This is a genomic window from Caenimonas sedimenti (assembly GCF_007833165.1).
GTDB classification, from domain to species: Bacteria; Pseudomonadota; Gammaproteobacteria; order Burkholderiales; family Burkholderiaceae_C; genus Ramlibacter; species Ramlibacter sedimenti.
This window is the reverse complement of the sequence record NZ_VOBQ01000014.1, coordinates 57,495-113,842: the sequence shown is the minus strand read 5'-3', so window position 1 is coordinate 113,842 and position 56,348 is coordinate 57,495. Positions and strand designations below refer to the sequence as shown.

Annotated in this window: 52 protein-coding genes (2 of these 52 cut by a window edge); 28 read left to right on the top strand and 24 right to left on the bottom strand. The window is 69.2% G+C overall.

The window, feature by feature from the left end; translation table 11 throughout:
- The 3 genes in view from FN976_RS18065 to FN976_RS18055 are tightly spaced (at most 26 nt apart) and all read right to left on the bottom strand, a layout consistent with a single transcriptional unit that may run on beyond the window.
- On the bottom strand, positions 1-743 hold the 5' portion of the coding sequence (locus FN976_RS18065) for a DUF2145 domain-containing protein (RefSeq protein ID WP_432417875.1). The gene continues 76 nt to the left of window position 1, outside the view; only the first 743 of its 819 coding nucleotides appear in the window; its start codon is at positions 741-743; its stop codon lies off the left edge, out of view.
- 1 nt (position 744) lies between these two features.
- Complete coding sequence (locus FN976_RS18060) at positions 745-1,188, bottom strand: hypothetical protein (RefSeq protein WP_145894443.1); 444 nt, start codon at positions 1,186-1,188, stop codon at positions 745-747.
- A 26-nt stretch (positions 1,189-1,214) separates the two neighbouring features.
- Entirely contained in the window at positions 1,215-1,682 is a 468-nt protein-coding gene (locus tag FN976_RS18055; RefSeq protein WP_145894442.1) for a YiaA/YiaB family inner membrane protein, read from the bottom strand.
- 172 nt (positions 1,683-1,854) lie between these two features.
- Here FN976_RS18055 and yiaA point away from each other — a divergent pair, with 172 nt between their 5' ends.
- The 4 genes from yiaA to FN976_RS18035 are packed head-to-tail and all read left to right on the top strand — an operon-like array spanning position 1,855 to position 5,838.
- Positions 1,855-2,298, top strand: coding sequence for an inner membrane protein YiaA (yiaA, locus tag FN976_RS18050; protein ID WP_145894441.1), 444 nt, complete (start codon positions 1,855-1,857; stop codon positions 2,296-2,298).
- Positions 2,299-2,338: 40 nt separating this feature from the next.
- Entirely contained in the window at positions 2,339-3,469 is a 1,131-nt protein-coding gene (locus FN976_RS18045) for a substrate-binding domain-containing protein (RefSeq protein ID WP_145894440.1), read from the top strand.
- 15 nt (positions 3,470-3,484) lie between these two features.
- Positions 3,485-5,170 (top strand): vWA domain-containing protein, encoded by a 1,686-nt coding sequence (locus FN976_RS18040; RefSeq protein WP_145894439.1) that lies wholly within the window; start codon positions 3,485-3,487, stop codon positions 5,168-5,170.
- Positions 5,167-5,838, top strand: a complete 672-nt coding sequence (locus FN976_RS18035) for a hypothetical protein (protein WP_145894438.1) — start codon at positions 5,167-5,169, stop codon at positions 5,836-5,838. Before FN976_RS18040 ends, FN976_RS18035 begins: the two co-directional genes overlap by 4 nt.
- Positions 5,839-5,841: 3 nt before the next feature.
- On the opposite strand, the gene FN976_RS18030 is transcribed toward FN976_RS18035, so the two are convergent.
- The 3 genes from FN976_RS18030 to FN976_RS18020 are packed head-to-tail and all read right to left on the bottom strand — an operon-like array spanning position 5,842 to position 9,869.
- Positions 5,842-7,056, bottom strand: coding sequence for a toxic anion resistance protein (locus tag FN976_RS18030; RefSeq protein ID WP_145894437.1), 1,215 nt, complete (start codon positions 7,054-7,056; stop codon positions 5,842-5,844).
- 39 nt (positions 7,057-7,095) lie between these two features.
- The gene (locus FN976_RS18025) at positions 7,096-9,042 is read right to left on the bottom strand and encodes an MFS transporter (RefSeq protein WP_145894436.1); all 1,947 of its coding nucleotides are present in this window, start codon (positions 9,040-9,042) and stop codon (positions 7,096-7,098) included.
- A gap of 14 nt (positions 9,043-9,056) precedes the next feature.
- Positions 9,057-9,869, bottom strand: a complete 813-nt coding sequence (locus FN976_RS18020) for a hypothetical protein (protein ID WP_186510977.1) — start codon at positions 9,867-9,869, stop codon at positions 9,057-9,059.
- A gap of 116 nt (positions 9,870-9,985) precedes the next feature.
- On the opposite strand from FN976_RS18020, the gene FN976_RS18015 reads away from it, so the two are divergent.
- Positions 9,986-10,717 (top strand): helix-turn-helix domain-containing protein, encoded by a 732-nt coding sequence (locus FN976_RS18015; protein WP_145894435.1) that lies wholly within the window; start codon positions 9,986-9,988, stop codon positions 10,715-10,717.
- A gap of 24 nt (positions 10,718-10,741) precedes the next feature.
- Here the strand turns inward: FN976_RS18015 and FN976_RS18010 are convergent, their stop codons facing one another.
- The 10 genes from FN976_RS18010 to FN976_RS17965 form a co-directional block, all read right to left on the bottom strand.
- Positions 10,742-11,203, bottom strand: a complete 462-nt coding sequence (locus FN976_RS18010; RefSeq protein WP_145894434.1) for a TA system VapC family ribonuclease toxin — start codon at positions 11,201-11,203, stop codon at positions 10,742-10,744.
- A complete protein-coding gene (locus FN976_RS18005) occupies positions 11,187-11,432 on the bottom strand; it encodes a hypothetical protein (protein WP_186510975.1) in 246 nt (81 codons plus the stop codon). The genes FN976_RS18010 and FN976_RS18005 overlap by 17 nt, the downstream gene beginning before the upstream one ends.
- A gap of 49 nt (positions 11,433-11,481) precedes the next feature.
- Positions 11,482-12,633: a DUF535 family protein gene (locus FN976_RS18000; RefSeq protein WP_145894432.1), complete on the bottom strand. Its 1,152-nt coding sequence runs from the start codon at positions 12,631-12,633 to the stop codon at positions 11,482-11,484.
- Positions 12,633-13,877: an FIST signal transduction protein gene (locus tag FN976_RS17995; protein WP_145894431.1), complete on the bottom strand. Its 1,245-nt coding sequence runs from the start codon at positions 13,875-13,877 to the stop codon at positions 12,633-12,635. The genes FN976_RS18000 and FN976_RS17995 overlap by 1 nt, the downstream gene beginning before the upstream one ends.
- Before the next feature lie 12 nt (positions 13,878-13,889).
- Complete coding sequence (locus FN976_RS17990) at positions 13,890-14,600, bottom strand: PhaM family polyhydroxyalkanoate granule multifunctional regulatory protein (RefSeq protein ID WP_145894430.1); 711 nt, start codon at positions 14,598-14,600, stop codon at positions 13,890-13,892.
- A 102-nt stretch (positions 14,601-14,702) separates the two neighbouring features.
- The gene (locus FN976_RS17985) at positions 14,703-15,128 is read right to left on the bottom strand and encodes a copper chaperone PCu(A)C (RefSeq protein ID WP_255440586.1); all 426 of its coding nucleotides are present in this window, start codon (positions 15,126-15,128) and stop codon (positions 14,703-14,705) included.
- Between the two features lie 38 nt (positions 15,129-15,166).
- A complete protein-coding gene (locus tag FN976_RS17980; RefSeq protein ID WP_145894428.1) occupies positions 15,167-15,718 on the bottom strand; it encodes a YcnI family copper-binding membrane protein in 552 nt (183 codons plus the stop codon).
- A 126-nt stretch (positions 15,719-15,844) separates the two neighbouring features.
- Entirely contained in the window at positions 15,845-16,195 is a 351-nt protein-coding gene (locus FN976_RS17975; RefSeq protein ID WP_145894427.1) for a DUF2946 family protein, read from the bottom strand.
- Positions 16,196-16,214: 19 nt separating this feature from the next.
- Positions 16,215-17,009, bottom strand: a complete 795-nt coding sequence (locus FN976_RS17970) for an enoyl-CoA hydratase/isomerase family protein (RefSeq protein WP_145894426.1) — start codon at positions 17,007-17,009, stop codon at positions 16,215-16,217.
- A gap of 195 nt (positions 17,010-17,204) precedes the next feature.
- Positions 17,205-18,089 (bottom strand): amino acid ABC transporter substrate-binding protein, encoded by an 885-nt coding sequence (locus FN976_RS17965; RefSeq protein ID WP_186510971.1) that lies wholly within the window; start codon positions 18,087-18,089, stop codon positions 17,205-17,207.
- A gap of 167 nt (positions 18,090-18,256) precedes the next feature.
- On the opposite strand from FN976_RS17965, the gene otsB reads away from it, so the two are divergent.
- The 4 genes from otsB to FN976_RS17945 all read left to right on the top strand — a co-directional run bounded on the left by otsB (position 18,257) and on the right by FN976_RS17945 (position 23,027).
- Positions 18,257-18,997 carry a trehalose-phosphatase gene (otsB, locus tag FN976_RS17960; RefSeq protein ID WP_145894424.1) on the top strand — a complete coding sequence of 247 codons (741 nt, stop codon included), beginning with the start codon at positions 18,257-18,259 and terminating at the stop codon, positions 18,995-18,997.
- Positions 18,994-20,790 carry a glycoside hydrolase family 15 protein gene (locus tag FN976_RS17955; RefSeq protein ID WP_145894423.1) on the top strand — a complete coding sequence of 599 codons (1,797 nt, stop codon included), beginning with the start codon at positions 18,994-18,996 and terminating at the stop codon, positions 20,788-20,790. Before otsB ends, FN976_RS17955 begins: the two co-directional genes overlap by 4 nt.
- A gap of 82 nt (positions 20,791-20,872) precedes the next feature.
- Positions 20,873-22,276: an alpha,alpha-trehalose-phosphate synthase (UDP-forming) gene (gene otsA, locus FN976_RS17950; RefSeq protein ID WP_145894422.1), complete on the top strand. Its 1,404-nt coding sequence runs from the start codon at positions 20,873-20,875 to the stop codon at positions 22,274-22,276.
- Positions 22,277-22,508: 232 nt separating this feature from the next.
- A complete protein-coding gene (locus FN976_RS17945) occupies positions 22,509-23,027 on the top strand; it encodes a fasciclin domain-containing protein (RefSeq protein ID WP_255440585.1) in 519 nt (172 codons plus the stop codon).
- 20 nt (positions 23,028-23,047) lie between these two features.
- Here FN976_RS17945 and FN976_RS17940 read toward each other — a convergent pair whose 3' ends face one another.
- The 3 genes from FN976_RS17940 to FN976_RS17930 all read right to left on the bottom strand — a co-directional run bounded on the left by FN976_RS17940 (position 23,048) and on the right by FN976_RS17930 (position 29,111).
- Positions 23,048-26,188, bottom strand: a complete 3,141-nt coding sequence (locus FN976_RS17940) for a right-handed parallel beta-helix repeat-containing protein (RefSeq protein ID WP_186510969.1) — start codon at positions 26,186-26,188, stop codon at positions 23,048-23,050.
- 82 nt (positions 26,189-26,270) lie between these two features.
- Complete coding sequence (locus FN976_RS17935; protein WP_255440554.1) at positions 26,271-28,001, bottom strand: OPT/YSL family transporter; 1,731 nt, start codon at positions 27,999-28,001, stop codon at positions 26,271-26,273.
- A gap of 102 nt (positions 28,002-28,103) precedes the next feature.
- Positions 28,104-29,111 carry a fumarylacetoacetate hydrolase family protein gene (locus FN976_RS17930; RefSeq protein WP_145894419.1) on the bottom strand — a complete coding sequence of 336 codons (1,008 nt, stop codon included), beginning with the start codon at positions 29,109-29,111 and terminating at the stop codon, positions 28,104-28,106.
- Between the two features lie 106 nt (positions 29,112-29,217).
- On the opposite strand from FN976_RS17930, the gene FN976_RS17925 reads away from it, so the two are divergent.
- The 4 genes from FN976_RS17925 to FN976_RS17910 all read left to right on the top strand — a co-directional run bounded on the left by FN976_RS17925 (position 29,218) and on the right by FN976_RS17910 (position 32,157).
- Positions 29,218-29,997, top strand: a complete 780-nt coding sequence (locus FN976_RS17925) for an IclR family transcriptional regulator (RefSeq protein ID WP_145894582.1) — start codon at positions 29,218-29,220, stop codon at positions 29,995-29,997.
- Positions 29,994-31,022, top strand: a complete 1,029-nt coding sequence (locus FN976_RS17920) for a DUF3108 domain-containing protein (RefSeq protein ID WP_222432841.1) — start codon at positions 29,994-29,996, stop codon at positions 31,020-31,022. The genes FN976_RS17925 and FN976_RS17920 overlap by 4 nt, the downstream gene beginning before the upstream one ends.
- A 108-nt stretch (positions 31,023-31,130) precedes the next feature.
- Complete coding sequence (locus FN976_RS17915; protein WP_145894417.1) at positions 31,131-31,403, top strand: BTH_I0359 family protein; 273 nt, start codon at positions 31,131-31,133, stop codon at positions 31,401-31,403.
- 34 nt (positions 31,404-31,437) lie between these two features.
- On the top strand, positions 31,438-32,157 hold the full coding sequence (locus FN976_RS17910; RefSeq protein WP_145894416.1) for a ChaN family lipoprotein: 720 nt from the start codon (positions 31,438-31,440) through the stop codon (positions 32,155-32,157).
- Between the two features lie 13 nt (positions 32,158-32,170).
- Here FN976_RS17910 and FN976_RS17905 read toward each other — a convergent pair whose 3' ends face one another.
- The 3 genes from FN976_RS17905 to FN976_RS17895 form a co-directional block, all read right to left on the bottom strand.
- Positions 32,171-32,824 (bottom strand): glycosyltransferase family 2 protein, encoded by a 654-nt coding sequence (locus FN976_RS17905; RefSeq protein ID WP_145894415.1) that lies wholly within the window; start codon positions 32,822-32,824, stop codon positions 32,171-32,173.
- A gap of 13 nt (positions 32,825-32,837) precedes the next feature.
- The gene (gene aptA / locus FN976_RS17900) at positions 32,838-34,172 is read right to left on the bottom strand and encodes an omega-aminotransferase AptA (protein WP_145894414.1); all 1,335 of its coding nucleotides are present in this window, start codon (positions 34,170-34,172) and stop codon (positions 32,838-32,840) included.
- 62 nt (positions 34,173-34,234) lie between these two features.
- Positions 34,235-34,618, bottom strand: coding sequence for a potassium channel family protein (locus FN976_RS17895; RefSeq protein ID WP_186510965.1), 384 nt, complete (start codon positions 34,616-34,618; stop codon positions 34,235-34,237).
- A gap of 36 nt (positions 34,619-34,654) precedes the next feature.
- Between FN976_RS17895 and purU the strand changes: the two genes are divergently transcribed.
- Both purU and FN976_RS17885 read left to right on the top strand, forming a co-directional pair.
- Positions 34,655-35,503 (top strand): formyltetrahydrofolate deformylase, encoded by an 849-nt coding sequence (purU, locus tag FN976_RS17890; protein WP_145894412.1) that lies wholly within the window; start codon positions 34,655-34,657, stop codon positions 35,501-35,503.
- Positions 35,504-35,517: 14 nt separating this feature from the next.
- The gene (locus tag FN976_RS17885; RefSeq protein WP_186510963.1) at positions 35,518-36,384 is read left to right on the top strand and encodes a LysR substrate-binding domain-containing protein; all 867 of its coding nucleotides are present in this window, start codon (positions 35,518-35,520) and stop codon (positions 36,382-36,384) included.
- Positions 36,385-36,411: 27 nt separating this feature from the next.
- Here FN976_RS17885 and FN976_RS17880 read toward each other — a convergent pair whose 3' ends face one another.
- Entirely contained in the window at positions 36,412-38,256 is a 1,845-nt protein-coding gene (locus FN976_RS17880; RefSeq protein ID WP_145894411.1) for a sigma-54-dependent Fis family transcriptional regulator, read from the bottom strand.
- Positions 38,257-38,477: 221 nt separating this feature from the next.
- On the opposite strand from FN976_RS17880, the gene FN976_RS17875 reads away from it, so the two are divergent.
- The 13 genes from FN976_RS17875 to FN976_RS17815 all read left to right on the top strand — a co-directional run bounded on the left by FN976_RS17875 (position 38,478) and on the right by FN976_RS17815 (position 53,030).
- Positions 38,478-39,953, top strand: a complete 1,476-nt coding sequence (locus FN976_RS17875) for a benzaldehyde dehydrogenase (RefSeq protein WP_145894410.1) — start codon at positions 38,478-38,480, stop codon at positions 39,951-39,953.
- Between the two features lie 11 nt (positions 39,954-39,964).
- On the top strand, positions 39,965-41,266 hold the full coding sequence (locus FN976_RS17870) for an ABC transporter substrate-binding protein (protein WP_222432840.1): 1,302 nt from the start codon (positions 39,965-39,967) through the stop codon (positions 41,264-41,266).
- A 10-nt stretch (positions 41,267-41,276) separates the two neighbouring features.
- A complete protein-coding gene (locus FN976_RS17865) occupies positions 41,277-42,005 on the top strand; it encodes an ABC transporter ATP-binding protein (protein ID WP_145894409.1) in 729 nt (242 codons plus the stop codon).
- A gap of 5 nt (positions 42,006-42,010) precedes the next feature.
- Positions 42,011-42,748, top strand: coding sequence for an ABC transporter ATP-binding protein (locus FN976_RS17860; protein ID WP_145894579.1), 738 nt, complete (start codon positions 42,011-42,013; stop codon positions 42,746-42,748).
- A complete protein-coding gene (locus FN976_RS17855) occupies positions 42,745-43,665 on the top strand; it encodes a branched-chain amino acid ABC transporter permease (RefSeq protein WP_145894408.1) in 921 nt (306 codons plus the stop codon). The genes FN976_RS17860 and FN976_RS17855 overlap by 4 nt, the downstream gene beginning before the upstream one ends.
- Positions 43,662-44,657, top strand: a complete 996-nt coding sequence (locus tag FN976_RS17850; protein ID WP_145894407.1) for a branched-chain amino acid ABC transporter permease — start codon at positions 43,662-43,664, stop codon at positions 44,655-44,657. The genes FN976_RS17855 and FN976_RS17850 overlap by 4 nt, the downstream gene beginning before the upstream one ends.
- Entirely contained in the window at positions 44,654-45,421 is a 768-nt protein-coding gene (locus FN976_RS17845; RefSeq protein WP_145894406.1) for a coniferyl-alcohol dehydrogenase, read from the top strand. Before FN976_RS17850 ends, FN976_RS17845 begins: the two co-directional genes overlap by 4 nt.
- 21 nt (positions 45,422-45,442) lie before the next feature.
- Positions 45,443-46,414 (top strand): alpha/beta hydrolase, encoded by a 972-nt coding sequence (locus FN976_RS17840; protein WP_145894405.1) that lies wholly within the window; start codon positions 45,443-45,445, stop codon positions 46,412-46,414.
- A 75-nt stretch (positions 46,415-46,489) separates the two neighbouring features.
- Positions 46,490-47,293 (top strand): carotenoid biosynthesis protein, encoded by an 804-nt coding sequence (locus FN976_RS17835; protein WP_145894404.1) that lies wholly within the window; start codon positions 46,490-46,492, stop codon positions 47,291-47,293.
- Entirely contained in the window at positions 47,290-48,654 is a 1,365-nt protein-coding gene (locus tag FN976_RS17830) for an oxygenase MpaB family protein (protein ID WP_255440552.1), read from the top strand. Before FN976_RS17835 ends, FN976_RS17830 begins: the two co-directional genes overlap by 4 nt.
- Complete coding sequence (locus tag FN976_RS17825) at positions 48,651-50,396, top strand: sensor domain-containing diguanylate cyclase (protein WP_186510961.1); 1,746 nt, start codon at positions 48,651-48,653, stop codon at positions 50,394-50,396. Before FN976_RS17830 ends, FN976_RS17825 begins: the two co-directional genes overlap by 4 nt.
- A 76-nt stretch (positions 50,397-50,472) precedes the next feature.
- Entirely contained in the window at positions 50,473-51,540 is a 1,068-nt protein-coding gene (locus tag FN976_RS17820) for an enolase C-terminal domain-like protein (RefSeq protein ID WP_145894402.1), read from the top strand.
- Entirely contained in the window at positions 51,537-53,030 is a 1,494-nt protein-coding gene (locus FN976_RS17815) for an FAD-linked oxidase C-terminal domain-containing protein (RefSeq protein WP_145894401.1), read from the top strand. Before FN976_RS17820 ends, FN976_RS17815 begins: the two co-directional genes overlap by 4 nt.
- A 42-nt stretch (positions 53,031-53,072) precedes the next feature.
- Here the strand turns inward: FN976_RS17815 and FN976_RS17810 are convergent, their stop codons facing one another.
- Positions 53,073-56,348: the 3' portion of a beta strand repeat-containing protein gene (locus FN976_RS17810; protein ID WP_145894400.1), read on the bottom strand. The gene runs 1,653 nt beyond the window's last position; 3,276 of the gene's 4,929 nt are visible here — the last part of the coding sequence; its start codon lies beyond the right edge, outside the window; its stop codon occupies positions 53,073-53,075.

The window sequence follows — 56,348 nt, the reverse complement described above, 5'->3', positions numbered from 1 at the left end:
GTTTCGATCCGGTCACTGAAGCGCTTGGCATCCGGATGGTCGTCGAACGCCACGTTGGCCGCGCTGGCCCGCGCCCCGAGCCGGGTGAGCGGCCCAAGGCGCAGCGTGGTCGGCAGGTAGCCCTTGAACTGCAGCCAGGCCTGCGCCTGCGCGCGGCTGGCGATGCCCGGCTCCACGCCTTGCGCCAGGGTCTCGATGGCCCACTGGTTCGACTGCTGGTAGCGCTGGCCCCACACGTAGCTGACGATGCTGTAGGGTTTGTGGTGGAGGCGGACGGCTCTGGACTCGTCCTTCAGCACCGCGACCAGCTGGGCTTGCAAGGCGGGCGTGGGCACCACCCAGGCGGCCTCGAAACGCCAGAGATCGTCCAGGAAGAATTCGCCGAGCCCTTGCCGGTAGATGGCGGCTTCGGCCGTGCCGCAGTGGTTCAGCTTGTGCAGCACGCGCCATGCGACGCCGCCTTGCGCGTCCCGGGTGCGGTAGGCAATGCCCAGGTGCGAATAGCGCAGGCCGTACTTCGTCAGGTCCTGGCCCGCCCGCGCCAGCAGCACGGCCTGGGTGCCGTTGCGCGCGTGGTCGGCTTCCAGGGCCAGGTGGGTGCGCTCGGCCAGGGTCAGCCCCCGCTCGATCGTGGCGGCGCTCGGCTTTTTTGCGTCGCAGGAGCGGCCCGCTTGCGCCGGCTGCGCCACCAGCAACACCGCGGCGATCGCGAAGGTCATGGCCAGGGTGGGGATGCGGGCCATTTCAGTTCGTCAACCGTTCGTTGTGCAGGAGCGCACGGCCCAGCGCGTTCGGAACGAAGGCGATCGCCTCGCCCGCCGCCGACAGCACCACGCCGGCGCCGATCACCGACACGGCCACGTTGCTGCCCACCGCCAGGGATGCATGGTGGGTGCCGTTGTGGACCACCTCGACACTGACGCGGGCGCCGTCGGAAGCGCGCTCCAGCACGTACAGCGAGCTGCGCACGCCCACTTCGACGGTTTTCACGACCAGCACGGCGCCCGTGACGGACAAGGCCACCGGCAGCGCCAGGGCGGCGCCAGCGACCATGCTGCCACCCACCACGACCGAGGCGACGGGGAGCATCGACAGGGCGCTGACCGCGGAGAGGTCACCGGGGTGGGCGTGAGCGACGGGAGTGAGCAGACTGGCGGCGAGCATCACGGTGGCGATCTTGCGTTGCATGAAGGATTCCTTGCAGTGGATGGGATTCATTCGGCCTCGGCGGCGCGAGCGGCCATGCGCCCTTGCGCCCGGGCCTCGGCCATGTCGGCCTCATGGCGGTCCCGCAGCGTCTTGGCCAGCGTGAACGTGCAGGTGATGAGGTAGAGCCAGCTCACGCCGAGAAATGCCTTGTAGGTCTCGTTGATCTCCATGCGCAGCAAGCCCCAGGCGGTGAGCGCCATCGCGAGCGCGAAGCCGGCCCAGACCACCACCTTGAACAGCGGCGTGTCGGCCGGGCGGCGCTCGACGCGCGCCTTCTCGGAGTCCCGCACGAACTTGGCCAGCACGAATGCGGCGGACAGACAGAAGAAGTAGCCCATCACCATGAACGCGCGGTCCAGGTCCCGCCCCGGCAGGTAGGCGAGCCCCACGCCGCACAGGAAGACGGAGATCAGGAAGGAGACCCAGACCTGCAGGTTCCAGGCCTTGGTGTCGCGTTGAATCAGGACTTGCATCGTTGCCTCGCGGGCTGTTGAACAGGATTCGCAGTCTGCGCGTGAGGCCCGGCCGGAGTGGATGCATTTCATTCGCGGACCGCCGGACGTATCTCCAAGTAGCTTGAATCGATACTTCCTGGCGCGGCATACTCGGCAGTGCGGCACCGTTGCCGCCGACGGGAGCAATACTTTGGCACTGCAGATCCAACGTCCGACCGGCGCGTTCGTGGCCGCCTCCTGGACGGCCCTCTTCGTGGGTGGGGCCGTGTTCCTGTGGGGGGTGTGGAACGCGCCCAAGATGGCGCTCAACGAGCGGGGCTACTACTTCACGTTGCTGATGTACGGCCTGTTCGCCGCGGTTTCGCTGCAGAAGTCGGTGCGCGACCGGCTGGAGAACATTCCCGTCACGGGCATCTACTTCTCCCTGTGCTGGGTGTCCGTCGGCCTCTCCATCCTCCTGCTGGTCATCGGCCTGTGGAACGCCGACCTGAACGGCACCGAGAAGGGATTCTTCGCCATGTCCTTCCTGCTCGCGCTGTTCGGCGCCGTCACCGTCCAGAAGAACGTGCGCGACAACGCCCTGGCCGACCGGATGGAGCAGCGGACGCGCGGGCCGGACACCGAAGCGCAATAGGCGCAGTCGGCGCTACCATGCCGGCAACCACGGGAGCGCCATGCACAAGGCCGCCAAGACACTGATCACGCTCGCCCTGCTGGCCACCTTCGGCGGTGCGGCCTGGCTCGCGTTCGACCGCACGGCGCCCAGCGCCCTGCCGCCGGCCCTGACCGGCCGGCCCGCGCAGACGGTGCAGCTGAAGGGGCTGATCGCCCTGGACGTCGAGCCTTACTTCAAGGATCCGCGCGTGATCGAGGCGCTGGCGCAGAAGGGTTTCCAGGTCGACGTCACCCGCATCGGCTCGCGCGACATGGCGGCGCGCGCCGTGCCCGGCCAGGCGCCCGACTTCTTCTTCCCCTCCGGCGTGGTCGCCGCCAACCAGATCGGCGACGCCGCGCGCAAGTCCAACATCGGCACGACCGCCTATTCACCGTTCTACACGCCCATGGTCATCGCGTCCTGGACGCCCGTGGCCCAGGTGCTGGCAGCCAATGGCATGGCGAAGGAAACCCAGCCCAAGGTCTGGTCGCTCGATTTCGGCAAGCTCGCGCAGGCCATGCTGGAGCGCAAGCGGTGGAACCAGCTGAAGTCGGCGGGCGCCTACGACGTCAACAAGAGCATCCTGGTCTCCACCACCGACGTGCGCCGCAGCAACTCGGCGGCGCAGTACCTCGCGCTGACCACCCACGCCATCAACGGCGGCGAAGTCGTGAGCGACCGCGCGGCGGCGCAGAAGGCCGCCCAGAGGGCGGCCGAACTGTTCAAGCGGCAGGGCTACCAGGAGAACTACGTCAACGGCAACTTCGACGACTACGTCTCCATCGGCATGGGCAAGACCCCACTGGCCTTCATCTACGAGAACCAGATGGTGAGCTACGCACTGGCCAAGAAGGGCGTGGCCGCCGACATGGTGCTGATGTACCCGCAGCCGACCATCTTCAACAAGGTGGTGTTCGTCGCCAGCAGCGAGAAAGCCAAGGCGTTGGGCGAGGCCTTGTCCACCGACCCGACCCTGCAGCGGCTGGCCGTCGACCATGGCTTCCGCATCGGCGACACCGCGCATTTCGTGCAGGTGGCGAAGGCCGCGGGCCTGGCCGTGGAGGAACGCTTGTCGCAGGTGGTGGACCCGCCCAGCTTCGAGTTGATGGGCGAAATGATCGACGTGGTCGCGGCCGAAATGGGCCGCTGATTCAAGGAGAACCGCATGAATGTCGCTGCCTGGCTCCGCACGGGCCTCTTCCTGCCTGCCCTCTTGCTGGCCGGCTGCGGCAAGGCGCCCGAACCTGCCGCCCCGGCGGCCAACGCGCCGCGCGTGGCCGCGCCCGCCCCGGCCGCCGTGGCCGAATTCCGCGTGCTCGCCACCAGCGACCTGCGTGACGCGCAGCCGCTGGAGGAGATGGTCACCAAGGCCACCGGGGTCCCGCTGAAGTTCACTTTCGGCGGGACGATGGAAAGCACCGAGGCGGTGTTGAACGGCTCCGCCAAGGCCGACGCCGCCTGGTTCGCCAATGCGAAATACCTGCTGGCCGACACGCAGGGCCAGTCGCGCGTGAAGCTGCAGGAGAAGATCATGCTGTCGCCCATCGTGGTGGGCGTGAGCCAGAGCCAGGCCAAGGCGCTGGGTTGGGACCAGCCGGCCGTCGCGGCCAAGATCACGTGGAAGACGGTGGCGCAGGCGGCGCGCGATGGCAAGCTGAAATACGCGCTGTCCAACCCCGCGACGTCCAACCAGGGATTCATGGCGCTCATGGGCGTCGCCGCCGCGGCCTCCGGCAAACCCGAGGCGCTGACCGCGGCCGACGTCGACCGCGGCGCCATCAGCGCCTTCATCAAGGGCTACAAGCTGCCCGGGGACAACAGCACCTACCTGAGCGAGAAGTTCATCGAGCAGCAGGGCACCAAGGTCAACGCCTTCATCAACTACGAAAGCTGGCTGCTCTCGCTCAACCAGTCCGGCAAGCTGAAGGAGCCGCTCACGCTGGTCTATCCGCACGAAGGCGTCGCGACGGCCGACTATCCCTTCATGCTGCTGAATGACGCACGCCGGGCCGACTACCAGAAAATCGTCGACTACCTGAAGGGCGAGGCGGCGCAAAGCTGGCTGGCGCGCACCACGCTGCGCCGGCCGGTCAACAGCGCGGTGGCGCAGTCCCAGGCGGCGTTGTTCCCGCAGGGCACCATGCTGGTGGAACTGCCGTTCTCGCCCGACCGCGCGCTGGCCGATGGCCTGATCGACGCCTACCTCAACGAGTTCCGGGTGCCGATCGCCTCCACCTTCGTCCTGGACGTCAGCGGCAGCATGAACGGCGGCGGCCGCCGCGCGCAATTGGTCCAGGCCCTGCAGTACATGGCCGGCGAGGATCCATCGCTCACCGGCCGCATCGCGCGCCTGACCAGCCGCGAGAAGATCTGGATGCTGCCGTTTTCGGACGCGCCCGGCCAGCCCACCCTGTTCGAACTGCCGGCCGGCCGGACCGCCGCGCGCGGCGTGCAGGTGCAGCAGGACAGCGAAGCCAAGAAGGCCATGCTCGCCAGCGTACGTGACTATGCCGAGCAGCTGAAGATGACCGGCTCCACGGCCCTGTACCAGTCCGTGCTGCGCGGACTGGAGATGATGCTGGAGGAGCGCAAGCGCAATCCCAACTACCAGTACTCCGTCGTGGCCTTCACCGACGGCGAGAACAACCGGGGCCACAACCTGCAGCAGTTCAAGGCCGCTTACGCCGCGCTGCCCGAGGATGTGCGCGCCATCCCGGTGTTCATGGTGATCTTCGGCGAAGCCAACGAGCGGGAGATCCGCGAGCTCGTCGCCACCACCGGCGGCCGCGTCTTCGATGCGCGCAAGGCGTCCCTCTACACCGTCTTCAAGGACATCCGCGCCTTCCAATGAACAAGCTGGCGAACCTGCTGCAGTCGCCGGCCAACTGGACCGGCCTGGTGCTGGCGACCCTGGCCCTCGCCCCGCAGGCGCTGGGGTGGCCGCTCTGGGGTGGCTGGCTGCTGCCGCCCCTGGGTTATGCCGTCGGCTTTGCCACCGCCGGCATGTGGTTCGGCTGGCCGCAGCTGCGCGACAAGGCCTGGGACGAACTCGAGTTCGAGGACCAGGGCGACGCGCGCCTGGCCATGAACAACGCGCTGGAAGCCGTGCAGCGGCTCGTGAGCTACAACCCGGACGAACGCCTGCCGGCCAGCGTGCAGACCCGCCTGCTGGAGCTGTGCGCCCAGCTGCGCAACCTGCTGCAGCAATGGGAACGCAGCCGCGGCGCGCTGTCGCTGGAAGAGAGCTTCCTCGCGCGCCACATCGTGCTGCGCTACTTGCCCGAAGCGCTGAAGACCTACCTGTCGATCCCGCCGCGCTTCGCGCGCAGCAAGCAGCTGGCGAACGGCAAGACGGCGGAGGAGACACTGAACGCGACCGTGGAGGACCTGTCCACCAAGGTCCTGCAGTTGACGGACGACCTCGCGACCCAGGACGCCGAGGCGTTCCTCAACCACTCGCGATTTCTCGAAGAGAAGTTCCGTGGCCCGGCGAACCCGCTGAAGGAGGGTCGCCGGTAAAGCCTACAGCGCCACCGGCCCGCTGATCGCGGAACGGGTCGCCTCCCGGGCCTGCTGCTGGCGGACCCGGTCGACGTACTGTTCCGCCTTGGCGAGCTGGTCCTTGATGATGGCGTTGTTCTGCCCCATGACCGTGATGGCCTTGGACCGGAAGTCGTCCATCGCGTCCATCGCCTTGAAGGTCTGGTTGAACATTTCCTGCAGCTTCTCGATGCCGATCATCGGGTTCTGCGCGAACTGCGCCGTCTTCTCGACGTGGGTGTTGAGCTGCTTGCCGCTCTCGGCGATCAGGCTTTCGATGGTGCTGTTCACGCCACCGAGCATCTCCATCACCTTGATCTGGTTGCCGGTGGCGCGTGCCACCGTCTGCGCGACGGCCAGGGCGCTCATGCCCGTGGTCGCCACCCGGTTGCAGCCGTTCATCATCTCGCGGCCGGTCTTCTTCAGCACGTCGAGCGCCAGGTAGCCGTTGGTGCAGACGGCCTGCTGCGTCAGCATGTCCTGCAGGTTCTGCCGGACGTAGAACAGAACCTCCTGCTCCAGCGCCTTCGCGCGGACGGCATCGGTGGCCTTGAGCGACTCGACCTTGGCATGCAGCCGGGTGTCGAGCGTCTCCGCGAAGTGGATCGCGCCGGCCAGCTTCTGCATGGCGTCCCACAGCTTGGTGCGCGTGGCTTCGAGCTCCACCACGTCCTTCTGCATGTCGTCGCGCGCCGCGTAGAGCTGCTCCATGCTCTTTTGCAGCTGGCTGGAGGCGCTCTGGTACTTGCGGAAGTAGCTTTGCAGCTTGTTGCCGTAGGGGATGATGCCCAGCAGCTTCTGCGGCTGGAACAGGTCGCCTTCCTTGCCCGGGTTCAGCCCGTCGAGATGGCCGCGCATCTCCTGGATGGCCTTGAAGGCGGTCGTGTCCTCCATGCCGACGAAGTTGCGCTGCAACAGCTGCCCCTGCATCAGGCTGGAGGCCACCGACACTTCCTCGCGGCCGAGCGCGAACGCGCTGTCCAGCCGCTGCTTGAAGGCCTCGCTCTGGACATCCTCGGTCAGCAGGCCGTCCATGAAGCGCTGCACCTGGTCTTCGACGGCGCTCTTCGTCTCGGGCGGCAGGGGCACGGCGGTGCGGGCCTGGGCTTCGGCCACGGGCTGGATCACCTCGGGAGGCGTGAGCTGGAAGCTGGCCACGGCCGGCGTTTCGGTGGTGGTCTGGGTTTGCTGCTGCATGACTTCCCTCGCAAACGTTGGTTCTAAGGAGGACGGAATCTAACCGGCGGCCAGCAGTTTCGCAACCGAGCCCTGCAAGGCGGCCGGTTCGACCTGGCTGGCGGGGATGGGTGCGCCGACGTTCAGGCCGACGCGATTGAACAGCCCCCGGCGGAACGGCCGCACCATCGCGTTGCCCTGCTCGACCCGGCTGAAGAACGATCCCCACAGGTTGGTCAGTGCCATCGGGATCACCGGCGGCTGCACGCCGTCGGCGCGCGCCGTCTCCAGCACCTTCATGATGCCGCCCTTGAAGGGCTGCAGCACGCCGTCCTTGGTGATGCCGCCTTCGGGGAAGATCGCCAGCAAGTCGCCATCGCGCAGCACTTCGGCCGCCCGCTTGAATGCGGCTTCGTACACCACCGGATCCTCCTTCTGCGAAGCGATCGGGATGGCCTTGGCCAGCTTGAACATCGCGCCCAGCACCGGCAGCTTGAAGATGCGGTGGTCCATCACGAAATAGATCGGCCGCGGGCTTGCCGCCATCAGCAGTACCGCGTCGACAAAGCTCACGTGGTTGCAGGCCAGCACCGCCGCGCCTTGCACCGGGATGTGTTCGTCGCCACTGACCTTGAAGCGGTAGATGATGCGCGAGACCACCCAGGCGATGAAGCGCAGCAGGTACTCCGGCACCAGCATGAAGATGTAGAAGGCCACGACGGCATTCGCCAGCGCGGTCAGCAGGAAGATCTGCGGGATCGTCAGCCCGGCGCCGAGCAAGGCCCCGGCGATCAGCGAACTGGCGATCATGAACAGCGCGTTCAGGATGTTGTTGGCCGCGATGATGCGGGCGCGGTGCGTCGGCTGCGAGCGCAGCTGGATCAGCGCGTACATCGGCACGGAATACAGGCCGGTGAAGAGCGACAGCAGCGCCAGGTCGGCCATCACGCGCCAATGCGCGCCGACGGTGACGAACTGGCTCAACGTGAACGTCGCGGCTTGCGCATCCTGCAGGCCGCGCGAAGCGAAGTACAGGTCGATGGCGAACACGCTCATGCCGACCGCGCCCAGCGGCACCAGGCCGATCTCCACGTGGCGGCGCGACAGCATCTCGCACAGCAGGGCGCCGATGCCGATGCCCACCGAGAACACCACGAGCAGCAGTGACGCCACCTGCGCGTTGCCGTGCAGCACGTCCTTGGCGAAACTCGGGAACTGGCTCAGGAAGATCGCGCCGAAGAACCACATCCAGCTGATGCCCAGCAGCGACCGGAACACGACCACGTTCTCGCGCGCCAGCTTCAGGTTGGCCCAGGTCTCCGTGAAGGGGTTCCAGTTGATGACCAGGTGCGGGTCGGTCGGCGCCGACTTCGGGATCGCATGCGCCACCACCCGGCCGGCGATCGCCAGCACGATGCAGGCGATGCCCACCGCCTGCGGGCCGACGGCCGGCACGTCGACGAGCAGCCCACCCGCGACCTGCCCGAGCAGGATGGCCACGAAGGTGCCCATCTCCACCATGCCGTTGCCGCCGGTGAGCTCACGCTCGTTCAGGTGCTGCGGCAGGTAGGCGAACTTCACCGGGCCGAACAGCGTGGAGTGCAGGCCCATGAGGAAGGTGCACAGCAGCAGGATCGGCACGTTGGCGGCGAAGAAGCCGAACGCCGCCACGACCATGATGCCGATTTCCAGCCACTTCACGAACAGGATCAGGGCGCGCTTGTCGTATTTGTCGGCCAGCTGCCCGCTCGTCGCGGAAAACAGCAGGTAGGGCAGGATGAACAGCGCGCCGATCACCAGGCCCGCCATCGCCGGCGGCAGCCACGCCACCTGCAACTGGTAGGTGACCATCACGGTGAAAGCGAACTTGAACAGGTTGTCGTTCGCGGCGCCGGCGAACTGCGTCCAGAAGAACGGCGCGAAGCGGCGCTGCTTCAGCAGCGCGAACTGGTTCGGGTGCGGGTCGGCCGGCGCGAGCGGCGCGGTTTCGGCAGTGGCGGTGGTCATGGGTCCTTCCCTCATCAGGCTTGGCGGGGGCCCGCCACTGCAGCGTGCGTCCCGGCGGAACTCTGCGCGCCATTCTGCCCGGAGCGCGCGGCGGCCAGGAAGGGGGCCAGCACGGGGATGGCGGCGGCGGCGGCCAGCAGGTGTTTCACGGTGTGGCCGGCCAGCAACTCCGCGGTCGCTTCGAAGATGACGTGGTCCCCCATCTCGGTGAGTTTGGCGACGCCGTAAGCCACCAGCACCCAGCCCAGCCGGATCGTCACGGCGCCAGGACGCGTGGGCGCGAACACCAGCGCCAGCAAGACGAGCATCCCGCCGAACTGCACGACGACCCAGGGCGCGAGGTTGCCGGCGAAGGCGGTGTGCGCCGCGAGCGGGGCCAGCAGCAGCAAGGCGCCTGCCAGGGCGGCGCCGGCGCGGTCGCTGACCCGCGTGGCGACGGCCAGGCCGAGCAAGCCGGCGAAAGCAACGCCCATGGCATAGCGGTCCACCGCCAGCCCGGCATCGTCCGCGTGGAGGTGGTACCAGCTGGAGCCGGCCGCGGTCACCACGAGGCCCGCGAAGAACAGGCCGGCGAGGGCACGCTGCACCGGGCTCGCCACGCCGCGCCCCGAGGCCAGCAAGGTCCACCCGCCGAGCAAGCCCAGCAGGGCGAAAGGCAGGTTCGACAGCACGTCCAGCGCATAGGGCACGCCCCAGAGCGCGCGCTGGTCCGCGAAGTCGTGGGCGTGCGCCAGCGGTGCCAGGGACGGGCCGAACAGGGCCAGCAGCAAGCCGGCGCTGGTCGCCAGCAGCAGCATCCGTTCAGCCCGGGACATCGAGGTGCGCATGGGTTCTCCTTTGGTGGTGCGACAGCCGCAGTTTGCTGCGGTGGTTGGCACCCCAGGCCAAGATCCGGCTACATTGTCGTTCCATTCCCCTTGCAGTATCGCTATCCTGTACCACCATGAGCACCACTGCCGACCTCGTCCTGGTCCTGAAGAAAGAACTCAAGGCCGCGCAGATGACCTATGCCGACCTGGCCCACAGCCTGGGCATGGCGGAGTCCAGTGTCAAGCGCATGCTGGCCAAGGGTGATATGTCGCTGTCGCGCATCGACGCCATCTGCCGCGCGCTCAAGCTCGATTTCGCCGAGCTGGCGCGCCGCGTCGCGGACGCCCAGCCGCTGCTGAAGGAGTTGACGCAGGAGCAGGAGAAAGCGGTGGTGGCCGACAAGAAGCTGCTGCTTTGCGCGATCTGCGTCCTCAGCCAGTGGTCGCTCGACCAGATCTGCGAGGAATACCGGCTGACGGAAGCCGAGTGCATCAAGTACTTCGCGCAGCTGGACCGCATCGGCATCATCGAGTTGCGGCCGCTGAACCGCTACCGCCTGAAGCTGGCCAAGACCTTCCGCTGGCGCCCGCACGGGCCTGTGATGCACTACTTCCGCGATCACGCCGTGCTGGACTACTTCAACGGCGGCTTTGACGGCCCGGCCGAAAGCGTCCTGCTGGTGCACGGCTCCGTCAGCCGCGGCATCGCGCCATCGTTCGTCGACCGGTTGCAGCGGGTGGCACAGGATTTCGCGCAGCAGCACCAGGCCGACCAGAAGCTGCCGCAGAAGGACCGAGAAGGCTACACCCTGGTGCTGGCGATGCGCAGTTGGGAATTCGAGGCGTTCACGCAGCTGCGCCGCTGATGGCGCACGATCCCATCCGGCCTGTCAGATCGCCAGCAGATGCTCGCGGCCCGCGCCCCACACCGCCGTCAACGGCATCGCCGTGTCGAATGATGCCAGTGCGCCACCGCGGCGCACGGCCAGCGCCAGCAGATAGGCATCGGTCACCTGCCGGTGCCCGTGCAGCCGGCTGAAGTCCACCAGGGTCTCATCGAGCATCGAGACCTCGTCCGGCCAGAACTCGTGGTCGAGCGCCTCGGCCAGCGCCTTGAGGCCCTGAGCCACCTGCTCGGGCGTCGCCCGTTGCACGGTGGAGTAGGCCGGGGCACTCATGATGCGGATGACGCCGTTCTCCACGATGGGACAGGTGGCGATGCGGCGGGGCGCGCCGTCGAGCCACTCGTTGGCCCTGCGCGAGAACACATGAGCGTCGTCCAGCAGGGCGATCAGCACGTTCACATCGAGCAGCGCACGCGCGCCGGTGGCCGGATCAGACGCCTTCGGCATCCTGCAGGCCGCGCACGTGTTCCATGGTGATCACCTCGTCCCGTTCCGGCAGCACCGCGAAGCGCCCGCCGCGTGGCGCGGCGCGGCCCCGCACAGGGGCTGACGCCGGGCGGCGCAACGATTCGCGCGCCAGCGCGGAGACGACGGCGCCGAGCGACTTGCGTTCGCGGGCCGCATGCTCCTTGGCAGCGAGGAGCACGTCGTCATCGATGTCGAGTGTGGTGCGCATGATGAGGTTGATGCGACCGCATCATAACATCACGCATCAGCTCCCGCAATCAGGCCAGGTCGGCCGGCCCGGTTTCGAGCACGCGCTGCTTCCGGGGCGGAATGATCTGCGGCGACGGCGGGCTCTCGTCTTCCCAGTCGGCATCGTCGTCCGGTTGCATGCTTTGGGTGGCGCGCGACAGGCGCGCTTCGCGGCCGGGGCGTTGCAGCAGCTCGCGCGCATCGGCGTGCAGGCGGCGGCGGGTGCGCATCCAGAAGTCGGCGCGGCGGATCTGCCGCTCGCGCTTCTCGGGTGAAAGCGCCGTGGCGGCCAGCTTGTCGTCGGAATCCAGCGGCAGCACCATCCAGCCGGGTGGCCCCTTGGTGGCGCCGAAGTGCTCCCACAGCGCGTCATAGCTGTCATAGATGCGCTGCGCCGCGTTGCGGTGCCGCTCGTTGAACTGGAAGGTCCAGCCCTGCAGCGTGTGCGAGCTGGGATTCAGGCCGACCAGTTTCAAGCCCCAGAACCGCGCGAGTTCCTGCGCGACCCGCACCATCAGCACCGACGGTTTCCAGCCGGACATCGCCTGGGAGATCTCGACGGTCGACACCCGCTGCACCGGATGCCGGGGCCCGCGCACGCCGCCGATCACCAGGCAGCCGCTGCCTTCGAGGCGAAAGACGCTGAAGCCCAGCGCCGCCGCTTCCACCGGCTGGGCGTTGTGCTGCACATCGGGAGAACGCTGGACCATGAGCGTCAGCAGCAGCTCGCCTTCGGGGCTTTGCACCGGCGCGCGGCGCAACTGCAGGCGCATGGAGTCGCAACCGCGCGGGGGCTGGAGTTCGGCCAGGACCAGGTCTTCGCCCTGCAGCAGCTTTTGCAGGGCGGCCGGCTTGAACGCCGACTCCATCCAGTCGACGAAGTCGATCAGCTGCAGCACGCGTGCGCTGTAGCTGGTGTGGCGGTGCACGTAAGGCCGGACGGCGCGCATGTATTCGCCGGCCGGATCGGTCATCAGGCCGCGCGAGTTCAGTTCGAACACCACGCTCATCCAGCGCCGCATGGCGCCACCCCAGCGGGTGGTGGCGACCAGCGCGCGCCACAGCAGGCGCGTGCGCGTGACGCCGCCGCCGTCGCCGCCGCGCCGCCAGGCCCAAAGCAGCCCCCGCCAGACGGAGGGCACGCGGGTGGGGGTTTCGTTGGACATCGTTGCTGTGGTCATCAGTGGAACACCGTTAGGACGCCCGTGTAGCCATAGAGGTGGCGGCGGGCGATCTCGCCGCCGGCGAAGAAGCCGACCAGCGGCACGTCGCCGAGCGCGCGTCGCACGATCTGCATTTCGGCGCTCGGCCCGCCGAAATGCGGCCCGCCGCGCCCGGCGCAGCTGACGTAGACGGCGCCCGCGACGCGGCGCGCCGGACTGGGCAGCGCCAGCGGCTCGGCCGCCAGAGCCGTCGCCACGGCCAGGGGCAGTTCCTCGGGCTCGAGTTCCTCGCGGATCTCGGCGCAGATGCGCACCAGGTCGGACTTCGCGGCCGCGGCGTCGCGCCGGCAGAAGGCCAGGCGCATGCCCTCGGTGACGCGCGTCGCCAGCGCGACGCCGCGCCGGTTGGGGTCGAGCCCGATGATGTGGCGCACCACGACGTCGCTGCCGAAGTTGCCGGTGCGCCCGACGATGTCCTGCCCCATTTCGGTCAGGCCGACCAGCGTGGCGCGCAGCGCCGTCATGGCGGCCTGGGGCTGTTCCAGCGAGATCTTGAGGTCTTCCAGCAGGACGTCGAGCGCGGGGCGGCCGTCGAGCGCCAGCACCAGGTTGCCATCGCAGGCGGTGATGCTGCGGGCCGCCGCCACCGGCTGGCAGCCCTGGGTGACGCGCGAGACCAGCTGCACCGCCTCGCTGAAGGCGACGCCGGACATGCCGCCGCTGAAGACGCCGGCCGCCTTGCCCTGCCCCTGCATGTTGCCGTTACCCCCAATGGCGAACTGCACGACGTCGCCGCGGCTGGACGCCAGGCCGCCGAACAGGTAACCGGTGGCCGTGCGATCGGCCATCTCGGCGATCAGTTCGCTCACGTCAGGGGTCGAGGCGTCGGCATGGACCAGCGCCGTGTGGGGCGTGAAGGTGGCGGGCAGGGGCGCCACGCCGGAAAACACCCGGTACTGGTCGGGCGGCATGGCGCACAGCATGAGCGCCATGGCCGGCTCGTCGAAGTACTCCACATTGGACGAGGCGATGCCGATGCCGACCGTGCCGGACCAGTCGGTGACCTCGGGCAGCTCCGCACCCAGGTGGTCGAGGATGTCGGCCGCCATCGCGGCGTAGTGATCGGTGATGTACAGCAAGCCGAGGGTCGGCGCGCTGGCGTAACCCGGCAACGTCATCTGCGCGCGCAGCTGCGCCAGCACCAGCCCGGCCGCCATCTGCCATTGCGGGTGCGTCGCGTGACCGAACGGAAACAGCTGCACTGGAGGCCCCTGTCAGCGGCTGCGCTTGCGCGCGGCGGTCTTCTTCGCCGCGGGCGGCTTGGCCGCCGGGGTCAGCGAGCCGGTCGCGGCCTTGGCCATGCCCGTGGCCGCCTTCATCGCGCCTTTGGCGGCGCCGGCCGCCATGTTCCTGGCGGTGTCGATCGTGGTTTTCTGCGCCGCGTCCTTCATGGCGGAGGCGGCGATCTCCTGGAACTGCTGGGTGAGCGAACCCCACCACTGCAGGGGATCGACGGCCCCATTGGCGCCCCCCTTGCCGGATTTGCCGGCGGCGCTTTTCGTCTTGCCCGCGGCTTTGCGGCGCGCCGCCCCGGCGGCCCCGGCGACGGCGCCCGCCGCGCCCGCGGCGGTCTCGGTGACCTTCTGCACGCCACCCATCACGCTGTCGGCGGCCTTCAGCTTCAGCGCGTTGGCGACGTCGCCCATGTTGAAGTTCATGCCCTTCAGGGTCGCCAGCGTCATCTTCTGGACCTCGAGCGCCTGGATGGTGGCGCCCAGTGCCTTGCTGTTCTGGTCGAGCCAGAAGTGCACGGCTTTCAGCTCGGCGATGCGCTTCTCGAGTTCTTCGAGGTTGAGCGTCGGGGCGACCCAGTTCGACAGGTTCGGCAGTTGCGGGATCGTCTGCGAGGCGCCCTTGGCGATGTTCTGCAGGAAATCGAAACCGGGGACGAACTTGCCGAAGCCGAAATTCTGGTTGTCGCTCACTGGATCACCTCCATGCCGCAGCCCAGGCCGGACGCGGATGGGGACAGCTTACCGCAAGCGGCCCGCGATGCGGGCGTTTTGCCCGCGCCGCCGGCGGCTTTCTCAGTGCTTGTGGGGCGCCCGCACCGCCACCGGTACCGAGACTTCCAGCTTCCTCAGCGCCCCCTTGGCGTCGCGCAGGTGCAGGGTCACCGGAACCCGCGTGTCCGGCTTCAGGGGCATCTTCAGTTCCATCAGCATCAGGTGATGCCCGCCCGGCTTCAGCTCGACAGGCCGGCCCCCCGGGAGCGCCAATCCCTCGATGGCGCGCATCTTCATCACGTCGCCTTCCATCTTCATCTCGTGCAGTTCGGCCACACCAGCCACCGGCGTGCTCACGCCCACCAGCGTGAGCGGCTCGCGCGCGGTCAGGGTCATGAAGGCCCCGGTGCCGCTCTGGCCCTGCACACTGGCGCGGGCCCAGGCGCCGTCGACGCGCACGGCGGCTTCCTGGGCCTGCATGGCGCCGGCGGCGAGCATCAATGTCATGGAGAGAATCAGGTTTCGCATTTCGGTTTTCCTTGTGTTCAGTGCTTGTGCCCGGCGGCGGCGCCGGCGGGCAGGACTTCGAGCATCGCGGCCGGCGACTTGAGCTCCGCCGCGTCCTGGCCGGGCCGCGGCGTTTCCGTCCAGTCCGCGCGGCCTTCCTCGCAGATCTGCTGGACCGGCCACCAGAGCGTGCCCGGCTCGGCCGGCAATTGGGCGGACAGCACGAACTCGTCGTAGTGGGCGCTGGCCAGCATGTCGTCGCGCGAGCGCGCCGTCCAGGTCACGCGGGCCACGTTGTCGGCGATCGTGCGGCCGTGGCTGGTGGACGGCTGCGCCAGCTTCTCGCGGACGATGTCGATCGTCCACCCAGGCTTCGGCATCGGCCGCGCGCCGCGCACACCCGCCGGCATGGTGATCACCATCTGCCGGGTGGGCGAGGCGCCGCAACCATGGGTCACCTTGAAGGTCGCCTTGTAGCTGCTGCCGGCGGGCGCGACCTGGTATTCCAGGACGACGTGGGCGGCTGCAAAGGTGGATGAAAGCGCGGCCAACAGGGCCGCGATGCATCGGCGGAGAGGGATGGATTTCATTGAATTTCTTCTTGTCGGGATGGTTCGGACAGGCTCGCCAGGATCGCCATGGCAGCGAACGATGGCGGCGAGCGATGGCCGCGCGGCTGCCCCGAAGGGCGGTCCCCGCGCGAGATCAACTGATGGTCAGGCGGCGGATGGAGGCCCGCGCGCCGGCAACGGCGCAGCGGTGACCCAGGCGATATGCGCCGCCGCGGTGGGCAGCAGCGCATGTGCCAAGGGTTGCGCGGACGCGGCCAGAGGGATGGCATCCGCAGGCGGCGGCGAACCGGCCTGGGCGCATAGGGGGCAGTCCAGCGCGTGCGCCAGGACCCGCGCCTCGCCATCGGCCGTCTTGACCTTCATCGTGCCGCCGGAACAGATGAATTCGAGTCCCTGGGGGGCCACCATGGGTGAGGCAACGGCGACGCCGAGCGACAGCACGAACCACGCGAGCACGAGGCAGGCAAGGGTGTGGGCGCGGCGCAGGCGGTGCATGGCCCGATTATCGCCGGCCTCAGAAGCGCGGCGGCCGCCGCTCCCGCAGCGACGCCACGCCCTCCTGCACATCCGGGCCGCCGAAGCCCATGAATTCCAGCGCGAGGGAAGTGTCGAAGGCCGGCCCGGCCTGGCGCAGCCAGTTGTTGAGCGAGTACTTCGTCCAGCGGATCGCGCTCTGGCTGCCCTGGGCCAGCCGGTCAGCGATCTCGTAGGCCTTGGGCAGCAGCTGGTCGCCATCGACCGCCAGCGACACCAGGCCGATGCGTTCGGCCTCCTCGCCGCTCACCGGTTCGCAGAGCAGCAGGTAGTACTTGGCCTTGGCCATGCCGCACAGCAGTGGCCAGACGATGGCCGCGTGGTCGCCCGCCGCCACGCCCAGCCGGGTGTGGCCATCGACGATCTTCGCGTCCCTGGCCGCCACCGAGATGTCGGCCAGCAAGCCGGCCACCAGGCCGGCGCCCACCGCCGGGCCGTGCAGCGCGCTGACGATCGGCTTGTCGCAGTTGATGACGTTGTAGACCAGGTCGCGCGCTTCCTTCCACACGCGGGTGCGCACGGCGAAGTCATTGGCCATGTCCTGCACCAGCGCCAGGTCGCCGCCACCGGAGAAGCCCAGGCCTTCGCCCCGCAGCACGGCGCAGCGGACGCTGTCGTCGGCCCCGACGTCGCGCCAGATCTCCGTCAGTTCGCGGTGGCCCGCATGCCCGGCCGTCGGCAGCTTGCCGTTGGCGGCTTTCATCTGGATGTCGAGCACGCTGTCGGCAGGGCCGCGGCGTGTGATGTTCAGGGTTTGGTAGTGCGCGTAGTCCATCGGCGGGATTGTGGACCCGCCGGGCCTAGGAGCCTGGGCGGCAGAGAAACGGGCCTGCGCCGGCACCTGAATCAGCGCCAGGCTAGGCGCGGCCGATGCCGTGTGCTTTCGCACTCAAGGAGGCCGTAACGACGCATGGCGCTGATTCAGGTACCGGCCCGAAGGGTTGGGCCCGTTTCTCTGCCGCCCAGGCTCCTAGCGCAATCTGTCGAACCATTCCTTCAGCTCGGCCGGCATGCGCAGCCGCAAACCGGCCGGCGCGCCCACGTGCGGGTCGATGAACCACTTCTTGTACAGCGCCTCGGCCTGGCCGCTGCGCACCATCAGCGCGATGCCCTGGTCCACCGCCTTCTGCAGCAGCGCATCGCCCTTGGGCAGCGCAATGGCGTTGATTTCAGTGGAGATGACGTCCTGCAGCACGCCGTAGTCGCGCTCGTTCTTCAATTGCGCCAGCTGGCTGAGGAGCAGCACCTCATCCCGCGCGTAGGCCTTCACCTGCCCCAGGTCGAGCTGGCCGATCGCCGCCTCGGCGGTCAGGGCGCGTGAAATCTGCAGGTCCAGGCCGGTGCGCTCGCTGTATGCGGGAACCGCGCTCTCCGCCGTCGTCCGGCCGAGGACGGCCACGGACTGCCCCTTCAGCTGCTTCGCGGAGCCGATGCTGTCCTTCAGCCGGACCAGGAATTTCGCGTTCGTGACGAAGATGGGGATGGAGAACGCCATGGTCTGGCGCCGTTCCTCGGTGTCGGAGGTGCCGGCGCACAGCAGGTCGACGTTGCCGGCGGAGACGATGCGCACCATCTGGTCCGAGGGCACGGGGACAAAGCGGATGGGGAGCCTGGGCTTGCCCAGTTCGGCGCGGATGCGCTCGGCGATGCCACGGCACAGGTCGATGCTGTAGCCGATGGGCTGGCCGGCCGCGTCGAGGAAGGCAAAAGGCGGCGACTCCGTGCGATGGCCGATGATGATCTCGTCGCGGCGCGCGATGCGGTCCATCACGTCGCCGGCGGCGGCCAGCAACGGCGCGGCCAGCATGGCGGCCAGGGCGCAACGCAGGGCAAATCGGGGCAAGGTTCGTGGCATGAGGGTTCCTCGGCATGTCTCGCGGGGCATTGTTGGGCAGTGAAAGCCGGGACGCAAGCCGCGCGGGCGCCACGCGATTATCCCGTGGACTTGTAGGCCGGGTCCTACGCCGGCCGGCGTTCCGGCCCGCTCGCGCCGCGCCCGTTCCTCTGTTAGCTTCGTTCCGCATGAATTTGGTCGAGACCCTGGTCCCCTCGTGCGCCCTGTTCCTGGACTTCGACGGGACCATGGTGGACATCGCGCCGCAGCCGGACGCCGTCCACGTGCCCCTGCCGCTCATCGAGGCCTTGCGCGCGATGAAGGAGTACCTCGGCGGCGCGCTGGCCGTCATCTCGGGCCGGCCGATCGCGCAACTCGACGAATTCCTCCAGCCCCTGCGGCTGCCGGTGGCCGGCGTCCACGGGGCGGAACGGCGCCGGGCCGACGGAGAGACGGAGCTGCTCAACATCCACCCGCTGGACCGCGTCGAAGCGGTGGCCAACGCCCTGGCGACCCGGCACCCGGCGTTGCTTGTCGAGCGCAAGCGCGGCTCGGTCGCGCTGCATTACCGGCAGGCTCCGGAACTGGAAGAGGAGTGCCTGCGCGCCATGCGTGACGCCGTTGCCGGGTCACCGGGCCTCACGCTGCTGCAGGGCAAGATGGTCGCCGAAGCCAAGCCGGGCGGTGCGAGCAAGGGCCGCGCGATCGAGGCCTTCCTGCGCGAACCGCCTTTCACCGGCCGCCTGCCGGTGTTCATCGGCGACGACATCACCGACGAAGTCGGCTTCTCCACCGTGCAGCGCCTGGGCGGGCTGGGCATCAAGGTGGGGACCGGCACCTCCGTGGCCTGGCAGCGCCTGGCCGACCCGCAGGCGCTGCGGCAGGAACTCGAGGCGGTCGTAGCCGCCCGCACCGCGAAGGCATCATGAACGCATCCACGTACCTCCCGTCCCTGCAACTGGGCATCATCGGCAACTGCGCCTACAGCGCGCTGATCGACGAGCGCGCGCGCATCGTCTGGTGCTGCCTGCCGCGCTTCGACGGCGACCCGGTGTTCAACGGGCTGCTCGACCCCAGCGAGAACGCGAGCCTCTGGGCTTTCGAGCTGGAGGACTTCGCGCGCAGCGAACAGCACTACGAGACCAACACCGCGGTGCTGCGGACGCGGCTGTACGACAGCAAAGGCCAGGGCATCGAGGTCACGGATTTCGCACCGCGTTTCCAGAGCCGCGGCCGCATGTTCCGCCCCCTGACGCTGGTGCGGCGCGTCAAGGTGCTGCAGGGTTCGCCGCGCATGCGCGTGCTGCTGCGCCCGCGCTTCGACTGGGGCCGTGTCAAGCCGGTGGTGACGCAGGGCAGCACGCACATCCGCTACGTGGGCGGCGGCCAGACCCTGCGCGTGAACAGCGATGCCCCGCAGTCCTACCTGCTGGCCGAGTCCTTCTTCGTGGTCGATCGGCCGATGAATTTCATCCTGGGACCGGACGAGACCCTGGCCACCGGCATCGAGGAGACGGCACGCCTCTTCGAACAGGAGACGGTGAGCTACTGGCGCGCCTGGTCGCGCAGCCTGTCGCTGCCCCTGGAATGGCAGGATGCGGTGATCCGCGCCGCCATCACGCTGAAGCTGTCGCTGTTCGAGGACACCGGCGCCATCGTCGCGGCCATGACCACCAGCATCCCCGAGGCGCCCGGCAGCGGCCGCAACTGGGATTACCGCTTCTGCTGGCTGCGCGACGCCTTCTTCGTCGTGCGCGCGCTCAACAGCCTGTCCGAAGTGGGCACCATGGAGGACTACCTGCGCTGGCTCACGAACATCATCGTGCGCTCGGGCGGCGGCCACATCCAGCCGCTGTACGGCATCGGCCAGGAGGAGCAGCTGCCCGAAGCCATCCTGGAGCACCTGCCCGGCTACCGTGGCATGGGCCCGGTGCGCGTGGGCAACCAGGCGCAGGAGCACTTCCAGCACGACGTCTACGGCAACATCGTGCTGGCGACGGCGCAGGCCTTCCACGACCACCGCCTGTTCCGCCGGGCCGGCCGGGCCGAGTTCGGATACCTCGAAGCGGTGGGTGAGCAGGCCTTCCGCGTCTACGACCAGCCCGACGCCGGCATGTGGGAGCTGCGCACGCGCGCGCGCATCCACACGTCTTCCGCGCTCATGAGCTGGGCGGCCTGCGACCGGCTGGCCAAGGTGGCCGCGGCGCTCGGCCTGCCGGAACGCATCCGCTATTGGCGCGAACGCGCCGACACCATCCGTTCGCGCATCCTCACCGAGTCCTGGAGCGAGGAGCGCCAGGCCTTCGCCGAAAGCTTCGGCGGGCGCGACCTGGACGCCAGCGCGCTGCTGATGGCGGAGGTGAACATGATCGACCCCAACGACGCGCGCTTCATTGCCACCGTGGATGCACTGGAGAAATCGCTGTGCGACGGGCCGTACATGCGGCGCTACGAGGCGCCCGACGACTTCGGCAAGCCGGAAACCGCCTTCAACATCTGCACCTTCTGGCGCATCGACGCGCTGGCCCGCATCGGCCGCAAGGGCCAGGCGCGCGAGATCTTCGAGGTGATGCTGGCCAGCCGCAACAAGCTGGGCCTGCTGTCCGAGGACACCCACCCGATCACGGGCGAGATGTGGGGCAATTTCCCGCAGACCTATTCGATGGTCGGCACGATCAACGCCGCGGTCCGTCTCTCGGCGCCCTGGGATACGGTGATATGAGGGCCCCCACGCGCCCCCACTGCGTGGGGATCGCTGCCCCCCGAGGGGGCTTTCGCGCCTTCGGGCGGCCGGGCGGCGCGAATTGAGCCGGCTCGTCGTCATCTCCAACCGCGTCGCCGATCCGCGCAAGACTGCTGCCGGCGGCTTGGCCGTCGCCCTGGCGGAAGTGCTCAGCAACACGGGGGGCCTGTGGTTCGGCTGGAGCGGCAAGATCGTGCCGGAAGGCGCGAACGAAGCGCTGCACACGCAGCAGGCCGGCCCGGTGAAGCTGGCGACGGTCGACCTCACACAAGCCGACCACGACGCCTACTACCTGGGCTACTCGAACGGGGTGCTCTGGCCGGTGTTCCATTACCGGCTGGACCTGGCGGACTTCGACGCCGGCTACATCGCCGGCTACCGCCGCGTGAACCAGCAGTTCGCCCGCAAGCTGCTGCCGCTGCTGCGGCCGGACGACATCCTGTGGGTCCACGATTACCACCTGATCCCGCTGGCCGCGGAGCTGCGCGCGCTGGGCTGCAAGCAGCGGATCGGCTTCTTCCTGCACATCCCCTTGCCGCCGCCGCTGATGCTCGCCGCGATTCCCGGCCACGACTGGCTGGTGCGGGCCCTGTTCGCCTATGACCTCGTGGGGTTCCAGAGCAAGGCGGACCTGGGCCACTTCGCCGGCTACGTCGAGACCGAGGCGCATGCCCAGCCGGTGGAGCCGGGCCGCTGGCGTGCGTTCGGCCGCACCGTGCAGGCCGGCGCCTTCCCCATCGGCATCGACGTCGACGAATTCCAGGCGCTGACGCGCGCGCCCGAAGGCGCGGAGATGTACCAGCGCATGAAGAATGAATACTCGCGGCGCAAGCTGCTGGTGGGGGTCGATCGCCTCGACTACTCCAAGGGCCTGCCGCACCGCATGCGCGCCTTCCGCGAACTGCTCGCGAAGAACCCGGAGACGCGCAACAGCGCCACGCTGATCCAGATCGCCTCCCCGAGCCGCGAGGACGTCAGCGCGTACAACGACATCCTGCACGAGCTCGAAAGCCTGTGCGGCTCCATCAACGGCAATTTCGGCGAGCTGGACTGGATGCCGGTGCGCTACATGCACCGCACTGTGGCGCGCGCTCGCCTGCCGGGGCTGTACCGGGCGAGCCGCGTCGCGCTCGTCACGCCGCTGCGCGACGGCATGAACCTCGTCGCCAAGGAATTCATCGCGGCGCAGGACGAGGCCGATCCGGGTGTGCTGGTGCTCTCGCGCTTCGCCGGCGCGGCGGAGCAGATGAGGGAAGCGATGCTGGTGAACCCCTACGACACCGAAGGCACCGCCGCCGGCATCATGATGGCGCTGCAGATGCCGCTGGAGGAAAGGCGCAACCGCCACCAGGCGCTGCTGCAGACGCTCCGCCGCTACGACGTGCACTGGTGGTGCGACGGTTTCCTGCAGGCGCTGGACAGCGCGCAGGCCGAAGAGGCCGGCACTTCCTGGCTGCGGCTGTAACGCCCTGCTACGTTTTTCCGCATCCGGCGCGGCCGAGGCTCCGTATTGAAGTGCGAGGGTTGGCCATATCGCCAGCTCCATCGCCTCTCACAGGAGAATCCAAATGCAACGTCATCTGCTCGCGGTGTGTGCCGCTTCCCTTCTTGCCGCCGCCACTGGCTCCGCTTTCGCCGAGGGCTACGGCCGCGGCGTGGTCATCGACCAGAATGCATCCGTCCAGGGCTCCGGCGGCATGTCGTCTTCCACCAGCACCATGGGCAACATGGGTGCGACCAAGATGGTCGGCGGCGCCGCGATGTATCCCAGCAAGGACATCATCGACAACGCCGTCAACTCGAAGGACCACACCACGCTGGTCGCCGCGGTGAAGGCCGCCGGCCTGGTGGACACGCTGAAGGGCAATGGCCCGTTCACCGTCTTCGCGCCGACCAACACGGCGTTTTCCGCGCTGCCGGCCGGCACGGTCGACACCCTGCTGAAGCCTGAGAACAAGGGCACGCTCACCAGCGTGCTGACCTATCACGTGGTGCCGGGCCGCGTCGACGCCGCGGCGCTCGCGCAACAGATCAAGGCCGGCGGCGGCAAGGCCATGCTGAAAACGGCCAGCGGCGGCACCCTCACCGCCAGCATGCGCGGCAGCGACGTGCTGATCACCGATTCCAAGGGTGGCGCGGCAATCGTCACGACGTCCGACGTGTACCAGTCGAACGGCGTGATCCACGTCGTCGACAAGGTGCTGCTGCCGGGTTGAGCGTCCGGGGCCTGGTGGCCCTAGGAGTTCGCGGACCGGCTCTGCTCCAACCACGTGTAGCCGGCCCCCGACACCATGCTGTCGGCCAGCCGCACCAGCACCAGCATGTGCCGCGGCTGGCCCACCCAATTGGCGCCGCCCGCGAGGGCGGCGTTGGTGCGGTTGAAGGTGACGTTCGACGAGCCGAAGCCGACGACGAGGCGGACCACCGTCCAGGGCGGCAGCCCCGTGATGTTGGTGAGCGTGGTCGCGGCCGTGGCATAGAGAATGACCGTGAGTTCCCGCGTGCCGAACGGGAAGTCCGACAGGGCCAGCGTCGTGGACCCGCCCGACAGGGCGTACTCGCGCACCACGGCGACATCGGTGCCGAGCACGAAATTGCGCGTCGGATAGACCGCGCTGGATGCCGCCAAGTCCACCGGCGTCGTGCAGCGGGCGAACTGGTTGCCCGAGAGGCGCGGCCGCCGCGTCAATTGCGCGGTCTTGAACCCGACCAGGGCGGGAACCCCGCTCGTCACTTTCGGCGCATGGTTCACGTTCAGGACGGAGAGGTCGAAATTGCCGTTGCCGCTGGCCAGCACGCAGAACCCCTTGGTCTCGCCGGTGGCGGTGACCATGTCGGTGATCAGCGCCCCGTTCACCTGGCCGGTGCTGGAGCTCACGTCGATGGCGACGCCGTTCCATGCCGTGATCGTGTTGTCCGTGAGGTCCACGGAAGCCCGGAGCCGGGCGGAGATCGCTGGCGTCTCGGTGGCCTTGACGCCATAGCCCGCCACTTCGTTGTCGCGCGCCACGATCCCCAGGTCGGTGTTCGCCGGTGAGGCCACGCCGTCCAGCACGATGCCGCTGGCCGCGTTGGCCCAGTCGCCCGCAGTGCCATCACGCTTCCTGGCTGTCACCAGGCAATCGGCCACCTCGCAGCCGTTGCTCACGTAGTTCTGCAGGGAGGCCGAAGCGCTACCGGTCGAACACACGATGCCGCGCCGGCAGTTGAACAGCTGCGCGCCGGTGATGCGGACCTCATGGTTGCCCTGGTTGGCGATGCCGTCGCCGGCGACGTTCTCGACCACCACGCCTTCGATGCGCACCGAGCGCGAGAAGCTGGGCGCCCCGCTGTTGTTGTTGCTGCCCACCAGCAGCCCGAAGCCGTCGTTCGAGCTGGGGCGGATGTCGCCGACCTGCACACCCGCGGGCACCAGCACGTCGCGGCAGTCATTGAACGCGCAACCGATGGAGCCGCAATCGCGGAACAGCGACGAAGGCCCGAGCAGCACGCCTCGCGCCTGCGTCAGCACCATGCCGGCGAAGCCGAAGCCCCGCACCTGGACCTCGAGCACGAAATCGGTGAGCCCCGGGTCGCAGGCGATGCCGACCTCCCCGCTGACATAGGTGGTCGCGTTCGACGGGCCCGCGATGACGGGGTGGCCGGAGATGCGCACGCCGGACGCATACAACACGATCGAGCTGGTGCTGGCGCCGCCGGCGAAATCCAGCGTGACGCCGTCGTCGCAGGCCAGTTCCGTACCCGGCTGGACGATGCCGATGCCGGTGGCCAGCGTGTAGCTCCCCGCCGGCACGCGGATCCTGCCACCGGCGCTCAGGGCCTGCTGGAACGCTGCAGCATCATCAAGGCCGCTGTCGGGACGCGCGCCGAAGTCCAGCACGCTGACCTCCTGGAAGTCGCAGCGCACCCCGTTCAGGAGGTAGCGACCGGTCCAGCAGGGGCTGAACTTGTTGGCGCGGAACTTGATGTCCTCCGGCACCGGAAGCGACGGGTTCAGATCGAGCGCATAAGACGACCACGCGGGCCCCGTGAGATGGTTGCCGGTGATGGACAGGTCGCGCGAGCCGAAATCCGCATTGTCCGAGGCCACCACGCGCATGACGGGCATGGAGCCCGGCCCGTCTTCGTGGTACCAGCCGCCCTCGTGCAGGGCATTGCTGGCGATCACGCCACCGCGCATGGCCTTGATCTCCAGGGCCGACAGCTTGGCGTGATGCACCGAATTGCCGGTGACCAGGTTGCCGGTGGTCTTGTCCGCGTCGCCGCTCGCACCCGTGCCGTTCACCGAGATGCCGTGGCCGCCGCTGTTCTCCACCGTGTTGCCGCTGACGACGTTGTCGCGGCAGTTCCAGGCCAGGGAGATGGCGCCGGCGAAAGCATTGATCGCCGGGAGGCATTCGGTGAGTCTGGCGCCGGTGGTGAAAGCAACGGCGCTGAAGCCGCCCTGGCCACGGACGACCGTGAGGGTGTTGCCGGAACGGGCCGTGATCCAGATGAATTCCCGGCTGGCGCCCTGCTCCAGGATGGCGCCGGCGTGGGCGCCGCCGGTGGGCGACGAGAACGCCGAGCCGCTTGCGACCGTGACCGAGGTGGCCGAGCTGCTGATGCCCGCCGTGAGCGTCGAGCTGGGGTTGGGCGGCCCCCACACGCAATCGACCACGCGATTTCCGGAGATGACATTGCCCGCGCACGCCGGTTGCGTGTCGAAGGCGTAGACCGTGATGCCTTCATAGGTGGCGCCCTGGACCAGGTTGTCGGTGACGCGGCAACCGCTGGCGCCCGCGGACAGGTAGATGCCGTGCCGGCCACGCTCGAACCCCATGTGGAACTCGTTGCCGTGCACCAGCGCCCGGTTGGCGCCGACCAGCACGCCGTAGCCGTTGCCGCCGCCGTGGGTTCCGCCGAACAGCCGCTCGACCTGGCAGTTCAGGACGACGCCGTCGTCGCACAGCTCGTCGAACACCACGAAGTTGTGCATGCCATGGGCCGCGTCGGCGCCGCTGCACAGGATGCGTTCCAGCGCCAGCGAGGGGGCGGGGTAGGCGCTCTCGGTGAAAAAAGCGAAGGCGGCGTCCGTGTTCACCGCCGTGGCCAGGATGCCATTGACGCGGAAGTTGTGGAACCGCACGCCGGCCGCCCGCACCTTGAACACGCTCTTGGTGAGGTCGCCCTGGGTGACGATGGAGTCCCAGCCCGCGCCGAAGATCTGCTGGCCCGGCGTGGTGACCAGCACTTCGGTGCCGGTGAGGTTGGCGCCGGGCGGGATGTAGACGGGTTTGCCCGTCGCCACGGCCGCCTGCAGCGATGCCGCCGCGGCTGCGTCCACCCAATCGAGACAGCAGCAGTCTTCCCCGAAACTGAGTCCGGTTGTCGCCATGGCGCGTTCCCCCCTGAGCGCGCACCTTAGGCTGGATTCGGCGCGGACGCAAGAAGCCGGCGCGTTACAAGAAGTTCGCCGCCTAGAGCAGTACGAGCAAGCCCACCACGCCCAGGCCCAGGGCGGCCAGCGCATCGCCCGCGATCAGGCCGCCGCCGAACAGCGAGGTGGCGCTCATGTCGTCCGGCAAGTCCCGGCTTTCGTCGCGCCGCGCGGCGAGCAGGCTCGACACCACGCTGCCCGCACCGAACCAGAGCGAGGTCGGCAGGTTGACGAAGCCGCCGAACGACAACGCATAGGGCGATGGCACCAGCACGGCGTCGATGACGAAAGGCAACGGACGCCCGCCCGCCCGCGCACGCAGCCATTTGCGCAATGCCTCGATCACGAGGCCCAACGCGATGCCCAGAACGATGGCGGTGCGCTGGAAGGGCTTGTCGTCGCCCAGGCTGCGCAGCATGCCGACGAACTTGTACGTCATGGCCGAACTCCATTCGGCGGGCTGCTGCTCGGCCTTCATCACGGTCTGGTCCTGCAGCAGGATCGGGTACGCCGCCATGAACAGCTTCGCGAACGCCACGGCCAGCAGCGCACCGACCACGATGCCCAGCACCTGGTAGCGGAACTGCATGACACGGTTGGTGCCGAGGCGCCAGCCGGTGGAGCGGTCCTGCTGCATGTCGCAGGCCACGCTGGTCGACACCAGGAGCACGGTGCCGGCCATCAAACCAACACCCGGGTCCTTCAGGCCCAGCAACGCCATCAGCACCACCGCGACCACGAAGGCCGACGAGATGGGGTTCGAGTCGCTGACGCCGGTGGAGATGCCGTTCACCAGGGCAAACACGAACACCAGCGCGACGGCGAACAGCAGGAAGCCCACCGGTTGGCCGAGCAGCAGGTGGCCGGTCGCCACGGTCGCCGCGCCCCAGACCAGCACCCAGGCGACGAGCCGGCCGAAGTGCACGCGTTGCCAGTCGGCGGCGGGCGGCACGGGCGTCGCGTTGCGCCGCGCCGCCGGCAGAGCGCGCGCGAAGATGAGCGTCATGTCGACGATGGCCGCGCCCATGATCAGGCCGAGCGCGATCAGGAACGTGATCTTGCGGAACGGATCCCCCGCCTCCAGCCAGCCGATGCCGATGAACACCGGACGGAACGCCCAGCCCAGCAGGCCGCCGAGGACCACGGGGATGCCGATCCGCGCGCCCACCACCATGCCGGCGCCGAACGTCGACGCCGACAACTCGATGGTCCCGAGCCAGGCGACGCGTGTGGTGGCGAGGCCGATGCCCAGGCCCGCCGCCACACCGGTGGCCAGCTTGGCGATGGAGCGGCGCAGCAGCAGCGGGTCGGTCAGCGCGCGCAGGATGTTCGCCACCGCATGGCCCGACGGAAAGGGCAGCTGCATCCGGTCCACCAGGATCGGTGTGTAGAGCATGCCCACACCAACCCCGAACATGCCGATGCACAGCAGATAGATCACGAGTTGCCAGGCCGGCGGCTGCGGCAGGCCCATCCACACCATCGCCTGAACGAGCACACCCATCGCACTCATGCCCGCCACCGAGGCCGCGGCGGTCTGGATGTAGTTGGCGCCGTGCTTGCCGTCGGCGCCGTAGCCCGCGGTGACGGCCGAGCCGAGCAGCCCCGCCAGGACCTGCCCGCCGACGAAGAAGCCGAGCGAGAAATTCATGTAGGCCGCCGTCACGCCGGCCAGCGGACCCAGCACCAGCATGCCGGCGGCGGCCAGCAGCAGGTGGTATTTCCAGCTGCCGGAGGCGGGAAGCCAGGACCAGCGGGGAGGAGCCGACATCCCCCGACTATCCGTCATTCCCGCGGAGGCGGGAATCCCAGAGCCTGCCCCCGCGAAGGCGGGGGGCGCCCTGGATCCCCGCCTGCGCGGGGATGACGAAGCCTACGGCTTCGCCACCTTCTGCTCGATCGTCCCGAACACGCTCTGCCCGTCCTTGCCCTTCATCTCCAGCTTGATGGTGTCGCCGAACTTCATGAATTCGGTCGAAGGCTTGCCGTCCTGGATGGTCTCGATGGCGCGCTTTTCCGCGATGCAGCTGTAGCCCTTGGGCCACTCGGTCTTGCCGCTGCCGTTGTCCACGCCCTTGTTGCTGACGGTGCCGCTGCCCACGATGCTGCCGGCACGCACGTTGCGCGTCTTGGCGATGTGCGCGATCAGCTGGCCGAAGGAGAAGGTCATCTCCGGCCCCGCATCGCACATGCCGACCTTGCGGCCGTTCCAGCTGCTTTGCAGGGTGAGGTGGACCCGGCCACCCTGCCAGGCGTCACCCAGTTCGTCGGGCGTCACCGCCACCGGGCTGAACGCGGTGGCCGGCTTGCTCTGGAAGAAGCCGAAGCCCTTGGCCAGCTCGTTCGGGATCAGGTTGCGCAGGCTCCAGTCGTTGGCCAGCATCACGAGGCGCACACCCTCCAGCGCCTGGTCCGGCGTGGCGCCCATCTTCACGTCGCCGGTGACGACGGCGACTTCGGCTTCGAAGTCGATGCCCCAGTCCTCCGTGAGGAAGAATGCGTCGTCGGTCGGGCCGAGGAAGTCGTCGCTGCCACCCTGGTACATGAGCGGGTCTTCGTAGAAGCTCTTGGGCACTTCGCTGTTGCGCGCCGCCCGCACCAGCTCCACGTGGTTGATGAAGGCGGAGCCGTCCGCCCACTGATAGGCGCGCGGCAACGGCGCCATGCATTGCGCCGGATCGAAGGGGAATGCATGGCGCGCCTTGCCCTGGTTCAGCGTGTCGTACAGGTCCTGCAACTGGGGCGAGATGAAGCCCCAGTCGTCCAGCACCTGCTGCATCTTCGCGGCGATGCCGGTCGCATAATGGGCCGTCGCCAGGTCACGCGAGACCACGGCCAGCTGGCCGTCGCGCGAACCGTCTTTGAGCGTCGCAAGCTTCATCGAATTGCCCTTCGTGGTCGGAGGCGCTAGAGTCCGCCGGACACCGCGGAGACATTACGCATTGTGAAATGAATTTACCTAATCGTAATTCTACTAGGCTGGCATGGTGACCAAGGAACGCGCCGGAATCCAGTCCGTCGAAGTGGGTTTCGGCCTGCTCGAAGCGCTGGCGCAGGCACCCGGCCCCTTGATGCTGCGCGACCTGGCCAAGGCCGCCGGCATGAGTGCCGCCAAGGCCCACCGCTACCTCGTGAGCTTCCAGCGCCTGCAGCTGGTGGTGCAGGAGGGGGCCAGCACGCGCTACGACCTGGGCCCGGCGGCACTGAAGCTGGGGCTGGCGTCGCTGTCCCGGCTGGACGCGGTGAAGCTGGCGCGCGAGCGCGCGACCGCGCTGATGGAACAGATCGGCCACACGCTGGCGCTCGCCGTCTGGGGCAACCACGGGCCGACCATCGTGCATTGGGAAGAATCGCCGCACGCCGTGACCGTGAACCTGCGGCTGGGGGACGTGATGCCGCTGCTCACCTCGGCGACCGGCCTGTGCTTCGCCGCCTATGCCCCCAAGGAGGCGATCGCCCCGATGCTGCGCGAAGAGATGGCGCGGGCGCAGAAACAGGGGCGCACGGACGTGCCGGTGACCATGGCCGAAGTGCGCGCCGCCCTGGATGACGTGCGCAAGCGCGGCGCATCGCGGGTCGTGGACACCTTGCTGCCCGGCATCGTGGGTTTCTGCGTGCCGGTGTTCGACTCCGACGGGCACATGGCACTGGGCATGGTGGCCCTGGGCCCGTCGGGCAGCTTCGATGCGGAATGGGGCGGCGCGGCCGAAGGGCCGTTGCGCGCAGCTGCCGCGCAACTCTCCAGCGATCTCGGGTACCGCGGATGAACGCGGCGGCGGCACCCGTGTGGCGGCAACTCATGCCGCTCACGCTGGCCGTGCTCGCTGCCCACGCGGTGCTGCTGCGGATGCATGCGCAGGGCCTGGTGCAACCGGGAGCGGACGCGGTGCGCGGCTTCGTCACGCGCACCATCGCCGTTCCGCTTTCGACGCCGGCCGCCGTGAGCACCGCATCCGTCGCGACGCCGGCACCGCTCCAGCGGCCGGCGGACACGCCCAGGCCGCCCGCTGCCGCGCGTCCGGCCCCGCGTGAGACGTTGCCTGCGCTGCAGGCTGCTGCACCTGAATCCATGCCAACCAGCAGCGGGGAGTCGACCGGGCCCGCGCCAGCAGCGGAGCCCACGGCGGCCAGCACGGCCCCCCCGTCTTCCCAGTTCACCATTCCCGCACCCGCGCGCCTGCGTTACGACGTGGTCGCCGAAGTGCGCGGCATTCCGGTGCAGGGCAACGCCGAACTCGAATGGCGCCACGACGGAAACGAGTACGAGGCCAAGCTCTCGCTGCACGGGCTGCTGTTCCCCCGCCGCGAACAGCGCAGCAGCGGCCGCATCACCCCCGAGGGCCTGGCGCCCAAGGCCTTTTACGACAAGAGCCGCGGCGAGCAGGCCACCCATTTCGATCGCGAAGGCGGCCGGGTCATCTTCAGCAACAACCGGCCCGAGGCGCCGCTGGCCGCCGGGGCGCAGGACCGCCTGAGCGTGATGCTGCAACTCGCGGCCCTGGTCGGCGGCCAGCCCGCGCGCTACCCGCCCGGCGCGCAGATCGCCGTTCCCACGGCCAGTACGCGCGAGGCGGAAACCTGGTTTTTCGACGTGATCGCGGAGGAAGACCTCGCGTTGCCCGGCGGTGCGGTGCGGGCTTTGAAGCTGCAACGCAAGCCGCGCAAGGAGTTCGACCAGCAGATCGAACTGTGGCTCGCGCCCCGCATGGATTACGCCCCCGTGCGCCTGCGTCTGACAAACCCCAATGGCGATACGGTCGATCACCGCTGGTCCTCAACCGACAGGGGGTGACCCCCCTCGTGCCTACTGTGTACCCATGGCCCAAGGGGCTTGCTGCCAAGGTCGAGGGCCCTTGAAACGGGCGCCGCGGCAGCCAACTGGGAAGGCAAAGGAACCAACATGCAAATGCTCTATGACTCGGACGCGTTCGTCGTCGTGCACATGCAGGCCAACGAGCCGGCCGAGGGTGAAGCCCCTCCGCGCGTCGTGCGCCATGGCTTCGAAATCGTCGACAAGCGCTCCAACAAGGAGGTCTACCTCGACGGCATGTGGGCGGATGCCTTCCAGCGGCAGATCAATGCCTGGCAGCTGAATACCCCCACGCAGGAAGAGGTCGAAACCACGCTCGACGGCTACGCCGAACTGGCGCAGAACCCGCTCGTCATCCACTAACGGGGAGTCCTGGCGCGACGGTAGCATCTGCAGGATGCGACTTTCTCCGGCCTTCCTGGCCCTCTGGTTGAGCGGTTGCGCCTGGCTCGGGTCCTCCCACGCCGATGCCGTGCTGTTGGGCGAACAGCACGACGCGGCTTCCCATCGGGCGGCCCAGCTGCAATGGGTGGAGCGGCTCGCCAAAAGCCACACGCTCGCCGCCCTGGCCATGGAGATGGCCGAACAGGGGACCACCACGGCACACCTGCCCGCGAACGCCGACGAGGCGCAAGTGCGGGCGGCACTGAAGTGGAACACCGCGGGCTGGCCCTGGGAGACCTATGGCCCGGTCGTGATGGCCGCGGTGCGAGCGGGTGTGCCGGTGCTGGGGGCCAACCTGGCCCGGGACCGCATGCGCCCGGCCATGCAGGACGCCTCCCTGGACACTCTGTTGAGCCCTGCCGCCCTCCAGGCGCAACGGCAGGCGATCCGCGACGGGCACTGCGGCCTCTTGCCGGAAACGCAGATCGCGCCGATGACCCGTGTCCAGATCGCCCGTGACCGCGCCATGGCGCAGACCCTCGCGGCCGCGGCGCAGCGCGGGCGCACCGTGCTGCTGGTGGCCGGCGCGGGCCATGTGGATCCGTCACTCGGCGTGCCGCTGCACCTGCCGGGCACGCTGGCGGTGCGATCGGTGACGCTGCCGGCGCAACCGCCGGCCAGGAACTATTGCGAAGAGATGCGGCGCCAGATGGCGCCCGCGAACCCGTCCTGAGGCGGCGTGCGCTTCACTTGAAGACCTGGTCCAGCCAGATGGCGGAGGAGATCGACCCCTCGTGGGAGTGGTACACGGCGGTCCGGCGCTGGGAGACGTAGCAGCGGAACCGCGGCATCGTCACCTGGGCCACCACGTTGTCGGAGTAGCCGTGCGTGGTGTCTTCCAGCAGGTCCTGCAGCAGCTGCAGCGCGAACGCGCGGTTGAAGCACATCGTGGAACTCATGCCGCCGGGCGCGTGCGAGGCGAACTCGACGTCCTGCTGGTAGCGGTAGTCGCCGCCCTTGGTGAACAGGACGCCGCAGTAGCGGGAGATGGAAAAGTCGTAGTTGGCCAGTTCCTGCAGCCCGGCGGCGACGTGCTCGCGCAGGTACAGGTCGTCGTGGTCGGCCCAGAAGAAATGCGTGCAGCCATCGTCCAGCAGGTAGCGCAGCGGCGTGGCGTACCAATGGTGCTGCGGGATGCGCTGGGCCGTGTGGATCCACACGATGCGGGGCGCGATGCGCAGGTCGTTGACGCTCCAGACGTACGACTCCGGATGGCCGTTCTGGTGGACGCAGATCACGTCCGGCGGACGCGACTGCGCAGCGAGCTGCAGCACGCACGACCGCAGCAGCTCGGGCCGGTTGTACGTCGGCACCATCACGCCGACCCGCTGCGCGTCCACCGCCGTGCGCCGGCTAGGCGTGCTTGCGGATGGAGTCGGCCAGCGTGTTCACCAGCCGGTCGATGTGCGACTTCTCCACGATGTACGGCGGCGCGATCACCAGCACGTCGCCGGCCGGCCGCACCAGCGAACCATTGTTGAAGCAGTCGACGAAGATGTCGTAGGCGCGCTTGCCGGGGGAGCCGGCGATGGGCGCGAGTTCCACCGCCGCGGCCAGGCCCATGCTGCGGATCCCGATGACGTTGGGCAGGCCCTTGAACGTCGAATGGAAGGCATCGCCCAGCACCTTGCCCATCTCGCCCGCACGCTGGAACAGCGCTTCCTTTTGCAGCAGTTCCAGGGTGGCGATGGCGGCGGCGCACGCCACCGGATGGCCCGAATAGGTGTAGCCGTGGAAGAACTCGATGACGTGCTCGGGCGCATCGGTCTTCATCATCGCCTCGTACAGCTTGTCGCGGCACACCACGCCACCCAGCGGGATGACGCCGTTGGTGACGCACTTGGCGAAGGTGAGCATGTCCGGCACGACGCCGTAGAAGTCCGCGCCGAAGTTGGTGCCCAGCCGGCCGAAGCCGGTGATGACCTCGTCGAAGATCAGCAGGATGCCGTGCTTGTCGCAGATCTCGCGCAGGCGCTTCAGGTAGCCCTTGGGGGGCAGGTACCAGCCCGCCGAACCGGCGACGGGTTCGACGATGACGGCGGCCACGTTGCTCGGGTCGTGCAGCGGCAGGATGCGGTTCTCCAGCTCCAGCAGGATGTCCTCCTGCCATTCGGGCTCCTGGTGGTGGATGTAGGCGTTGTTCACCGGGTCGTGGATGAAGCGCAGGTGGTCCACACGCGGCAGGAACGCCGAACCGAACACCTTGCGGTTGGCGGGAATGCCGCCGACGCTCATGCCGCCGAAGCCGACGCCGTGGTAGCCCTTCTCCCGCCCGATGAACACCGTGCGGTGGCCCTCGCCGCGCGCGCGGTGATAGGCCAGCGCGACCTTCAACGCGGTGTCCGCGGCTTCGGAGCCGGAGTTGCAGAACAGCACCTTGTTGAGGTCGCCCGGGGCGAGCGCCGCGATCATCTCGGCGGCCTTGAACGCCTGGTCGTTCGACGCCTGGAACGCGGTCGCGTAGTCCAGCGTGTCGAGCTGCTTCTTGATGGCTTCGTTGATCGGCTTGCGGTTGTGGCCCGCGCCCACGCACCACAGGCTGGAGATGCCGTCGACGACCTTGCGGCCGTCGTGCGTGGTGAACTCCATGCCGTCGGCGCCGACGAAGATGCGCGGCGCTTTCTTGAATGCGCGATTCGGCGTGAAGGGCAACCAGTGGTTGTCCATGTTGAAGTCGGTAGTGGCCATGGCGGACTCCGGTGCAGCTGGGGGAGAAGCGGTCATTCTGGCACGCTCCCGGGGAACCCGGATCAGTAGTCCGGTGGCGGCTCATCCACCTCGACGCCCACCTTGTCGGCGATGCGCCGCAGCGTCCGCTCCGTCCATTCCTGCTCCGCGTGCGTGAACTTGTTGCGGTCCTCCAGCATGCTGGAGATGATGTTGCCGATGATCATCGGGATCACGCCGAAGATCCAGAGGTGGCCGAACACGATGCCGGTGAGCCGCCCCGGCACCGTGGCGGGCGCGAGATCACCGTAGCCGATGGTGAGGGCCGTGACGACGGCCCACCAGAGGCCGTCCCAGTAGCTCTTGGCCTCGAACCCGGCGAACAGCGCGGCCGCGCAGAGCAGGCTGGCCGCATAGATCAGGAGGATCATGTGCATCCGGTTGGCGACGTAGACCAGGGCTTTCATGGAGCTTCCTTTGCGGGAGTCTGGGACAATCCGGCGATGTCCCACGCGTACATTCTGACTCTCTCGTGCCCCGACCGTCCAGGCATCGTCCATGCCGTTTCGGGCTTCCTGTTCGAACGCGGCGGCAACATCGAAGAGGCGGCGCAATACAACGACCACGACACCGGCCTGTTCTTCATGCGCGTGCGCTTCGCCTGCGGGCAGCTCACGCCGGACGACCTGAAGCTGCAGCTGAAGGCGTTCGCCGAACCGTTCCGGATGGACTGGAGGCTGCATGCCGGCGACCAGCCGATGCGCACCGTGATCTGCGTGAGCCGCGAGGGCCACTGCCTGAACGACCTGCTGTTCCGCTGGAAGAGCGGCCTGCTCGCGCTCGACATCCGGGCCATCGTGTCGAACCACCGCGACTTCTACCAGCTCGCCGCCAGCTACAACGTGCCGTTCCACCATGTCGCGGTGACGGCCGCGACCAAGCCGCAGGCCGAGGCGAAGCTGCTGGAGGTGATCGAGGCGGAAGGCGCCGAGCTCGTGGTGCTCGCGCGCTACATGCAGATTCTCTCGGACGACCTGTGCCGCAAGCTGGCCGGCCGCGCCATCAACATCCACCACAGCTTCCTGCCCAGCTTCAAGGGCGCCAAGCCCTACTACCAGGCGCACGACCGTGGCGTGAAGCTGATCGGCGCCACGGCGCACTACGTGACGGCCGCGCTCGATGAAGGGCCGATCATCGAGCAGGATGTCGCGCGGGTGGACCACGGCTACACCGTCGAAGACCTGACCGCGGCCGGCCGTGACACCGAAAGCGTCGTCCTGGCCCGCGCGGTCAAGTGGCACAGCGAGCACCGGGTGCTGCTGAACGGCCACAAGACCGTGATCTTTCGCTGAAGATTGCGCTTGCCGTGACATCGCGCATCCCGCCCATCCAGTGCCTACACACCTTCGAGGCCCTCGCGCGGCTGCGCTCCGTCACCCACGCGGCCGAGGAGTTGTGCGTCACGCCGAGCGCGGTGAGCCACCGCGTGCGGCAGCTCGAACAGATCATCGGCACCAAGCTGTTCGGCCGTTCTGATTTTTCGCTGACGACGGAAGGCAGCGAATACCTCGCGCACGTGCGCGAAGGGCTGGCCGTGCTGGGGCGCTTCCCGGGGCGCGACAGCGGCGGCAAGCGCAAGCTGCGCGTGGCCGTGACGCCCACCTTCTCGCGCTCCGTGCTGATGCCGCGGCTGCGCGGCTTCATCGATGCCTACCCGGAGATCGACCTCACGCTGCAGGTGTCCATCCCGCTGCTGGACGTGGTGGCGGAAGACGCCGACCTGATGATCCGCTTCGGCACCGGCCGCTATGCCGACGTCGAACACGTCTGCCTGATGACCGACGAAGTCACGCCGCTCGCCTCGCCCGCCTACCTGCGCGAGAACGGGCCCTTCGACACGGTGGAGGAGCTGCAGGCCGCCAAGTTGATCAAGAGCCCGCTCGAGCCGTGGCGCACCTGGTTCCTGGCGCATGGCGTGGACGCCACCGAACCGGCCGAAGGCTCGTCGTTCAACGACATCGGCCTGATGTGCGACGCCGCGGCCCAGGGGCTGGGGATCGCGCTGGTCCGGCTGAAACTCGGGCATCCCTGGCTGGAAAGCGGCGCGCTGGAGCGCATCTCGGAGCGCAACGTGCCGAGTCCCCATGCGCACTACCTGTGCTGGCGCACGGGCACCATGGACCGCTGGGAATGCGCCGCCTTCGCCGAGTGGCTGCGCAAGAGCCTGGTCTAGGCCAGGGCCCGGCGGGACAGGCGCGGCTTACTGAACGATCCCGCGTTTGCGCGCGCGATAGGCAAGCTGCGGCCGCGTGATGCCCAGCAGGCGCGCGGCAGCGGACAGGTTGCCCCTGCATTGCGCGAGGGCCTGGCGCATCAGCGCGTCCTCCACCTGCGGCAGCGATTTCAAGCCCATCGCCCCCTCGGGTGGGAACGGCCCGGGTGGTCCCGCGGCGGCCGGTGGCGCGTTGCCAGCGGTGAGCACGCCCCGTTCGCCGTCCAGCCGCACCGACAGGACGCGCTTGTCCAGCGCTTCCCCGCCGCTGAAGACGTGGTGCACCTCGATCAGCTCGCCCTCGGGCGCGGCGATCAGCGCGCGCTCCACCAGGTTCTGCAGCTCGCGGATGTTGCCTGGGTAGTCGTAGTTCAGGAGCGCCTTGACGGCGGCCTGGCTGAAGCCGGTGGCGCGGCGGCCATGCTTGCGCGCGTAGTGCGCGAGGAACTGGCTCATCAGGAGCGGCACATCGTCGCGCCGCTCGCGCAGCGGCGGCAGGTGAATGGGAAAGACGTTCAGGCGGAAGAACAGGTCGTCGCGGAAGCGCCCCTCGCGCACCGCCTGGCGCAGGTCGACATTGGTGGCGGCGACGACGCGCGTGTCGACGCGGATGCTGCGGGTGCCGCCCACGCGCTCGATCTCGCCCTCCTGCAGCGCGCGCAGCAGCTTGCCCTGCGCCACGTAGCTCAGGGTGCCGATCTCGTCGAGAAAGAGCGTCCCGCCATGGGCGCGTTCGAATCGGCCGGGCCGGGCGGCGCCGGCGCCGGTGTAGGCGCCGCGCTCGACGCCGAACAGCTCCGACTCGATCAGCGTCTCGGGAATCGCCGCGCAGTTGACCGCCACGAACGGCTGCTCGCGGCGCGGGCTGATCCGGTGCAGCATGCTCGCGAACTTCTCCTTGCCCACGCCCGACTCGCCGGTGAACAACACCGTGGCTGAAGTGGCCGCCACCCGGTGCAGCGAATGGCAGGCCGCGTTGAAGGCCGAGGAGGCGCCCACCATCGCATCGCCATCTTTCGGCGCCTCCGGCAAGTCGGCGGCCTGCGGCGCCGCGCCTGCGTGGTGCGAGAAGTCCACGAATTCGCGCGCGCGCAGGTAGCGCAGGTCCTCCTGCACGTTGTCCCAGCGTTCGGCGGACTTGCCCACCACCCGGCAGTGCGACTCGCCCATGGAGCGGCAGGCCACTTCGCGAAACACCACCAGCCGGCCGAACAGCGTGCTGACGTACCCGGTGGCGTAGCCCACCTGCATCCAGCAGGCCGGCGCGCCGCCGATGCCGTAGGCGGCGATGTGCTCGTCGTCCTCGCTGGAATGGTGCCAGAGGAATTCGCCCTCGTAGTCCGAGGTGTCGGGGTCGTAGCGCGCGTGCACCAGCTCCACCTTCACCACGCCTTCGAGCGCATGCAGCCGCGTGCCGGCCATGGCAGCCGCCTGCGGCTCGGCATCCGGCCAGTGCTGGCGCACCAGTTGCGCGTCGCGCGCGCCGCTCACGTAGCCGGCGCGCGTGAGCAGGCCGCGCGCCTTGTCGGGGCCGAAGCTGTCGATCAGCTCGCGGCGGAGCGCGCCCAGCGCCTCGGTGTGCAGCAGCACCATGCGCTGGTCCTGGAGCCAGATGCGGCCGTCGCCGGGCGAGAAGAACAGGCACTCGCTGATGTCCGCGATGGTCGGGTGGACGTCGCTGCCGATGTGCGACGCGTCGAAGCGGCCCATCGCGCGGGCGGTTTCGGCGCCGTCGAAGCGGCCCAGGGCTGTTCCCGTGGCGCGCGCCACTTCGGCAAGCGACACGCGGCCCGCCGGTGGCGACGCCTGCGGCTTGGTGATTTTCGGTTTCATCAATTGATCAAGTTGCACGTCGATTTTTGACGAGGTGGTGAAAGTCAAGATCAGGGAAAACCAGCTCATCCGGGTCGCGCCAACGGACTCGGGAATACCCTGAAGTTCCCAGCGAAGAAGGCGCTCCCACCGCTGCATTCCAGCGCCGGAACGCAGCCCTTGGTATGCCCGTTGCGAAAGAGAAGACACCGATCGATTCTTTTTCAGCAAGGAGTGGACAAATGGGGATTTCCGAGAAGCTCGCGTTCCTGGACCCGGCGGCCTGGGCCGGCCAGGTGTTCGGCGGCGCATGGACCCGCCCGCGCGGCGGCGCGCGCGACGTCGTGGAGCCGGCCACCGGCCAGGCACTCGGCGCGGTCGGCATCGCCGACGCGCAGGACGTGGCGGCCGCGTGCTCGGCCGCCGCTTCGGCCCAGAAGGCCTGGGCGCAGGTGCTGCCGCGCGAGAAGGCGGCCGTGTTCCACCGGGCCGCCGCGCTGCTGCAGCAGCACTTCGACGAGCTGGCGCTCTATGTGGCGCGCGAAACCGGCGCCATCCTGCCCAAGGGCCAGCACGAAGTCCGCGAGGCGGTCACGCTGTGCCAGCTGGCCGCGGCCATGCCGCTGCAGGCGCAGGGCCAGGTGCTGGCAAGCGCGCCGGGCGTGACCAGCCTGGCGCGGCGCATGCCGCGCGGCGTGATCGGCGTGATCTCGCCCTTCAACTTCCCGTTGATCCTCACGATCCGCGCGGTGGCGCCGGCGCTGGCCGCGGGCAACGGCGTGGTGATCAAGCCCGACAGCCGCACGCCGGTGAGCGGCGGCTTCCTGATCGCTCGCGTGTTCGAGGAGGCAGGCCTGCCCGCCGGCCTGCTGCACGTGCTGCCCGGCGACGCGCCCACCGGCGAGGCGTTGGTGACCGATCCGCACGTGCCGATGATCGCCTTCACCGGCTCGCCCGCCGTGGGGCGCCGCATCGGCGAACTCGCCGGCCGGCACTTGAAGAAGGTGACGCTGGAGCTGGGCGGCGCCAATTCGCTGATCGTGCTGGAGGACGCCGACCTCGACCTGGCCGCCAGCAACGCCGCCTGGGGTGCATGGCTGCACCAGGGCCAGATCTGCATGGCCACCAACCGCATCATCGTGCACGAAAGCATCGCTCAGGCCTTCACGCAGCGGCTGGTCGCCAAGGCCCAGCACCTGCCGGTGGGCGACGGCGCCAGCGGCCAGGTGGCGCTGGGCCCGTTGATCGATGCGAAGCAGCGCGACCGCGTGCATGCCATCGTGCAGGACAGCATCGCGGCGGGCGCGAAGCTGCTGGCCGGCGGCAAGCACGAGGGCCTCTTCTACAAGCCCACCGTGCTCTCGGGCGTGAAGGCCGGCATGCGCGCCTACGACGAGGAGGTGTTCGGCCCGGTGGCCAACCTGCTCACCTTCGCCACCGACGACGAAGCCGTGCAGCTGGCCAACAACCACACCGGCAGCCTCGCTTCGGCGGTGATCTCGCCATCGCTCGGCCGCGCGATGGCGATCGCGCGGCAACTCAATTCCGGGATGGTCCACATCAACGACCAGACCGTGAACGACGAGTGCGTCAACCCCTTCGGCGGCCCCGGCATCGCGGGCAACGGCAGCAGCGTGGGCGGCCCGGCCGACTGGGAGGAATACACGCAGTGGCAGTGGCTGACCCTGAAGCAGGCGCCCCATCCCTATCCCTTCTGAGGAGACTCTCCATGAACCGCACCCACTTCCCCATCGGACGGCGCCGTCTGCTGCAAGCCGGCCTGGCCGGCGCAGCGGCCACCGCGCTGCCGCTGCGCGCGCAAACGCAGGGCGACACGCTGCGCATCGGCTTCGTGAGCCCGATGTCGGGGCCGCTCGGCATCTTCGGCGAAGGCGACGGCCATGTGCTCGACCTCGTGCGCGCGGCCGCGGGCGGCAGCGTCACGGCCGGCGGCAAGCGCCTCAAGCTGGAGTTCATCCACAAGGACACGCAGTCCAACCCCGTGCGCGCCGCGCAGGTGGCCAAGGAACTGGTCAACGCCGACAAGGTGGACCTGGTCCTTTCCACGTCGACGCCGGAGACGGTGAACCCGGTGGCCGACGTGTGCGAGGCGGCGGGCATCCCGGCGCTGTCCACCACCTCGCCCTGGGAAGCTTTCTACTTCGGCCGCGGCGCCAAGCCGGGCGAACCCTCGCCGTTCAAGTGGACGTACCACTTCTCCTTCGGCGTCGGCAACTTCGCCAGGCTCTACGCCGACCAGTGGAGCAAGGTCGCCACCAACAAGAAGGTGGGCATGCTGCTGCCGGCCGACGCCGATGGCAACGCCATCCGCGGCCTGCTGGTGCCGGCGCTGCAGAAGGCCGGCTTCACCGTGGTCGACGCCGGCCCGTACCAGAACGGCGTGGCCGATTTCTCGGCGCAGATCCAGCTGTTCAAGAAGGAAGGCGTCGAGATCTTCAACACCTTCCCGTTCCCGCCGGACTTCGCCGTGTTCTGGCGCCAGGCGGCGCAGCGCGGCCTGGCGCAGCAGGTGAAGATCGTGCAGATGGCCAAGGCGGGCCTGTTCGCCGCCGAACTGGACGCTCTGGGCGCGCTCGGCCACGGCCTGCATGCCGGCGCCTACTGGCATCGCAGCTTCCCCTTCAGCTCGCCGGCCACGGGCCTGACCTGCGCGCAGCTGGCCGACAGCTACGAAAAGGCCAGCGGCAAGCCCTGGAACCAGCAGCTGGGCGCCACCGCCTCGCTGTTCGACGCCGCGCTGGCCGCCGTGCGCGCCTGCCCGGACGCGAAGGACCGCGCGGCCATGGCGAAGTCCCTGGCCACGCTCAAGACCGAGACGGCGGTGGGCCTCGTCGACTTCACCGCCGGGCCGGTGGCCAACTGCACGCCCACGGGGCTGGTCGGCGTGCAATGGGTGCGCGCCAAGCCGGGTTCGAAGGCGAAGTTCGACATCGAGATCGTCGCCAATGCCGATCATCCGCGGGTCCAGACGACGGCCCGCATGACCGCCTACGCCATGGGCAAGGCCTGAGAGCGGCTGGATGACCATGGACCTGCTGGCCGGCCACCGCATCGTCAAGCGCTTCGGCTGCCTGGACGTGCTGCGCGGCGTGGATGTGACCATCCGGCGCGGCGAAGCGCTCGGCGTGGTGGGGCCCAACGGCGCGGGCAAGACCACGCTGTTCGGCGTGCTGGCGGGCACGCTGCCGGCCAGCGAGGGCCAGGTGTTCATGGAGGGCCGGGACATCACGGCCTGGCCCGCGGCCAGCCGCTGCCGCCATGGCATCGCGCGCACCCACCAGGTGCCGCGGCCGTTCCTCGGCATGTCGGTGCTGGAGAACACGCTGGTGGCCGCGCAACACGGCGCCTCGCTGCGTGGCGCGGCCGCGGACCGGCAGGCACACCAGGCGCTGGACCGCGTGGGCCTGGGGCCGATGGCCGGCCGGCCCGCCGCCACGCTGGGCCTGCTGGACCGCAAGCGCCTGGAGCTGGCGCGCACGCTGGCCACCGGCCCCACGGTACTGCTGCTCGACGAGATCGGCGGCGGACTGACCGAGGGCGAGCTGGCCCAACTGGTCACGCTGATCCGCGCGCTGCGCGACGACGGCCTGACCATCGTCTGGATCGAGCATGTTCTGCACGCGCTGCTGCGCGTGATCGACCGGCTGGTGTGCATGGACGCCGGCGCCGTGCTGGCCGAAGGCGCCCCCGCCGACGTGATGGCCGACCCGCGCGTGATGCGCGCCTACCTTGGGGGAGCGCCCACGTGAACGACATGAACGACATGCTGCTGGAAGTGCGGGGCCTGCGCGCGGCGCACGGCCAGCTGGTCGCGGTGCGCGACCTGAGTTTTTCCATCGCGCGCGGCGAAGTCGTCGCCCTGGTCGGCGCCAATGGCGCCGGCAAGACGACGCTGCTGCGCTGCCTGGCGGGCGTGCATCCGGCGGCGGGCGGCCAGGTGCACCTGGCCGGCGAGGCCATCACGGCCCTGCCAGCCCATGAACGCGTGCGGCGTGGCCTTGCCATGGTGCCCGAGGGCCGGCGCCTGTTCGGCGACATGACAGTGCGCGAGAACCTGCGCGTGGCCGGCGAGCATGGCCGCACCGGCATGTGGACTTTGGCCACCGTACTCGAGGCGCTGCCCGCGTTGCCGCCCCTCATCGACCGCCCCGCCGCCGCGCTCTCCGGCGGGCAGCGGCAGGCGGCCGCCATCGGCCGCGCGCTGATGACCAATCCCGACATGCTGCTGCTCGACGAAGTGTCCCTGGGCCTGTCCCCGCTGGCGGTGGACGAGGTGTACGCCAATTTGGCCAGCCTGCGCGCGGACGGCCGCACCAGCTTGCTGCTGGTCGAACAGGACCTGTCGCGCGCCATGGCCTTCGCCGATCGCGTGCTGTGCCTGCGCGAAGGCCGCATCGTGCTGCAGGGCGCGGCGCGCTCGCTCTCGCGGGAAACCGTCACGCAGGCCTATTTCGGCGTCGCTACCGCCACACCGATGGAGTCGTACGCATGATCGACGCCCTGATCCAGGGCCTGCTGCTGGGCGGGTTCTACGCCATCCTGGCCGCCGGCCTGTCGCTGATGTTCGGCGTCATGCGCATCATCAACCTGGCGCACGGCGACCTGGCCATCCTCGGCGCCTTCGGCGTGATCGCCCTCACGGAGCGCACCGCCATGTCGCCCTGGGTGGCGCTGGCCATCGTGCTGCCGGCGCTGGCGCTGATCGGGATGGCGCTGCAGCGCTGGCTGTTCGCCCGCACGCTGCGCGCCGGCATCCTGCTGCCGCTGCTGGTCACCTTCGGCCTGGGCGCCGTGCTTCAGAACGGGTTGTACGGCGTGGCCGGCTCCGAGGCACGCTCGCTGGGCAACGCGCTGGGCGACCTGGCGTGGGCCAGCTGGACGCTGCCGGGCGGCATCGTCGTCGGCCAGCTGCCGGTGATCACCTTCGTCCTCGCGGTCGCCGTGCTGGCCGGGCTGCAGGCGATGCTGTCGCACACGAAGCTGGGCCGCGCCATCCGCGCGGCCGCCAGCGACCCGGAAGCCGCGGCACTGTGCGGCATCGACGGGCGCAGCGTGCACCGCGCGGCCGCCGCCATCGCGGTCGCGCTCGCGGGGCTGGCCGGGGCGCTGCTGGCCATGCGCGCCACGGTGGAGCCGTACGGCGGACCCACGTTGCTGATCATGGCTTTCGAAGCCGTGGTCATCGGCGGCATCGGCTCGCTGTGGGGCACGCTGCTGGGCGGGATCCTGCTGGGGGTGGCGCAAAGCCTGGGCGCGATGGTGTCGCCGCAGGGCTTCCAGCTGGCCGGCCACCTGCTGTTCCTGGCCGTGCTGGGCGCGCGCCTGTGGCGCCAGCACCGGCACACGCTGGGCCGCCCCGCCCTGCCGCGCTGGCGCGGACTGGGCGCACGCAAGGCCACCGTGCCATGAACAGGCAGCAACAAGCCTGGGCCGCGCTCGCGGCCGTGGCGCTGCTCGCCAGCGTGCCGGCCTTCGCGAGCGCCTCGGTGGTGGACAAGCTGACCACCCTGTTCATCTACATGCTGCTGGCCGCCACCTGGAACCTGATGGCGGGTTACGCGGGCCTGGTCTCCGTGGGCCAGCAGGCGTTCTTCGGCCTGGGCGGCTACTTCGCGCTGCGCCTGGTGGACGGCGGCTTCCCGGCCTATCCCGCCCTGCTGGCCGGCGCTGCGGGCGCGGCCTTCGTGGCCTGGCTGCTATCGTTCTACGTGCTGCGGCTGAAGGACGGCGAGTTCGCCATCGGCACCTGGGTGCTGGCCGAAGTCATCCGCATCCTGGTGATGCTGGACCCGCTGATCCAGGGCGAAACCGGCACCTCGCTGATCGCGCTGAACGCGGTGGAACCCGCCCTGCGGCGCGGTATCGGCTACTGGTTCGCGCTGGCGGCACTGGCCGGCATGGCGCTGGCCATGGCGGTGCTGCTGCGCAGCCACGTGGGAACCGCCGCGCGCGCCATCGGCGACGACGACGAGGCCGCCGCCTCGCTGGGCGTGCGCGTCATGCGCACGCGGCAGTTCATCTACGTGCTGGCCGCGCTGGGCAGCGCGCTGGCCGGTGTGGCCTGGCTGGCCAGCGCCATCACCTTCCTGCCGCGCACCAACTTCGGCGTGCAGTGGTCGGTGCTGATGCTGTTCATGGTGCTGGTGGGCGGGCTGCGCAGCGGCCCCGGCCCCTATATCGGCGCGCTGCTGCTGTTCGTGCTGCAGGAGCTGGCCGGCGACCTGGGTGCGTGGTATCTCGCCGGCCTCGGCGCCGCGGCCGCCGCCTGTGCGCTGTTCCTGCCCCAGGGCCTCTGGGGCGTGATCGCGCAGCGCCTCGGCGCCCGGCCCTCCAGCCTGCCGCGCGCACCGGCGGCAGCCGTTCCCGAATCCATCCAACCCACACAGAGGATCACTCCATGACCGTCCAAGGAAAAACCATCGTCATCACCGGGGCGAGCTCCGGCATCGGGGCCGACACGGCGCGGCTGCTGCGCCTGCAGGGCGCCCGCGTCATCGGCGTGGACCGCAATGACCCGATGCTCACGCTCGACGGCTTCGTCAAGGCCGACCTGTCCGACGTCGCCGGTATCGACGCCGCCATGAAGCAGCTGCCGCAGAAGATCGATGCCCTCTGCAACATCGCCGGCGTGCCCGGGACGGCCCCCGCGGACCTGGTGGCGCGGGTCAACTACCTCGGGCTGCGCCACCTGGTCGAGCGCGCCAGCGACCGCATGGGCGAGGGCGGCAGCATCGTCAACATCTCCTCGATCCTCGGCGCCGAATGGCCCCAGCGCCTGGAGCAGCACAAGGCCCTGGCCGAGACCGCCGGCTTCGCGGCCGGCCAGGCCTGGCTGGCGAAGAACCCCGTGCCGCAGGAGAGCTGCTACCAGTACTTCAAGGAAGCACTGATCGTCTGGAGCATCACCCAGTCGCAACAACTGTTTCTCAGCCGCGGCGTGCGCATGAACTGCGTGGCGCCCGGCCCGGTGTTCACGCCCATCCTGGGCGACTTCGTGCAGATGCTGGGCCAGGAGCGGGTGGAGAAGGACGCGCACCGCATGAAGCGCCCGGCCTTCAGCGACGAGGTCGCGCCGGTGATCGCCTTCCTGTGCGGCGATGCGTCGCGCTGGGTGAGCGGCATCAACTTGCCGGTCGATGGCGGGCTGGCGTCCACCTATCTCTGATCCTCTTCACAAGGCCTCGCCATGACTCTCACCAACACGCCCCTGCCGACCTCGCCCATGGACCCCGGCCTGGCCGCCTTCCTGGCCCAGGCCGCGGCCCAGGGCAACCCGCCGCTGGAGACCCTGCCACCCGCCGTGGGCCGGCAGATCTACCGCGAGCTGGCCGCCGCACTGAGCTTGCCGCCGCCCGACGTGGCGCGCGCGGAGAACCGCATCGTCGAGGGGCCCGGCGGGCCGCTGGCGCTGCGCATCTACCGGCCGCTCGTGCCCGCGCCTGCGTCGGTGCTGCTCCCCGCGCTGCTCTACCTGCATGGCGGCGGCTTCGTGATCGGCGACCTGGAAACCCATGACGCGGTGTGCCGCACCCTGTGCCACGAAGCCGGGATGCTGGTGGTGGCCGTCGACTACCGCCTGGCGCCGGAGCATCCGTTCCCGGCAGCGGTGGACGATGCGGCCTTTGCCCTGCAATGGCTGGCCGCGCAAGCGGTGGAACTGGGCGCCGACCCGGCCCGCCTGGCGCTGGCCGGCGACAGCGCCGGGGCGCAGCTGGCCGCCACGGCCTGCATGCGCGCCGGCGCCAGCGTCGCGGTGCGTGCGCTGGGCCTGATCTACCCGGTGGCCCAGCACTACACCGAGCCCAGCCCCTCGATGGCCGAAAACGGCGAAGGCAAGTTCCTCACGCATGGCGTGATGAAGTGGTTCATCGACGGCTACCTGGGCGGCCGCGATGAACTCCGGCGCCACCCCGACTTCGCGCTGCTCCATGCGCCCGGGCTGGCCACGCTGCCGCCGACCTGGATCGCCACCATGGGCCACGACCCGCTGCGCGACGAAGGGCATGCGCTGGCGCGGCGCCTGGACAGCGCGGGCGTGCCGGTGACGCACCGCCACGATCCGGGCGGCATCCACGCCTGCATCCATTTCACGGCGGTCTCGCCCATCGGTCACCAGCTGGTTGTTGCATTGGCGCATTGGTTGCGTGCACGAACCTAGCAAGCTTCATCCGGGTTCGATGATCCGGGCCCTCCAGGCGTGGGGCCGGGGCAAAAAGATGCTACAACCCAGCCGATGAGCGGGACGGCCGAGAAGACGGTGCTGGCGGGGGGAGCCATCGCCCTGATCCTTTGGACGGGCGTGGCCTACCCGCCGCTGTCGCTGGCGCTGGTCGTCGCCTCCCTGGTGCAGGCCGGCGCCTGCCTGTGGTCCTGCCGGGTCCTGTTCGGGCCGCGCGCGGCCGCCATCTTCCTGGGCCTGGGCTGCACCCTCGGCTGGTTCGCCGAGCAGATGGGCTCCACCCACGGCTGGTTCTTCGGCAGCTACACCTACACCGACGTCCTGGGCCCACGCCTCGGGTCGGTCCCCATCGTCATTCCGCTCATGTGGTTCGGCATCTGCCACATCGGGCTGGTGCTCGCCAGCCTGGCGCTGTGGCGGCAGCCCGCGCCGCCGGCCGGCGGCTGGAAGACGCTGGCGCTGGGCGTTCTGGGCGCCGCCCTCATCGTCACCGCCTTCGACCTCGGCGCGGACCCGTATTTCGTCTACGTCCTGAAGGCCTGGATCATGCAGGAGAAGGACGGCGACTGGTTCGGCGAAACGGTGCGCGGCTTTGAGGGCTGGATGATCGTCAGCTCCGTCATCCTGACCTTGTTCCTCGCCATGGCCAGGCCTCGCGGCGCGTCACCCGGCACGGCCACCGCGCGCCATGCCGCGCTGGTGCCCTTGCTGCTCTACGTCTTCATGATGCTGTTCCAGGTGGCGTTCACGCAGCCGGTGGCGCTGAAGATCATCGCCATCTTCGCCATGGGCATCCCGGCGCTGATCGCTGCTGTCGCCTGGACGCAGTGGGCCGGCTCCCGGGAGCCGGCCAAGTGACGCCGGACGCCGCCGATTGGCAGGCGATGACGCGGCAGGCCGATCCGCTGGCGGACCGCACCATTGCCGCGATCGTCGGCCCGTGGTCGGATGCGCCCGGCGCCATGGACGCCGGGATGGCGCGGCTGGCGCTGGTCACACGGCTGATGGCCGGCTGGACCACCAACGGCAGCCTCGCCACCTGGGCGCCCCCGGCGGGCACCGATGCGGAACTCGGCGCTCTGCTGCGCGCCTACCTCGACGAAGGCCGGCAATTGCCGTCCTGGGCGCGGCCCGATGCCATCGAACTCGCCGAAGACGTGTTCATGGAGTACGGCCCGCTGTCCTGCACGCTGCTGTTCTGCGCCAGCCTGCCGGAGTGCTACGTGCTGCCGCACCTGGCCGAAGTGCTGCACATTTCCGGCCAGCTCGAGGCCAACACCGAATACCGCATCCGGCAGACGGCGGCCATGGTGTTCCCGGTGATGATGAAGGGTGGGCTCACGACCCCCGATGGCGGCGGCGTCGCCCAGGTGCTCAAGGTGCGGCTGATCCACGCGACCATCCGCCACCTGATCCTGCACGGCCCGCCCGAGGCGGCGCGCGGCCGCATCGCCCCGGGTGCGCCCGTGACGCCCGCCACCAACATGCAGGCCGCCATGCTGGCCCACGGCTGGGACGTCGACCATCTGGGCCTGCCCTGCAACCAGCTCGAACTGGCGTACACGCTGCTCACCTTCGGCTACGTCTTCCTGAAGGGCATGCGCACGCTGGCCGAGCCCCTGACGCCGGCGCAGGAAGAAGCGACGCTGCACGCCTGGAACGTGGCCGGCCACGTGCTGGGCATCCGCGAAGAGCTCATGGCGCAATCCATGGATGAAGCGGCCCGGATGTTCGACAGCCTCCAGGCGACCGCGCGTGCCACACCGGCGGTGCCCGACGTGCGCCCGGCCCTGGGCCGCGCGCTGCTGGACACGATGGCGAAGTCCATCCGCGTGCCGCTCGTTCGCCAGCTGCCCGTGCCCTTGACGCGCTGGCTCGTCGGGCCGGTCGCGTCCCGCGAGATCGGCGCCGACGAACGCGTGGGCCTGCTCACGCGGGCATTGTTCGCGACCGGCCTGATCGTGACCCGGGTGATCGACACGGTGGCGCGCATCTTCCTGCCCGGCTTCTCGCTCACGCGCATGTTCACGCGCGTGATCGGCTACCAGTTCCTCACCCGCTTCCTGCTGGACCAGACGCGTCCGCTCACGCTGCCCGAGGAACTGCTGCAGCCGATGCACGGCACGGTCGCCCGCTGGCACCACGATGCGCGCGCGCCGGCGTGGGTCAACCGGCTGGAGGACCGCATGACCACCCATGGCGAATGGAGGCCGCAGTGATCAGTGCCGAAACGCTCTGGCGCTGGCTCCAGCGACTCGCCATCTGCGCGACGGCGCTGGCGGCCAGCGCCGTGCCGGCCGTGTCGTCCGCCGACCGCGACGGCGACATCACGCTGCAGGCGCAATACTGGGTCGACGCCTCGGGCAAGGCGACCATCGAGCAGGTGGCCGGCGGCGCCGCGCAGTTGCAGCCGATGGTGAAGCAGCAGGCCTTCGCGCTCAATGGTGGCGCGCTGTGGCTGCGGTTCGACTTGTCCGCGATCGATGCGTCGCGCCGCTGGTACCTGCTGTTGAATGGCGGCGCCTTCCTCGACCGGGCCAGCGTGTTTGCGCAAGGCCCGGACGGCGCATGGCGCCCGCAGCATTCCGGCGACCATGTGCCCGTCGCGCAGTGGAACATCCCGCACTTCGCCCCCGTCTTCAACGTGCCGCAGCAGCCCGGCGTGCTCTGGATGCGCCTGGAAAACCACCCGGCGCCGACCAGCCCCTTCGTGCAGCTGCTGTCGTCGCACAGCCTCGTCTACAAGGGTCAATGGACCTACCTGCTGGTGGGCGGCTACCTGGGATTCGGGCTGCTGGTGTTCGCGGTCGGCCTGATGCACGCCAGGCTGTACGGGGACCGCGTGTTCCATTCGTATTGCCTCTACGTGGCGTGCATGCTGCTGTTCCAGCTGGCCTTCACCGGCATGGGCGGGCTGTACTTCTGGCCGTTCTGGGCCTCCGTGAACAACGCGGCGCCCGGGTTCTTCGTCCTGGTGATGGCGGGCTCGGGCATCTGGTTCATCCGCGAGGCGACAGCGCTGCCGCGCTACAGCCGCCGCATCGACCGCGTGGTGGTCGGCTTCTCCTTCTTCGGCGGATTCCTCGCCGTCGCCTACACGCTGTTCACGAACGCCTTCACCTTCAAACTGCTGAACATCTACGGACTGCTCTCGGTCCTGGTCAGCATCTCGCTGTGCCTGTGGACCTGGCGCAAGGGCGAGCGCTATTCGGGCTGGCTGTTCCTGGGTTTCCTGCCGATCCACCTGACGTACCCGTTCCCCGCGCTGCGCTCGGCCGGGCTGATCGCGGACAGCTGGCTCACGCAATACGCGGTGCTGATCGGTTCGGCGGTCGAGATCCCGCTGCTGCTGTACATCCTGCATTCGCGCGCCAAGGAATTCACCGAGAACCGCGCGCGCATGCGCGCCCTGGACAGCACCGACCCGCTGACCGGCCTGACCATCGTGCCCGTGCTGCGCCTGCGGATGCGCGACGCGCTGCGGCGCGCGCGCCGCGCCAACCATCGCTGCACCGTGCTGCTGGTGGACCTGTCGAACCATGGCGAGATCGTCGCGAGCGAGGGCCGCGAGGCCGGCGACCGCGCGCTTGTGGTCGCCGCATCGCGGCTCTCGCAGGTGGTGCGCGAAGTCGACACCGTGTGCCGGGTCGCCGACACCCGCTTCGCGGTGCTCATCGAAGGGCCGCAGAACAACGACACGCGCCGCCTGCTGGCCCAGCACATCGTCGCACGCGGGCTGGAGCCCGTGCCGCAGTTGCCGCAGCACCTGACCCTGCGCTTCCGTGTCGTCTCGGTCTGGGTGCCGACCCATGCGGCGGAATTGACGCCCGACGTCAGTGTCGACGACGAGGTCATCCTGCAGCGGCTGCACGCGACCCTGGACCGGCTGATCGAGGACCCGAAGCGGGTGGTGCAGCATCTCGAATCGCAACTCGAGGCACCGGTCACCCAGGCTGCCTGAACCGCACGGCCTTTTTTCAGCCCGGCCGCGAAAAATCTTCAGGCGGGGTGGCGCGTACGCGCCTAAAGTGCGGATCATGAAAATCACCCGCTTCGACGTCCGCTCTGTCCGGGTGCCGATGCCGCCGCACCGCACCGCCTCCGGCGTGGTGGAGGCGTCACCGCTGGTCCTGCTCACCGTGCACACCGACACCGGCGCGCCGGGCCACAGCATCACCTTCACCTACACCCCCGCCGCGCTGAAGCCGGCGGCGGAGCTGATGCGCAACTGCGAAGCGTTGGTCCAGGGCCAGCCGCTGGCGCCGGCGACCCTGTGGGACCAGCTGCATGCGCGCTTCCGGCTGCTGGGCACCCAGGGCCTGGTGGGCATGGTGCTGGCTGGGATCGACATGGCGCTGTGGGACGCCCTGGCCCGCTCGCAGGGCCTGCCCCTGCATTCGCTGCTGGGCGCCGCCGCGCGGCCGGTGCGGGCGTATGGCGGTGTCGGCTTCGACGGCGTGGCGGGCTCGGCCCAGGCGGCCGAGGCCTGGGCCCGCCAGGGCCTGCCCGGCGTGAAGGCGAAGATCGGCTATCCCACGCTGGAGGAAGACATCGCCGTCGTGCGCGCCATGCGGGAAGCGGTGGGGCCTGGCGTCGCGCTCATGGTCGACTACAACCAGAGCCTGGATGCGACCGAAGCGCAGCGCCGCCTGCGCGCGCTCGATGCCGAAGGCCTGCACTGGATCGAGGAGCCGGTGCTCGCGCATGACTACGCCGCGCTGGCGAGCCTGGCCCAGGCGACGGCGACGCCGCTGCAGGCGGGCGAGAACTGGTGGGGCCCGCTGGACTTCCGCCACGCATTCAACGCCGGTGTACGCGACAACGTGATGCCCGACGTGATGAAAGGCGGCGGCGTCACCGGCTGGTTGCGAGTGGCGGCGATGGCGCAGGTGTACGGCACGCCGCTGTCCAGCCACCTGTGGCCGGAAGTCAGCGCGCACCTGCTGCTGGCGAGCCCGACGGGAGCCTGGCTGGAATATGCCGACTGGTGGAACCCGGTCCTGAAGGACCCCTTGCGACTGGAAGACGGTCACGCGGTCGTGAATGCCGCGCCGGGCAGCGGCATCGAATTCAACCCGGCCGCCGTGGAGGAGTTCGCCGCATGAACGCCGCTGCCGACACTGCCGTGCAGGCCCGCGCCGAGCGCCAGGCCGCCATCGTCCGCAAGCTCGGCGAGGTGTTGCCTGCGCACGCGCTGCTCTGGCACGCGGAGGACACCACGCCCTACGAATGCGATGGCCTCACCGCCTACCGCCAGCGGCCGCTGGTGGTCGCGCTGCCGGAAACCGAAGCGCAGGTCCAGGCCGTCCTGCAGGCCTGTCACGCGCTGGAGGTGCCCGTGGTTGCGCGCGGCGCCGGCACGGGGCTTTCGGGCGGCGCCATGCCGCATGCCCTGGGCGTGACGCTGTCGCTGGCCAAGTTCAACCGCATCCTGAAGATCGACCCGGCGGCGCGCACGGCCGTCGTGCAGTGCGGCGTGCGCAACCTCGCAATCAGCGAAGCGGCGGCCAGCTTCGGCCTCTACTACGCGCCGGACCCGTCCAGCCAGATCGCCTGCACCATCGGCGGGAACGTGGCCGAGAACTCCGGCGGCGTGCACTGCCTGAAGTACGGCCTGACGCTGCACAACGTGCTGAAGGTGCGCGGCTTCACCGCGTCCGGGGAGCCGGTCGAATTCGGCAGTGATGCGTTGGATGCGCCGGGTTACGACCTGCTCTCCGTGTTCGTCGGCAGCGAAGGCATGCTCGCGGTGACCACCGAGGTCACCGTCAAGCTGGTGCCGAAACCGCAGCTGGCGCGCTGCATCATGGCCAGCTTCGACGACGTGCGCAAAGCCGGCGACGCCGTCGCCGCCGTCATCGCGGCCGGCATCATCCCCGCGGGCCTGGAGATGATGGACAAGCCGATGACCGCCGCGGTCGAGGATTTCGTCCACGCTGGCTACGACCTCGGCGCCGAAGCCATCCTGCTGTGCGAGAGCGACGGGACGCCCGAGGAGGTGGCCGAGGAAATCGGCCGCATGAGCGACGTGCTGCGGGCCGCCGGCGCCACCGCGCTGGCGGTCAGCCGCGACGAGGCCGAGCGCCTGCGCTTCTGGAGCGGCCGCAAGAACGCCTTCCCCGCCTCGGGCCGCATGAGCCCCGACTACATGTGCATGGACTCGACCATTCCGCGCAAGCGGCTGGCGGACATCCTGCTCGCGATCCAGGAGATGGAGAAGAAGTACGGGCTGCGCTGCGCCAACGTGTTCCATGCGGGCGATGGCAACCTGCACCCGCTGATCCTGTTCGACGCCAACGATCCCGACCAGTTGCGCCGCTGCGAACTGTTCGGCGCCGACATCCTGGAAACCAGCGTCGCCATGGGCGGCACGGTGACCGGCGAGCACGGCGTGGGCGTGGAGAAGCTGAACTCGATGTGCGTGCAGTTCAGCGCGGCGGAGAACGAGCAGATGTTCGGCGTCAAGCGGGCCTTCGACCCGCGCGGCCTGCTGAATCCGGGCAAGGTGATCCCGACGCTGAACCGCTGCGCCGAATACGGGAAGATGCTGGTGCGCGGCGGGCGCATCGCCCACCCCGACCTGCCGCGGTTCTAGGGCACGCGGCCGGGCGGTGCACCGCCCGGCGGGCCAGTCAGGCTACGAGCCTGGCTTGCACTGGCTGTCGGTGAGGACGATGTCGTCCTTGCCGACGGTCTTCTTGTCGTCCTTCTCGTCCTGCGTCTTCGCCTCTTCGACGAACAGCTTGGCGAAGGTGACCACCTGGTTGTCGACCTGCTGCTGCGCGGGGGCGGATGTGGACGGCGGCGGCGCCGAGGAAGCCGGCGGCGACGTAGGCGGCGGGGGGGCCGGCGGCGCCGATGCGGGCGGTGACGTCGGGCTGGCCGAAGCCGGCGGCGACGTGGGCGGTGGGGGAGCGGGTGGCGACGATGCCGGCGGCGAGGTCGGCGCCGCGGAGGCCGGCGGCGACGTGGGTGACGCGGAAGCCGGTGGCGGGGGGGGCGCCGGCGGGGCGCTGGTCGGAGCCACCACCTGCGCAATCAACGAACCAAAGGCGAAGGTCGCGCCCTGCACAGTACTGGAGGGGTGAAGCGTGGGGACGCCGCCAGTCGGCGTCGGCCCCGTCATGAGCGTGTAACTGCTGTCGGCAGGTTGACTGCCCCCGAGAAAGACGTAAGTGCTTCCGTCGCCAGGCGCAAACGTGGTGGAACCGGTCACATTGATGACGTCGTGAGCGGGTCCGGCGGGGGCACTGCTGGGCCTGGGACCGAAATCGAACTTCAGCGTCCCGCCTGCATCGACGGACAGGTTGCCACCGATGTTCATCGTCGAGACGGGGCCGACCCCCCCGGGTGCGAGATAGCCCTTCACGACCACGTCGCTCGGCGCAGTGATCAAGCCGGTGGCGCCGACCACGCCGCCGCCCTGGCCGATGATGGCGCTATCGTAATCCGTCCAGGTGAGGGCGCCGCCGACCGTGGCGCTGCGGAGGTCCAGCGTTGCGCCTGGTGTCGTAGAGCCGGAAATGGTCACGTTGCCCGTCGTGGTCAAACCATGAACGATCGTGTTCGGGTTGCCGGGCGAGAGGAACACATTGTTGCCGCCGGCGACCGTGATCCCGCCAGGCGCGAAGATGCCGATGGCCTGGCCCGAGGCGCCGATGTCGCCGCTGACGCCGTTCAGGTACACGGAGCCGCCACCGCTTGCGAGAAGCTGCGGGCTGGCCGGTGCGGGCGGCGGGGGTGGCGGGGGTGCCTTGGTGATGCCCGCCGCCTCGATGGAGATCGCCGCTGTCCCGAAGGTTGAACCGGCCGCTGTGGAACTCGTGCCCACCGATTCCAGCGTCACGCTGCCGGTGCCCTTGTACGTGATGATGCCGCCGCTGTTCGCGTTGAACGCAGAAGCGGCGGCGCTGTTGCCGATGGCGATGCTGCCACCTGCGCCGGTCTGCGCGTTCACGAGACTGAAGCTGTTGCCGGCGTTGTCGAGCGCGATCGGCATGCTCGAGGTCAGGACGTTCAGGCTGGTGCCGGTGATGGGCATCGTCTGCGAAATCCCGCCGGACACCGACGTGAGCACGACGGGCGCGGATCCCGCGAGGATGCCGCTTTGCAGGTCGACCGTGCCGACGGAGAAGCCGCCTGCGTTGTAGAACGTGAAGCCGCTGCCGAAGTTGTCGGTGGCCTTGCCGGAAACCGTGCTCACGCTGTTCGCCTCGGGCATGACCACATGCCCGGCGTCCGCGTTGAGCGCGCCCACCGTCAGCGTCGACCCCGTCGTCTGCAGGATGCCGGTGCTGCTGCCCTGGATCAGGCTCAGGGCGGAAGCGGTCAAGGTGAGGGGCGCGCCACCTTCGATATGGAGGCCACCGGTGCCGGCATTCGAGCCGACGACGAGCGTGCCCGTCGCGATCTTGTTCAGCTCCCCCTGCGTGAGAGTGAGCCTGCCGGCCTCGTCGCTGCCGCCGAGGGAAATGACACGACTCGGGCTCACGGGCACGATCATCGTGCGCGTGCCGGTGGCCGTTGTGATCGCACCGCCGGCGATATCGACCGTGTCCGCGTCCAGCCGCACGGCCGTCCCGGCGGAACTCGAAAGCGCATTCACCGCGGTGCCGCCCAGCAACCGGATGGCCGGCGCGGTGGGCGCGGGTGCCGGCGCCATGGCGCGCAGCTTCACTTCGCCGGAACCGCCGGAAACGTTCAAGGCCGTGCTGGTCAGCGACAAGTCGCCGTTGACGGCGTCGATCGAGAGCGACGTGACGGCATTGAAGGTTTCGTTCGTCGCGGTCACGGCCGCAACGCCGCTGCCGGCGCCGGTCGTCCCGGTGATGTTGATCAGCGTGTCCGAGTTGATAGTGAACGTCGGCGGCGGCGCCGGCGCCGGCGGAGGCGGGGGCGGAGGCGCGGGGCCCATCCGGAAGCCATGGCTGGCGGAACTCGTGCCGTTGATGATCACGCCGCTGGTCGTGGCGGTGATCGTGGAACCTTCGATGTTGACGCCGATCGACGAATTCGAGTTGCCCATCAGGTTGATGGTGCCGGCGTTCTGAACGAGGGAGCCCAGGATGTACAGGCCCATGTTGCCGGAGCCGTTTCCGCTGATGGTCAGGTTGCCGCCGGTCCGGTTGATGCCGGCCGTGTTCAGGAACACGCCTTTGTGGGCGCTGCCGCTGGCGGCCGTGCCCGTCATGAACAGATTGCCGCTGCCCGTCAAGGTGCCGCCGCAACTGCAATCGAGCAGGATGCCGCCGCCGCCGGAGCCGGCGGAATGGGCGAGGCCCGTGATGGTGGCACCCGACGTCGACGTGAGAGCCACGTTGCCGTCCATGCTGACGCCCCAACCGTAGTCGCTGTGGCCATTGATCGTGATGCTGCCGGCGGTGATGCTCACATCGCCCAGGTGCACGCCCGGAGAGCCGAACGTCGTGCGCGCATCGCCGTTGAGCGTCACCACGCCCGAGCCGGTGGCGGTGACCGTCGTGTTCCCGTCCAGCATGACGGTTCCGTCGCTGGCGGTCATGCTGACGTTGGCGCCGCTCAGCATCGCGCCGCTGGCCGAGGCCGCGGAGACGCTTTGCAAGGACAGCGTGTTGCTGCCGCTGTTCAGCGACGAGCCCAGGACATCGACGTATTCGCCCTGCACCGTGATGCCGCCTCCGGTGGAGTTCACGGCCGACGAGTTGCTGATGACGACGTCATACCCGACCGTCTGGATCATCACCGGGCCTGCCGACGAGCTCACGGTGGCATTGTCGAGGTAGATCGTTCCCGCCGAACCCGTACTGCTGAGCGTGACCATGCCTCCGGTCACGCTGGCGCCCGTCACATCGATGTCCGCCATGCCCTGGATCAGGACGTTTCCGCCGCCGGCGGCCACATTCGCCGACACCTCGACGCTCGTGTAGGGGAAGCT

Coding starts and splice junctions, on each gene's coding strand:
- FN976_RS17955 (WP_145894423.1), top strand. CDS start 18,994: ATGAACGCATCCACGTACCTCCCGTCCCTGCAACTGGGCATCATCGGC.
- FN976_RS17880 (WP_145894411.1), bottom strand. CDS start 38,256: ATGAAACCGAAAATCACCAAGCCGCAGGCGTCGCCACCGGCGGGCCGC.
- FN976_RS18035 (WP_145894438.1), top strand. CDS start 5,167: ATGAACAAGCTGGCGAACCTGCTGCAGTCGCCGGCCAACTGGACCGGC.
- FN976_RS17975 (WP_145894427.1), bottom strand. CDS start 16,195: ATGCACCGCCTGCGCCGCGCCCACACCCTTGCCTGCCTCGTGCTCGCG.
- FN976_RS18030 (WP_145894437.1), bottom strand. CDS start 7,056: ATGCAGCAGCAAACCCAGACCACCACCGAAACGCCGGCCGTGGCCAGC.
- FN976_RS17875 (WP_145894410.1), top strand. CDS start 38,478: ATGGGGATTTCCGAGAAGCTCGCGTTCCTGGACCCGGCGGCCTGGGCC.
- FN976_RS18060 (WP_145894443.1), bottom strand. CDS start 1,188: ATGCAACGCAAGATCGCCACCGTGATGCTCGCCGCCAGTCTGCTCACT.
- FN976_RS18025 (WP_145894436.1), bottom strand. CDS start 9,042: ATGACCACCGCCACTGCCGAAACCGCGCCGCTCGCGCCGGCCGACCCG.
- aptA (WP_145894414.1), bottom strand. CDS start 34,172: ATGGCCACTACCGACTTCAACATGGACAACCACTGGTTGCCCTTCACG.
- FN976_RS18000 (WP_145894432.1), bottom strand. CDS start 12,633: ATGACCACAGCAACGATGTCCAACGAAACCCCCACCCGCGTGCCCTCC.
- FN976_RS18055 (WP_145894442.1), bottom strand. CDS start 1,682: ATGCAAGTCCTGATTCAACGCGACACCAAGGCCTGGAACCTGCAGGTC.
- FN976_RS17930 (WP_145894419.1), bottom strand. CDS start 29,111: ATGAAGCTTGCGACGCTCAAAGACGGTTCGCGCGACGGCCAGCTGGCC.
- FN976_RS17845 (WP_145894406.1), top strand. CDS start 44,654: ATGACCGTCCAAGGAAAAACCATCGTCATCACCGGGGCGAGCTCCGGC.
- FN976_RS17965 (WP_186510971.1), bottom strand. CDS start 18,089: ATGCCACGAACCTTGCCCCGATTTGCCCTGCGTTGCGCCCTGGCCGCC.
- purU (WP_145894412.1), top strand. CDS start 34,655: ATGTCCCACGCGTACATTCTGACTCTCTCGTGCCCCGACCGTCCAGGC.
- FN976_RS17970 (WP_145894426.1), bottom strand. CDS start 17,009: ATGGACTACGCGCACTACCAAACCCTGAACATCACACGCCGCGGCCCT.
- FN976_RS18020 (WP_186510977.1), bottom strand. CDS start 9,869: ATGCGCACCTCGATGTCCCGGGCTGAACGGATGCTGCTGCTGGCGACC.
- FN976_RS18040 (WP_145894439.1), top strand. CDS start 3,485: ATGAATGTCGCTGCCTGGCTCCGCACGGGCCTCTTCCTGCCTGCCCTC.
- FN976_RS18010 (WP_145894434.1), bottom strand. CDS start 11,203: ATGCCGAAGGCGTCTGATCCGGCCACCGGCGCGCGTGCGCTGCTCGAT.
- FN976_RS18015 (WP_145894435.1), top strand. CDS start 9,986: ATGAGCACCACTGCCGACCTCGTCCTGGTCCTGAAGAAAGAACTCAAG.
- FN976_RS17920 (WP_222432841.1), top strand. CDS start 29,994: ATGAACGCGGCGGCGGCACCCGTGTGGCGGCAACTCATGCCGCTCACG.
- FN976_RS17940 (WP_186510969.1), bottom strand. CDS start 26,188: ATGGCGACAACCGGACTCAGTTTCGGGGAAGACTGCTGCTGTCTCGAT.
- FN976_RS17860 (WP_145894579.1), top strand. CDS start 42,011: ATGAACGACATGCTGCTGGAAGTGCGGGGCCTGCGCGCGGCGCACGGC.
- FN976_RS17985 (WP_255440586.1), bottom strand. CDS start 15,128: ATGACATTGATGCTCGCCGCCGGCGCCATGCAGGCCCAGGAAGCCGCC.
- FN976_RS18045 (WP_145894440.1), top strand. CDS start 2,339: ATGCACAAGGCCGCCAAGACACTGATCACGCTCGCCCTGCTGGCCACC.
- FN976_RS17820 (WP_145894402.1), top strand. CDS start 50,473: ATGAAAATCACCCGCTTCGACGTCCGCTCTGTCCGGGTGCCGATGCCG.
- FN976_RS17980 (WP_145894428.1), bottom strand. CDS start 15,718: ATGAAATCCATCCCTCTCCGCCGATGCATCGCGGCCCTGTTGGCCGCG.
- FN976_RS17915 (WP_145894417.1), top strand. CDS start 31,131: ATGCAAATGCTCTATGACTCGGACGCGTTCGTCGTCGTGCACATGCAG.
- FN976_RS17945 (WP_255440585.1), top strand. CDS start 22,509: ATGTCGTCTTCCACCAGCACCATGGGCAACATGGGTGCGACCAAGATG.
- FN976_RS17855 (WP_145894408.1), top strand. CDS start 42,745: ATGATCGACGCCCTGATCCAGGGCCTGCTGCTGGGCGGGTTCTACGCC.
- FN976_RS17835 (WP_145894404.1), top strand. CDS start 46,490: ATGAGCGGGACGGCCGAGAAGACGGTGCTGGCGGGGGGAGCCATCGCC.
- FN976_RS17840 (WP_145894405.1), top strand. CDS start 45,443: ATGACTCTCACCAACACGCCCCTGCCGACCTCGCCCATGGACCCCGGC.
- FN976_RS17910 (WP_145894416.1), top strand. CDS start 31,438: ATGCGACTTTCTCCGGCCTTCCTGGCCCTCTGGTTGAGCGGTTGCGCC.
- FN976_RS17870 (WP_222432840.1), top strand. CDS start 39,965: ATGAACCGCACCCACTTCCCCATCGGACGGCGCCGTCTGCTGCAAGCC.
- FN976_RS17850 (WP_145894407.1), top strand. CDS start 43,662: ATGAACAGGCAGCAACAAGCCTGGGCCGCGCTCGCGGCCGTGGCGCTG.
- FN976_RS17815 (WP_145894401.1), top strand. CDS start 51,537: ATGAACGCCGCTGCCGACACTGCCGTGCAGGCCCGCGCCGAGCGCCAG.
- FN976_RS17865 (WP_145894409.1), top strand. CDS start 41,277: ATGACCATGGACCTGCTGGCCGGCCACCGCATCGTCAAGCGCTTCGGC.
- FN976_RS17935 (WP_255440554.1), bottom strand. CDS start 28,001: ATGTCGGCTCCTCCCCGCTGGTCCTGGCTTCCCGCCTCCGGCAGCTGG.
- FN976_RS18005 (WP_186510975.1), bottom strand. CDS start 11,432: ATGCGCACCACACTCGACATCGATGACGACGTGCTCCTCGCTGCCAAG.
- otsB (WP_145894424.1), top strand. CDS start 18,257: ATGAATTTGGTCGAGACCCTGGTCCCCTCGTGCGCCCTGTTCCTGGAC.
- FN976_RS17895 (WP_186510965.1), bottom strand. CDS start 34,618: ATGAAAGCCCTGGTCTACGTCGCCAACCGGATGCACATGATCCTCCTG.